The sequence below is a fragment of the Piscinibacter sp. PDB5-1 genome (assembly GCF_056676035.1).
Genome location: NZ_JBWVZL010000001.1, coordinates 56544 through 112220, shown reverse-complemented (window position 1 = coordinate 112220; position 55677 = coordinate 56544). Strand labels below are relative to the sequence as shown.

At 67.0% G+C, this 55677-nt stretch carries 53 protein-coding genes (2 of these 53 running past the window's edge); 35 read left to right on the top strand and 18 right to left on the bottom strand.

The window, feature by feature from the left end:
• The 25 genes from AC1KAT_RS00525 to AC1KAT_RS00405 form a co-directional block, all read left to right on the top strand.
• Positions 1-155, top strand: partial view of a hypothetical protein gene (locus AC1KAT_RS00525; RefSeq protein WP_480321683.1) — the 3' portion only. The gene continues 427 nt to the left of window position 1, outside the view; the window shows 155 of its 582 coding nt (coding positions 428-582); the start codon falls outside the window, past its left edge; the stop codon is at positions 153-155.
• Entirely contained in the window at positions 136-2190 is a 2055-nt protein-coding gene (locus tag AC1KAT_RS00520) for a phage terminase large subunit family protein (protein ID WP_480321681.1), read from the top strand. Before AC1KAT_RS00525 ends, AC1KAT_RS00520 begins: the two co-directional genes overlap by 20 nt.
• 17 nt (positions 2191-2207) lie before the next feature.
• A complete protein-coding gene (locus tag AC1KAT_RS00515; RefSeq protein ID WP_480321679.1) occupies positions 2208-3575 on the top strand; it encodes a hypothetical protein in 1368 nt (455 codons plus the stop codon).
• 10 nt (positions 3576-3585) lie between these two features.
• Positions 3586-4308, top strand: coding sequence for a hypothetical protein (locus AC1KAT_RS00510; protein ID WP_480321678.1), 723 nt, complete (start codon positions 3586-3588; stop codon positions 4306-4308).
• Positions 4309-4373: 65 nt separating this feature from the next.
• Positions 4374-5135 carry a hypothetical protein gene (locus AC1KAT_RS00505; protein ID WP_480321676.1) on the top strand — a complete coding sequence of 254 codons (762 nt, stop codon included), beginning with the start codon at positions 4374-4376 and terminating at the stop codon, positions 5133-5135.
• 238 nt (positions 5136-5373) lie between these two features.
• Positions 5374-5934: a hypothetical protein gene (locus AC1KAT_RS00500; protein ID WP_480321674.1), complete on the top strand. Its 561-nt coding sequence runs from the start codon at positions 5374-5376 to the stop codon at positions 5932-5934.
• 7 nt (positions 5935-5941) lie between these two features.
• A complete protein-coding gene (locus tag AC1KAT_RS00495; protein WP_480321672.1) occupies positions 5942-7672 on the top strand; it encodes a phage portal protein in 1731 nt (576 codons plus the stop codon).
• On the top strand, positions 7653-9773 hold the full coding sequence (locus AC1KAT_RS00490) for a phage major capsid protein (protein WP_480321670.1): 2121 nt from the start codon (positions 7653-7655) through the stop codon (positions 9771-9773). Before AC1KAT_RS00495 ends, AC1KAT_RS00490 begins: the two co-directional genes overlap by 20 nt.
• A gap of 99 nt (positions 9774-9872) precedes the next feature.
• A complete protein-coding gene (locus AC1KAT_RS00485; RefSeq protein WP_480321668.1) occupies positions 9873-10160 on the top strand; it encodes a hypothetical protein in 288 nt (95 codons plus the stop codon).
• Positions 10161-10162: 2 nt separating this feature from the next.
• Complete coding sequence (locus AC1KAT_RS00480) at positions 10163-10363, top strand: hypothetical protein (RefSeq protein ID WP_480321666.1); 201 nt, start codon at positions 10163-10165, stop codon at positions 10361-10363.
• Positions 10363-10650 (top strand): head-tail joining protein, encoded by a 288-nt coding sequence (locus tag AC1KAT_RS00475; protein ID WP_480321664.1) that lies wholly within the window; start codon positions 10363-10365, stop codon positions 10648-10650. The genes AC1KAT_RS00480 and AC1KAT_RS00475 overlap by 1 nt, the downstream gene beginning before the upstream one ends.
• A gap of 3 nt (positions 10651-10653) precedes the next feature.
• Positions 10654-11106 carry a hypothetical protein gene (locus tag AC1KAT_RS00470; RefSeq protein ID WP_480321662.1) on the top strand — a complete coding sequence of 151 codons (453 nt, stop codon included), beginning with the start codon at positions 10654-10656 and terminating at the stop codon, positions 11104-11106.
• Positions 11107-11143: 37 nt separating this feature from the next.
• Positions 11144-11902: a hypothetical protein gene (locus tag AC1KAT_RS00465; protein ID WP_480321660.1), complete on the top strand. Its 759-nt coding sequence runs from the start codon at positions 11144-11146 to the stop codon at positions 11900-11902.
• 5 nt (positions 11903-11907) lie between these two features.
• Positions 11908-12306, top strand: coding sequence for a hypothetical protein (locus AC1KAT_RS00460; RefSeq protein ID WP_480321658.1), 399 nt, complete (start codon positions 11908-11910; stop codon positions 12304-12306).
• Positions 12307-12564: 258 nt separating this feature from the next.
• Positions 12565-14934, top strand: coding sequence for a hypothetical protein (locus AC1KAT_RS00455; RefSeq protein ID WP_480321656.1), 2370 nt, complete (start codon positions 12565-12567; stop codon positions 14932-14934).
• Positions 14931-15524 (top strand): DUF2460 domain-containing protein, encoded by a 594-nt coding sequence (locus AC1KAT_RS00450; RefSeq protein WP_480321654.1) that lies wholly within the window; start codon positions 14931-14933, stop codon positions 15522-15524. Before AC1KAT_RS00455 ends, AC1KAT_RS00450 begins: the two co-directional genes overlap by 4 nt.
• Complete coding sequence (locus AC1KAT_RS00445; RefSeq protein WP_480321652.1) at positions 15524-16405, top strand: DUF2163 domain-containing protein; 882 nt, start codon at positions 15524-15526, stop codon at positions 16403-16405. The genes AC1KAT_RS00450 and AC1KAT_RS00445 overlap by 1 nt, the downstream gene beginning before the upstream one ends.
• Complete coding sequence (locus AC1KAT_RS00440; protein ID WP_480321650.1) at positions 16402-16866, top strand: hypothetical protein; 465 nt, start codon at positions 16402-16404, stop codon at positions 16864-16866. Before AC1KAT_RS00445 ends, AC1KAT_RS00440 begins: the two co-directional genes overlap by 4 nt.
• On the top strand, positions 16866-20573 hold the full coding sequence (locus AC1KAT_RS00435; RefSeq protein WP_480321648.1) for a phage tail protein: 3708 nt from the start codon (positions 16866-16868) through the stop codon (positions 20571-20573). Before AC1KAT_RS00440 ends, AC1KAT_RS00435 begins: the two co-directional genes overlap by 1 nt.
• A gap of 72 nt (positions 20574-20645) precedes the next feature.
• On the top strand, positions 20646-21035 hold the full coding sequence (locus AC1KAT_RS00430; protein WP_480321646.1) for a hypothetical protein: 390 nt from the start codon (positions 20646-20648) through the stop codon (positions 21033-21035).
• Entirely contained in the window at positions 21025-21351 is a 327-nt protein-coding gene (locus AC1KAT_RS00425) for a hypothetical protein (protein ID WP_480321644.1), read from the top strand. The genes AC1KAT_RS00430 and AC1KAT_RS00425 overlap by 11 nt, the downstream gene beginning before the upstream one ends.
• Entirely contained in the window at positions 21348-21746 is a 399-nt protein-coding gene (locus AC1KAT_RS00420) for a DUF5675 family protein (protein ID WP_480321642.1), read from the top strand. Before AC1KAT_RS00425 ends, AC1KAT_RS00420 begins: the two co-directional genes overlap by 4 nt.
• 29 nt (positions 21747-21775) lie before the next feature.
• Positions 21776-22222: a hypothetical protein gene (locus tag AC1KAT_RS00415; protein WP_480321640.1), complete on the top strand. Its 447-nt coding sequence runs from the start codon at positions 21776-21778 to the stop codon at positions 22220-22222.
• A 34-nt stretch (positions 22223-22256) separates the two neighbouring features.
• Entirely contained in the window at positions 22257-22448 is a 192-nt protein-coding gene (locus AC1KAT_RS00410; RefSeq protein ID WP_480321638.1) for a hypothetical protein, read from the top strand.
• Between the two features lie 232 nt (positions 22449-22680).
• Entirely contained in the window at positions 22681-23469 is a 789-nt protein-coding gene (locus AC1KAT_RS00405; protein WP_480321636.1) for a DNA adenine methylase, read from the top strand.
• Between the two features lie 39 nt (positions 23470-23508).
• On the opposite strand, the gene AC1KAT_RS00400 is transcribed toward AC1KAT_RS00405, so the two are convergent.
• From AC1KAT_RS00400 to AC1KAT_RS00390, 3 genes are all read right to left on the bottom strand, one after another.
• Complete coding sequence (locus tag AC1KAT_RS00400) at positions 23509-23658, bottom strand: hypothetical protein (RefSeq protein WP_480321634.1); 150 nt, start codon at positions 23656-23658, stop codon at positions 23509-23511.
• Between the two features lie 643 nt (positions 23659-24301).
• Positions 24302-24583 (bottom strand): hypothetical protein, encoded by a 282-nt coding sequence (locus AC1KAT_RS00395; protein ID WP_480321632.1) that lies wholly within the window; start codon positions 24581-24583, stop codon positions 24302-24304.
• A gap of 58 nt (positions 24584-24641) precedes the next feature.
• The gene (locus AC1KAT_RS00390) at positions 24642-25643 is read right to left on the bottom strand and encodes a site-specific integrase (RefSeq protein WP_480321630.1); all 1002 of its coding nucleotides are present in this window, start codon (positions 25641-25643) and stop codon (positions 24642-24644) included.
• A 94-nt stretch (positions 25644-25737) separates the two neighbouring features.
• On the opposite strand from AC1KAT_RS00390, the gene dusA reads away from it, so the two are divergent.
• A complete protein-coding gene (dusA, locus tag AC1KAT_RS00385) occupies positions 25738-26736 on the top strand; it encodes a tRNA dihydrouridine(20/20a) synthase DusA (protein WP_480321628.1) in 999 nt (332 codons plus the stop codon).
• Positions 26737-26749: 13 nt separating this feature from the next.
• Here the strand turns inward: dusA and AC1KAT_RS00380 are convergent, their stop codons facing one another.
• Genes AC1KAT_RS00380 through AC1KAT_RS00360 form a run of 5 tightly spaced genes read right to left on the bottom strand, consistent with a single transcriptional unit; the run spans position 26750 to position 31173 of the window.
• Positions 26750-27415, bottom strand: coding sequence for a tetratricopeptide repeat protein (locus AC1KAT_RS00380; RefSeq protein ID WP_480321626.1), 666 nt, complete (start codon positions 27413-27415; stop codon positions 26750-26752).
• 37 nt (positions 27416-27452) lie between these two features.
• A complete protein-coding gene (locus tag AC1KAT_RS00375) occupies positions 27453-28319 on the bottom strand; it encodes an SDR family oxidoreductase (RefSeq protein ID WP_480321624.1) in 867 nt (288 codons plus the stop codon).
• Positions 28316-29008, bottom strand: a complete 693-nt coding sequence (locus AC1KAT_RS00370) for an iron-containing redox enzyme family protein (RefSeq protein ID WP_480321622.1) — start codon at positions 29006-29008, stop codon at positions 28316-28318. Before AC1KAT_RS00370 ends, AC1KAT_RS00375 begins: the two co-directional genes overlap by 4 nt.
• Positions 29009-29025: 17 nt before the next feature.
• Positions 29026-30510, bottom strand: coding sequence for an AMP-binding protein (locus AC1KAT_RS00365; RefSeq protein WP_480321620.1), 1485 nt, complete (start codon positions 30508-30510; stop codon positions 29026-29028).
• Positions 30511-30513: 3 nt separating this feature from the next.
• A complete protein-coding gene (locus tag AC1KAT_RS00360) occupies positions 30514-31173 on the bottom strand; it encodes a thermostable hemolysin (protein WP_480321618.1) in 660 nt (219 codons plus the stop codon).
• A gap of 145 nt (positions 31174-31318) precedes the next feature.
• On the opposite strand from AC1KAT_RS00360, the gene AC1KAT_RS00355 reads away from it, so the two are divergent.
• Together AC1KAT_RS00355 and AC1KAT_RS00350 are read left to right on the top strand one after the other, a co-directional pair.
• On the top strand, positions 31319-31993 hold the full coding sequence (locus tag AC1KAT_RS00355) for a response regulator (RefSeq protein WP_480321616.1): 675 nt from the start codon (positions 31319-31321) through the stop codon (positions 31991-31993).
• Positions 31990-33402: an ATP-binding protein gene (locus AC1KAT_RS00350; RefSeq protein ID WP_480321614.1), complete on the top strand. Its 1413-nt coding sequence runs from the start codon at positions 31990-31992 to the stop codon at positions 33400-33402. The genes AC1KAT_RS00355 and AC1KAT_RS00350 overlap by 4 nt, the downstream gene beginning before the upstream one ends.
• Positions 33403-33437: 35 nt before the next feature.
• Here AC1KAT_RS00350 and AC1KAT_RS00345 read toward each other — a convergent pair whose 3' ends face one another.
• From AC1KAT_RS00345 to AC1KAT_RS00335, 3 genes are all read right to left on the bottom strand, one after another.
• Positions 33438-34838 carry a pectate lyase family protein gene (locus tag AC1KAT_RS00345; protein WP_480321612.1) on the bottom strand — a complete coding sequence of 467 codons (1401 nt, stop codon included), beginning with the start codon at positions 34836-34838 and terminating at the stop codon, positions 33438-33440.
• A gap of 182 nt (positions 34839-35020) precedes the next feature.
• Complete coding sequence (locus tag AC1KAT_RS00340) at positions 35021-37120, bottom strand: D-(-)-3-hydroxybutyrate oligomer hydrolase (RefSeq protein ID WP_480321610.1); 2100 nt, start codon at positions 37118-37120, stop codon at positions 35021-35023.
• A gap of 67 nt (positions 37121-37187) precedes the next feature.
• Complete coding sequence (locus AC1KAT_RS00335) at positions 37188-38141, bottom strand: DMT family transporter (protein ID WP_480321608.1); 954 nt, start codon at positions 38139-38141, stop codon at positions 37188-37190.
• Between the two features lie 290 nt (positions 38142-38431).
• On the opposite strand from AC1KAT_RS00335, the gene AC1KAT_RS00330 reads away from it, so the two are divergent.
• From AC1KAT_RS00330 to AC1KAT_RS00320, 3 genes are read left to right on the top strand one after another with little or no spacing between them, the layout of a single operon-like run.
• Positions 38432-38860 carry a hypothetical protein gene (locus AC1KAT_RS00330; RefSeq protein ID WP_480321606.1) on the top strand — a complete coding sequence of 143 codons (429 nt, stop codon included), beginning with the start codon at positions 38432-38434 and terminating at the stop codon, positions 38858-38860.
• Complete coding sequence (locus AC1KAT_RS00325; protein ID WP_480321604.1) at positions 38857-40344, top strand: ATPase domain-containing protein; 1488 nt, start codon at positions 38857-38859, stop codon at positions 40342-40344. The genes AC1KAT_RS00330 and AC1KAT_RS00325 overlap by 4 nt, the downstream gene beginning before the upstream one ends.
• A gap of 15 nt (positions 40345-40359) precedes the next feature.
• Complete coding sequence (locus AC1KAT_RS00320; protein ID WP_480321602.1) at positions 40360-42009, top strand: sensor histidine kinase; 1650 nt, start codon at positions 40360-40362, stop codon at positions 42007-42009.
• A 20-nt stretch (positions 42010-42029) separates the two neighbouring features.
• Here AC1KAT_RS00320 and AC1KAT_RS00315 read toward each other — a convergent pair whose 3' ends face one another.
• The 5 genes from AC1KAT_RS00315 to aptA form a co-directional block, all read right to left on the bottom strand.
• Positions 42030-43514, bottom strand: coding sequence for an aldehyde dehydrogenase (locus AC1KAT_RS00315; protein ID WP_480321600.1), 1485 nt, complete (start codon positions 43512-43514; stop codon positions 42030-42032).
• Positions 43515-43616: 102 nt separating this feature from the next.
• Positions 43617-44996, bottom strand: coding sequence for an aspartate aminotransferase family protein (locus tag AC1KAT_RS00310; protein ID WP_480321598.1), 1380 nt, complete (start codon positions 44994-44996; stop codon positions 43617-43619).
• 171 nt (positions 44997-45167) lie between these two features.
• Positions 45168-46535, bottom strand: coding sequence for a glutamine synthetase family protein (locus tag AC1KAT_RS00305; RefSeq protein WP_480321596.1), 1368 nt, complete (start codon positions 46533-46535; stop codon positions 45168-45170).
• Positions 46536-46602: 67 nt separating this feature from the next.
• Positions 46603-47403: a gamma-glutamyl-gamma-aminobutyrate hydrolase family protein gene (locus AC1KAT_RS00300; protein WP_480321594.1), complete on the bottom strand. Its 801-nt coding sequence runs from the start codon at positions 47401-47403 to the stop codon at positions 46603-46605.
• A 143-nt stretch (positions 47404-47546) separates the two neighbouring features.
• Positions 47547-48869 (bottom strand): omega-aminotransferase AptA, encoded by a 1323-nt coding sequence (aptA, locus tag AC1KAT_RS00295; protein ID WP_480321592.1) that lies wholly within the window; start codon positions 48867-48869, stop codon positions 47547-47549.
• 343 nt (positions 48870-49212) lie between these two features.
• Between aptA and aceA the strand changes: the two genes are divergently transcribed.
• On the top strand, positions 49213-50529 hold the full coding sequence (gene aceA, locus AC1KAT_RS00290; protein WP_480321590.1) for an isocitrate lyase: 1317 nt from the start codon (positions 49213-49215) through the stop codon (positions 50527-50529).
• 207 nt (positions 50530-50736) lie between these two features.
• Complete coding sequence (locus AC1KAT_RS00285) at positions 50737-51597, top strand: alpha/beta fold hydrolase (RefSeq protein ID WP_480321588.1); 861 nt, start codon at positions 50737-50739, stop codon at positions 51595-51597.
• On the opposite strand, the gene AC1KAT_RS00280 is transcribed toward AC1KAT_RS00285, so the two are convergent.
• On the bottom strand, positions 51567-52715 hold the full coding sequence (locus tag AC1KAT_RS00280; protein ID WP_480321586.1) for an iron-containing alcohol dehydrogenase: 1149 nt from the start codon (positions 52713-52715) through the stop codon (positions 51567-51569). The genes AC1KAT_RS00285 and AC1KAT_RS00280 overlap by 31 nt on opposite strands.
• A gap of 157 nt (positions 52716-52872) precedes the next feature.
• On the opposite strand from AC1KAT_RS00280, the gene AC1KAT_RS00275 reads away from it, so the two are divergent.
• On the top strand, positions 52873-53772 hold the full coding sequence (locus AC1KAT_RS00275; RefSeq protein ID WP_480324278.1) for an alpha/beta hydrolase: 900 nt from the start codon (positions 52873-52875) through the stop codon (positions 53770-53772).
• Positions 53773-53935: 163 nt separating this feature from the next.
• Positions 53936-54793, top strand: coding sequence for a YbgC/FadM family acyl-CoA thioesterase (locus AC1KAT_RS00270; RefSeq protein ID WP_480321584.1), 858 nt, complete (start codon positions 53936-53938; stop codon positions 54791-54793).
• A gap of 19 nt (positions 54794-54812) precedes the next feature.
• On the opposite strand, the gene AC1KAT_RS00265 is transcribed toward AC1KAT_RS00270, so the two are convergent.
• Positions 54813-55677: the 3' portion of an NRDE family protein gene (locus tag AC1KAT_RS00265; RefSeq protein WP_480321582.1), read on the bottom strand. It continues 110 nt past the right edge of the window; only the last 865 of its 975 coding nucleotides appear in the window; the start codon falls outside the window, past its right edge — the gene reads right to left on this strand; its stop codon occupies positions 54813-54815.

Below are 55677 nucleotides of genomic sequence, written 5' to 3'. Positions count from 1 at the left end.
TCAAGCATGCGTGCGCGGCCGAGACCGACGCGCTTCGGATCGAGCAGCTGATCGAGGGTGAGATCTCGGGTGTGCTCCAGACCTTCGCCGACACCGTGCTGACGCGTGGCGTGATGCAGGACGCAGACGATCTCGATGACGACGAAGCCGATTGACCGCGTGCGACTGGCAATTGCCAATGCGCTGCGCCCTGACCGCAAGGTGTGGGTTGATCAGTGGTCCGAAGACAACCGTGTGTTGCCCGAGGACACACCCGAGCCGGGTCCGTACCGGAACGGCCGCACGCCTTACCTGATCGACATCCAGCGCACGATGTCACCAGGGTCGCCGTGGCGCGAGGGCTGGTGGATGAAGCCCCACCAGGTCGGTGGCTCAGTCACCGGCGAAAACCTGATCGGCGCGTGGATCTGCAACGCGGCGGGCTCGCTGCTCGTTGTCTTCCCGACCCTGGCCGATGCCGACCAATGGGAGGCTCAGCGCTTTGAGCCAATGCGCAAGGGGACGCGCGAACTGCGGCGGCGCATCCGGCCGCCAGAAGAGAAAGGAAGTGGCAACACAAAACGACGAAAGAAGTATCCCGGCGGCGTGATGCGCCTCGTCGGTGCGAACCGTGTGGGCGCGCTGAAGTCAGCGACCATTCGCTACATCAAGTTCGAAGAACCCGACGAGTACCCGGACACCCTCGGCCAGCAGGGCCACGTCATCGATCTGACACGCAAGCGTGCCGACAACTTCGGCAATAAAGCGAAGATCTACGGTGACGGCACCTCGACCATCAAAGGTCGCAGCGCCATCGAGCGCGAGGTGCTGCGTGGCGATCAGCGCAAGTGGCATCTCTTCTGCCCGGACTGCGATCACGCGCAGGTGTTGCATCGCACCCAGCTCCGCTGGCCTGACGGTGATCCTGAAGCCGTGCGGCTGGTTTGCGAGTCCTGCGGGGCGCTCAACGACGAGAGCGCCTGGAAGGCACGCAACTACCGCGTGCGCCCGCGCGGCCTGTCAGAGGCCGACGCAAAGGCGCAGGGCTATGCGTACTGGGAAGCGACGGCCGTCGGGGCGCCGGGGGTCGCGAGCTGGCTGAGCTTCAGCGCGCTCGCGGCCCCCTTGGGCTGGCGTCCATGGCCCGAGTTCGTGCGTGAGTGGTTGGCGGCACAGGGCGATGAAGAGAAGCTCAAGACGTTCGTCAACAACTACGACGGCGAACCCTACGAATCGAAGCTGGGCACAGAGGTCGGTGCCGAGCAGCTGCAGCAGCGCGCTGAGCAATACGACCTGATGACCTGTCCGCCCGGTGGCTTGGTGTGCATGGGGGGCGTGGATACGCAAGACAACCGGCTCGCCGTTGTTCTGCGCGCCTTCGGGCGTGCAGAGGAAAGCTGGGGCGTGTGGCACGGCGAGATCTACGGGGACACGCAAGCGCCCGAGACCTGGGCGAAGTTGCGTGAATTGCTCGAGGCCCCAATCCGCCATGCGAGCGGCCAGGTGATGCACGTGGATGCGGTGGCCATCGACGCTGGGGGGCACCGAAGCGAGGATGTGTTCGCCTTCTGCCGTGACGCGCAACTGCGGGGCAAGCACTGGTTTGCGGTGCGCGGCGCCAAGTCATACGAGGCGCCAAAGATCAGCCGACCAAAGAAGTACGAGTTCACCTGGCGTGGCACGCCGGTGCCCGGCGGGGCCGAGCTGCGGTGGCTTGGCACCCAAAGCATCAAGAACCTGATCGACGGGCGCCTCAAGCTGGCGAAGCCAGGCGGTGGGTTCTACCACTTCCCGCTCGGCTTTGAGGCGGATTACTACAAGCAGATGCGCTCCGAGCGCCGCGTTTGGGTACGCGACAAACGCGGCAACAAAGACCTGTGGTGGGTGAAGGGGTCGGAGCGCAACGAGGCGTGGGACTGCGAGGTCTACCTCTATGCCGCGTACCTCTACGCGATGTCGGGGCGCCATGCCGAGGCTGTGTTCCGCGAACGCGAGAAGCTGTACGCATCCGTGCGCCAGCTCGACCTGCTCGAAGGTCCCGCGGCCACCACGACTGAAGCGCGCAACGAGAACGTTGTGCGGCACCGTGAAGACGTCGAAGACAAGCAGCAGGCCGATGCGCCGGCTGCTGAGCCAGCGCGACCAGCGCCGGCTGCTCAACCAAAGAAGCCGAAGCCACGCCGAGGATTTGTGAACGGCTGGCGTCGATAGACAACAAGGATCGAAGAATGAAGAAGTTCCAAGTGCGCGGCCTCGCGGTCGTGCTGCTTTCGCTCGTCTGCTTGGCGGCATCCGCCGAACTGGTTCGCTCCGTTACGCCGAGTGCGTGGGATCTGTATGACGGCACCCGCAAGGTGTCCTCGCATGCCTCCGAGGCGGCGTGCGCCGATGCGGCGGTGGAAGTAGGAGTGCCCGCATCGTATGGATGTCGAACCATCAGCCGCGTCGTTGTGGCTGATGCAGGCGGTCGAGTGCAGGCGCCTGCACCGTACAGCGTGCAGACACAGGTCGAGGCCATCCGTTCCCATCCGGGTTACGGTCACCAGTTCGCCGGCCTCACACTGCCGACCCCACCTCGCGCCGACTGCCTGGCCAACGTGGTCAGCGCGACCAGCCTCGCAGTGTTCAACGCAGAAGCCGCTGGCACGTGCAAGCGCATCGTGCTGACGCCAGGCGCACATATCGGTGTGGCACGCATCACCGGCCAGGACATCGAGGCGGTGTTTGATGGCGTCACGATCACGCCAGCCGACGACTCACACGCCCTGCAGGTCGCGGGCGACGCACGGCGCGTGCGCGTCATCGGCGGCACGTTCAACAACGTGTACATGGTCGGTGGCTACCGGCGCGGTGCGAACGGTGCCGAGCAGAACTTCGTTGAAGACGTCCACCTATTGGGCGGCAGCTTCGTCGGCTTGTACACGCAGGGGCGCAGTACTACCTACTACGGCGACGGCGTCAGCATCTCGGCGAGGCGCCTGCTGGTCGAGCGCGTGTTTGTGCGGTCGGCCAACAGCGGCTTCTTCGTCGAGCCCGGCAGCACGAACCTGATCCTGGCCAACTCGAACATCGTGGTGCCGAAGCTTGCGCGTCACGAGAACCCGGTGCGACTGAACGGGGCCGACCTGGTGGCAGTGCTCGACACGCGCTTGCGCACCGAACTGGGCCCCGGCCAGACCGGACCGATCAAGCACACGTGGCGCATGCATGCCGCCTACGCCGGAACCGGCACGCCAGGAGGCCGGCTCATCCTTCGCAACGTGCAAAGCGAGGGCGGTGGTGCGATGGGTCAGTACCCAGGGGTGGAGGGCCCGCACGCGCAATCGGGCCTGATCGTCTTGCACGGCTGGCGCTACTACCGCGCCGCTGAGGTTGAGGGCAACAGCATCGCTGCGTTCCCACACCGAAACACCTACCCGGGCTCTGTGCACCTCGGGACGGTGATGAACGCGGCCCTGTGGGCTGACGACGTGACGGTGTTTCACGACGGGCCCGCGCCCGGTTCGCCGGTCTTCACGAGCAACACGCCGCCTGGTCATTTGGGCCGAACGGAATTCGCGCGCTACGTCGAGCCGCCCACGTGGGCATTTCGCTGAGACACACACCATGGACATGCTTCGCTTCCTGCTGTCTCGCGTCGATCCTGTCGAGTTCGTGCTCGGTGACAACGCGGGAGACCTGCCCGGGCTGACCCGCTTTTCGTCGATGAACGTCGATGGCGACGTGGATGGCTTCGGCCACATCTCCATCCGCAATGCGGGCACCGTCTCGAACTACCACGGGATTGGCCGCTTCGGCGGCATCGCGACCCAGCTGGCTGGTCGCACGGTGGTTGCGGCGCAGATCGAGGTCGCAGTTGGCAGCTATCGCCAGGTACTCGGCAATGGCGGCGCGCTGACCGTCAACCTGCACCGCTGCCTTTCGCCTTGGATCGCGCGGCAAGAACGCCTGACCGTGGGCGGCAACATCACGTGGACCAGCCGAGGCAACTTCGGCGCAGGCAACGTTCTCTGGAACACGGCGGGTGGGCGTGGCGATGGAATCGACCGTGCTGCGACCCCGACCACGTCCTTCGTGATCCACGACAACCGCACGCGTGGGCATGTCTACGCGATCACCGGCGGAACGCTCGTGGCAGACGTGCAGGACATGATCAACAACCCGTCGTCGAACAACGGGTGGTTCCTCATGGTTGCACCTGAAATGCTGAACGAGGGAACCTCCACGACCTACCAGTTGCTGGCCGAAGAAGCGTCCGCCACCGAAGAGCCCGACGTGCCTAACGCGCAGAACCTGCGCCCGCGCCTGCGCGTCTGGTGTCTGCCCTGAGTCGTTAGCCCCCAACACATGAAAGCCGCCCGCGAGGCGGCTTCTTTCATTCTCTGGAGCCAACCATGTTCCTTCGCGCCAACACGGCCACGACCATCACCGTCGGCCCCTTCATCTCTTCCACCGACCGCATCACGCCGACCACTGGCCTCGCTATTGCTCAGGCCGATGTGCGGTTGCGCAAGGGCTCGGGTGCCTTCGCGCAGAAAAACGATGCGACCGCCGCATCGCACTTGGAATTCGGCTATTTCGATGTCGCTCTGAATGCGACCGACGTAAACACGCCGGGCCGCTTCAAAGTCGGCGTCAACAAGGCTGGCGCTCTCCCGGTGTGGGAAAACTTCATCGTCCTGCCCGAAGCGGTGTTCGACGCACTGGTGGCCGGGTCATCGCAACTGCAGGTGGATGTGACCGGGCTCGCCACCTCGGCAGCGCTGGCGGCCGTCGCTGCACTGCTGGCCGACGTGAACGCAAAGACCGCAGCTCTCCCGGCCGACCCGGCCGACCAGTCGCTGCTGGTCGATGCCACGAGCGCCATCATGGCCCGCCTCGGTGCGCCGTCGCACGGCAGCATCGCAAACGACATCGCCGAGTCTGGTGGCGGCACGAAGGAAGAGATTGCCGCCGCTGTGCTCGATGAGGTCGTCGAAGGAACCACAACCCTGCGGCAGTCGATTCGCCTGTCGAACTCCGTGCTCGGTGCCAAGGCGTCCGGGCTCGAAACATCGACCGCAGTCTTTCGCGACCTGGCCGACTCCAAGGCTCGCGTCACCGCGACGGTTGACAGCCATGGCAACCGCACGGTCGTCGCGCGAGACCTGAGCTGATGTTCGGGCCCCGCTACTTCGGGGCGCGCCATTTCGCGGCGCGCTTCTTCGGTCACGGCACGACCACGGTACCCGTTGTAGGCGAGCCCGTTCGAATGTTCGGTCGCGTCTTCTTTGGTCCGCGCTTCTTCGCACGCCGCTGGTTCGGGGTCACGGCGCTCCCTCTGCCTTCGTGGCCAGCGGGCGGCACCTCGCGCATCGGCCGCACGCCGACTCACCCGCCTCGGTAGGAACTCTCATGCAACAGCAGCTCGTGGCAGGCGACAGCCTGAATTTCTGCACGGCCACGCCGCGCTACCCGGCCGATGCGGGTTGGGTGCTTCGCTTTCGGCTGGTGCCACGCGACCCGGATGGTCGATCGATCAACATCCAGGCACGGGCTGAGGGCGACGCGCACCGCGTTCTGGTCGATTCAGGCACCACGTCGGATTGGCTGCCCGACACCTACTCGTGGACGGCCTGGGTCGAGTGCGACGCTGAAACCTACACGGTGGACAGCGGCCAGATCGTCGTGCTGCCAGATCCGCGCGCAGTCGGGCCCGGCCATGACGGTCGCAGTCTCGCACAGCGCACGCTCGATGACCTCTATGTCGCCAAGGCGCGGTGGGACACCACCCGAGGACAGCAGCGTCGCTACAAGATCGGCCAGCGCGAGATGGAGTTCAACAGCGAGACCGAGATCATCCAGAAGATCAATTTCTGGGAAGCGCAGGTCCAGCGCGAGAAGAACGACCTGAACCTCTCCAAGGGCTTCCGCCCGAAGAACCGAATCCTCACGCGCTTTACGCGCCCACGCTGAAACACCCATGCCACTGATGGACTTTCTTGCCGATCTGGTCGGCAGGCGGGGCACCCCTGCGCGCTCGATTGGCGCAGGGCCTGCCGGCGACTGGCGTCGTGAGCCCACCCTCTCGGTGCTGGCACCCGGCCGCTCCGGGCGTGCGCTGCGCGGCTACATGGCCGCAAGCAACGACCGCCTGGTGGCCGACCTGATGAGCGTCACCGGCTTTGTCTCGGGCAACGCTGAAGTGCGCATGTCGCTGCGCACCATGCGCATGCGGTCTCGCCAATTGGCGAAAGACAACGAGTATGTGAAGCGCTTCCTGCAGCTGCTTCGCAACAACGTGGTCGGTCCGCGTGGCTTCGATCTTCAAATGAAGATCTACAAGACCCGCCGCATCGACGGCTTGGCACAGCTCGACAAAGACGCGAACCAGACCATCGAAGACGCACATGCCGAGCACAGCGAACTCGGCACCTTCAGCGCCTGCGGCATGTACAGCCGCGCTGCGTTCGAGCGCGCCGCGATGCACAACCTCGCGCAAGACGGCGAGGTGATCATCGAAAAGCTTGTGGGCAGGCAGTTCGGTCGCTTCGGCTTGGCCTGGCGCTTGATCGATCCCGACCTGCTCGACGAAAACCTGAACGTGGGTCGCAACGGCGCGTACCCGGGTTACGGCGCGCTCGCCGAGGGCCACACGATTCGCATGGGCGTCGAGCGCAACGCTTACAGCCGACCGGTGGCTTACTGGTTCCACAACGTGCACCCTGGCGACGATGTCATCGGCGTGTCGGTGGTGCGGCATCGTCGGGTCGAGGCGGACCGGATCATCCACCGCTTCTTCGTCGAGGAGATGCGCCCCGACACGGCACGCGGCGTGCCTTGGATTTACGCCGCGCTGCGCCGCATGGCGATGCTCGGCGGGTATGAAGAAGCTGCTCTTGTCAGTGCCCGGCAGGGCGCCAGCAAGATGGGCTTCTACAAGCCGCCGTCGGTCGAAGGCGGCCCGGTGCAGACCGCTGCCGCGGACGGTACGCCCGCCGCAGATGGTGAAGACGCGGAGGGCAACCTCTACCAAGAAGCTGAACCCGGTGCGTTCGGTGTTTTGCCACCGGGTTGGGACTTCGCTACCTACGACCCTGCCTATCCGAACGACGCCATGGAGGGATTCATCCGGGCGATGTTGCGGGCCTTTTGCTCGAGCGTCGGCCTTGCCTACAACGGGCTGACCGGTGATCTCGAGAACGTCAACCTGTCGGCCATGCGCCACGGGGCGAACAGCGACCGCGACACCTACGAGGCGTTGCAGCAGTGGTTCCGCGAACACATCAGCGTGCCGATGTTCAAGCCCTGGCTGCAGCTCGGGCTAGACCTCGGCCAGATCGGGCGGCTGCCTGCCGACGCGTTCGAGCGGCTCAACAAACCACGCTTTGTTGCGCGGCCATTTCGCTCGCCTGACCCGCAGAAAGACATTGCGGCAGGTGCACAGGCCGTCGCTCTCGGCGTGCGAAGCCGCACCCGCATCTGTGCTGAGAACGGCGATGACTTCGAGGAAGTGCTCGACGAGTTGGCCCGCGAAGAGCAGATGGCCCGAGACAAGAAGGTGACCCTCAACACAGCGGCGGCCACTGCTCACAAGAACCCCGCCGTTGATGACGCTGGCAAGCCGGCAAAGCCCGGCGCCGAGTCGGCTGCAAACGCCGGCGGCGAAGAACCAAAAGAGGAAGAGGACGACGATGAAGCTACGTCAGAGTAATCAGTTCTGGTCGCGTGCTGACAGCCCTGCGCGTGTCGAACTGAAGGCGGCGCTCGATGCGTTGCAGGTCGGCCAGCGTGTGCGTATCGCAGACGTGATCTCGCGAGTGCCCGCGCCGGCCACTGATGGTGACCCAAGCGAAGGTGAGCGCACCGACCGTGTTCCCGAACTGGTCGAGTACACGACCGGTGAAATCCGCTCTGGCGAGGTTGACGACGACACGCGCGAAGTCGATCTCTCGTACAGCAGTGAAGCGCCCTATGAGCGCTGGTGGGGGATCGAAATCCTCGGCCACGCCTCGGGCGAGTGCGACATGTCATGGATCGCATCGAGCCGGGCACCCCTGCTCGCCGACCACGATTCATGGACACAGATTGGCGTTGTCCGCAGTGCCTCCATCGGCCGCGACCGGAAAGGTCGCGCGCGCGTTCGCTTCGGTAGGAGCGAACGGGCCGAGCAGGAAATGCAGGACGCCAAAGACGGCGTGCGCGTCAACGTGAGCGTCGGCTACGAAATCCGCGAACTCGAGCTGGTGAAGCAAGAGGGCGACGTGAAGACGTACCGCGTGACCGACTGGAAGCCGCTCGAAGTCAGCCTGGTGTCGATCCCCGCCGACATGAGTGTCGGACTCGGGCGAGGCGCTGAGGACAACCCCACCCCTACGGCCACGGCCGCAACCGTTACCCCACCTGTTTCAAGGACTCACATGACCATCGAAACCCAAGACCTCGACAAGATCCGCGAAGATGCCCGCAAGGCCGAGCAAGAGCGCGCCAAGGGCATCACCGCCCTGGCCACCCGGCACAACCTGCGCCCTCTGGGCGACGCGGCCATCCAGGACGGCACCAGCCTCGAAGCCTTCCGTGGCCAGATGCTCGACGAACTGCACAAGCGCGGCTCCGACAAGCCGCTCGATCAGCGTGCCGACCACCTGGACCTGTCGCAGCGCGACGCTCGCAACTTCTCGGTCGCGCGCTACATGCGCAGCCTGATCGACAAAGACAAAGACGTTGCGCCCTTCGAGCACGAGTGCGCCAAGGCCGTGCGCGATGCGATGGAGAAGGTCGGCTATCACGGTCGCGGCAAGGGCAACTTCCTCCCCTTCGACGTCATGCAGCAACCGCTGCCGGGCGTGCGCGTGGTTGAGGGCCAACTCATGGTGGGCGACCGTGTCGTCACCGGTCAGCGTGACCTGTCCAGCCTCTCGGCGGCTGCCGGCGGCGACCTGGTCGCTACCAACCTGCTGGCCACCGACTTCATCACGCTGCTGCGCAACGCGTCGCTGGTGCGTCGCATGGGTGCCCGTGTGCTGGGCGGCCTGGTCGGCAACATCGAGATTCCGCGTCAAACCGGCGGCGTCACGCCGGGCTGGGTCGCGCAGGGCGCGGCGGGCGCCGAGGGCAACGCGACTTTCGGCAAGGTCACCCTCACGCCGAAGACCGCCCATGCCATCCAAGACGTGACGCGTGACCTGCTGCTGCAGGCGACGCCGGCCGTCGAAGGCCTGGTCCGCGCCGACCTGATCGAAAGCATGGCTTCGCAGCTCGACCTGGTTGCGCTGCACGGCACCGGTGTGGGCGACCAGCCCACCGGCTTGGCCAACACGGTGGGCATCGGCTCGGTGCCGGGCGGCACGAACGGCGCGGCCCCGACCTGGGACCACCTGGTCGAACTCGAATCGCTGGTGGCCAACAACAACGCTGCGTTCGGCTCGATGGGTTACCTGACCAACACCCGCGTGCGGGGGCGCCTCAAGCGCACGCAGAAGTTCAGCGGCACCAACGGCCAAGAGATCTGGCAACCGGCGATGCAGGGTGACGACTCGTCGCTCTTCGGCAGCCTGAATGGCTATCGCGCTGGCGTGAGCAACAACGTGTCGAACACCCTCACCAAGGGCTCGGCTGCGGCGATCTGCTCCGCGATCTTCCACGGCAACTGGTCCGATCTGTTGATCGGTGAGTGGGGTGGTGCCGAACTGCTGCCTGACGAACTGACGCAGGCCGCCAACCGCATCGTGCGCATGCACATCTGGCAAACCATCGACGTGGCCGTGCGCCGCGCCCAGAGCTTCAGCTCGATGCAGGACGCCCTGACGACCTGACCTTCCGTCTCCTAGCAGGCCTTGCAGTCCTGCCATTCACCGGCCCGCCAGGCATGTCCTGCCGGGCCGGTTCTTTTTGCACCGCAAAGGAACACCACCATGAAGAAAGTTGAGATCGTTTCCAACACGTTCATTCCCGGCCTCGAGGGCCAGATGAAACCCGCGTACGTGGGCAGCGTGCTCGAAGTCGATGACAAGGTTGCCGGCGAACTGCTGGCCTCGCAGCGCGCCAAGCTGGCCGACAAGAACGCGCGGGTGGTTGACACCACCAAGAAGCACGAAGAAGAGGCCGACAAGCGCGCCGCCGCGGTCAGCGCGCCCGGCGGCGACCTGGCCACGTTGGTGGCAGCTCTCACCGCCGCCCTGCAAACCCGCCCGGCAGTCTGACCATGGCGCTCAAGAAGTACCGAATCCTCAGTGGCACTTGGCTGCGCGGGCCTGGCGACTACCGGCACGCCGGTGACGAGATCGAACTCGAAGACGACGTGGCGCGCGATCACGCCACCCGTCTTGCACTGGTGCAGGCGCCTGCACAACCCGACCCCGGGGCCGATGGAGCCGGCACTGAAGCGCCGGCCGGCGAAGGCTGATGGCCTTCGATGACGACCTCGCATCGGTCTTCGTCAGTGACTTCGGTCTGCCGTGTCGCGCGGGTGGCGTTGACTTCGTCGGGTTGCTCGACCAGCCCGACGAAGTCTTCGACCTCACGCGTGCCAGCGTGCACAGCAGACAGTACCTGTTGACGTACGCGAGCGACGCGGTGACGTTGCGCCGCGAGCAAGCCGTCACGGTCAACGGCCAGCCTTACGTTGTCCGCGAAGCCCCGCGCCAGGTCGATGACGGCGCCTTCACCGTGGCCACCCTCACACGGACCTGACCCATGCCCAGCAAAGCCGAGCAGATCTGCGAGCGGCTCAAGGTGCTGCTGACATCCGCGACCGACGCCGGCGCGAATGTCTACCGCGACCGAGAGGACGCATTCACGCGTGATGAACCTGTCGCCTTGTTGATTGAGTGCATCGACGAGGACAGCGAGCCCATGGGTGGCCCGGTTGGGCCATTCGTGCCGCTGCACGGCAAAGACCGCGACACCCTGCGCGTTGCGGTCACCGTGCCCGTGCGCGCGTCGAACTGGCAGGGCGTGGCCGACGCGGTGCGTGTGCAGGCGCATGCGCTCATCGCAGCGGACCCGGCGCTCAATGCCATCGCGCCCGCTCGCCGCGACCGCTGCGAGTGGCGACCGGCAAGCGCCGACGTTCCCTTCGGCTACTGCTCGCAGATCTACCGATTCACCTACCTCAGCCGGGCCCACGCCCTCGACGCCAGCACCTGATCTGGCGCCCCCGCTTCACACCTCTTAGGAGACCACCATGTACCTCTTTGGCTCGACCCTCATGTGGGGCACGCAGCAGACCGATGCGACCGGTGCCGCCGTGGCCACGCCGACCTCGTTGCTCTTCGGCACGCTTCAAGACACCGAGATCGACATCAAGTTCGAACTCAAGCAACTGCACGGCGAAAAGCAGTTCGCCGTGGCCGTGGGCCGGGGCAAGGGCCAAATTGCCGGCAAAGCCAAGTTCGCCTCCATCCGCGCCGGCTTCCTCGAAACCATCGTGTTCGGCCAGTCCGGCACCAACGGCCTTGTCTCGATGGTGTACGACACCGTGGGCGTCGCGGTGCCCGCCACCCCGCACCAGGTGACGGTGGCGCCGCCCAGCAGCGGCACCTGGTCGGCTGACCTGGGGGTCATCAGCTCTGTCACCGGTCGGCCGCTGCAGCGTGTTGCAGCGGCGCCGGCCAGCGGCGAATACTCGGCGTCCGCCGGTGTGTACACGTTTGCGGCAGCAGACGTCGGCATCGTGATGTACATCAACTACCGCTACACGGCGGCCAGCACGACGGCGCGGCAGATGAACATCACCAACCTGCCCATGGGCTACGCGCCGACCTTCCGGCTCGACATGTACGGGCCGTACCAGGGGCAGAGCGCCGTCCTCACGCTCAACCGTTGCATCAGCGACGGCGTGAAGATCTCGGCGAAGAACGACGACTTCAGCGTGCCCGAGATGGGGTTTCAGGCGTTCGCCAACGACGCCGGGATCATCGGCACGCTGTGCATCACGGAGTGACGGCCATGAAAGGACTTCCCGTCACCCTCGGCGCCACGGCCTACACCATGCCGTCGCTCAACGCGGCCACCTCGCGCGAGTTCTGGCCTCGCATCCAGGACATGCAGGACGGCAAAGAGGCCGACCCTCTTGGCCTGGTCACGACGCTCGTGTACCGCTGCCTCAAGCGCAACCACCCCGAACTGACCGAAGACCAGGTGGCCGAGCACGTCGATCTGGACAACATGGCCGAGCTGGGCGCCAAGGTGTTCGGCGCCGATTCGTTCCGCCGCTGGGCCGCTGAGCAGGCGCAGCAGCAGGGAAACGTCCCGGCCCCGCAGACGCTGGCGGATGGAACTGGGGCGACATCTACGCCAGCATCGCCACGGCCACGGGGTACACGTTCGCCCAAATCGACGAGCTGACGCTCGACGACATCGCTGACCTCTGGCTCTACTGGCGCAACAGCCCGCCAGTGCACATCAGCCTGATGGCCGCGCTCAACGCATGGGGCGGCAAGGGCCAGTCCACCGGCTCAGGCGCTGCCACGCCTGCAGCCACAGCAAAGACCGAAGAAGGCGCCATGGAGGCCATGGCGTCGATCTTCGGGCCACCCGTTCACAAGTTCCGACCACCTTGCCGAATGTTGCCTGGGCATCCGCCTGGGCTGGCTTGACCACGCCATGACAGACAAGAACATCAAGTACACGGCCACGGCCGACGTGAACCCGTTCGAAGCTGGCATGCGTGCGATTCGGTCGTCGCTTGCCAGCGTCTCGCGGCAATTCACTTCGGTGCAGCAGCAGTTCAAGACGGACGGCAGCGCGATGCGCGGGCACATGAAAGACGTGTCCGACAGCATCCGCTCTGACGTTGCAGGCATGGGCGGGCACTTCAGTGGCCTGCTTGAGTCGCTGGGTGCCACCAAGATCGGCTTCGTGGCACTGGTGGCCGTGGCGGCGGGCATGGCAGCCGTCGCCTCGGCCAACGCCACGGCGAAGATGACCGAAGAGGCGATGGACCTCGCCCGCGCCCTCGGCGAATCGACCAACCAGGCACAGGTCTGGAAGATCGCTCTCGAGGACGTTGGCGCAGAGCAGTCCGACCTCGAGGGCGCGTCCAAGGGCATGACGCGCCAGCTCAAAGAGAACGAAGACAAGATGCAGTCGATGGGTCTCAAGACCCGCGACGCGGCAGGCAACTTGCGGCCGATGAGCGACATGCTCGTCGAGGGCCTCGACATCCTGAACGAATACAAGGAGGGGGCTGACCGCAACCTCGCCAGCCAGGTGCTCTTCGGCAAAGGCGTCGATGCGTCGTCGAAGCTGCTGCTCGTCAACAAGGAAACGCTCGACGACGCGCGCGCCACGATGGCCGATCTCGGCCTCGAGGTGGGCTCGAACGCGGTCGAGGCCTGGAAGCAATACGACGCCGCCGGCGACCGCGCTGGCTTCGGCATGAAGGCCTTGGGTGCCACGGTGGGTCGCATCCTGATGCCGGTCCTCACCGACCTGATCAACATCTTCAACGCCGTGATGCCTGCGGCCATCGTCATCGTGCGCGGTGCGCTCGGTGGCTTGGCGACAGCGTTCCATGCGCTGAAGAACGGCGTGGTGATCGTGTGGGAGGTCATCAACGCCATGGTGGTGTCGGTGGCCGAACCGATCCGCGCTGTGGCCGAGGCCGTGGGCAAAGCGGTTCAGGGCGACTTTGTCGGTGCGGTCGAGTCCGTGCGAAACATCGGCACAGTGATCAGCTCGGCCTGGTCGAACGCCATGGACAACATGGCCGAGTCGTCGCAGAAGACGCGCGACCGCATTGCGGCCATCTGGAGCGCCGACACCGGTGCCGGACAGCCTGAGGGCAAGCGGGGCGAGAAGAACTACGTCGCACCGCCTGAGAAGCCCAAGAAGCAGGCGGTTGACCCGAGCCAGATGTCCTACTACGAGTCGCTTCTCTCGGAAGAGAAGCTGCTTGCAGCCAAGAAGGACGCGCTGCGCGAATACACCAAAGAGCAAGAGGCCGTCTTCTGGCGCAACCTGCTGACCCAGCATGAGGTGAACGGACAAGACCGCGCGCGCATCACCAAAAAGATCGCCGACCTCGAGCTGCAGACGCTGCGCGAGTCGGCCAAACAGATGCAGGCGCTCGACCAAGAGCGGCTGAGCGGCATTCACGACCGCGCGATGGGCGCCATCGAGCAGGCCAGGGCCGACGCCGCGCTGCAGTTCGAGCTGGGCAACATCACGCACGCGCAGTTGCTGGAGCAAGAGCGCCAGTACGAGCTGCAGCGCGTCGAGATCCAGCGTGAGTACCTTGCGCAGCGCCTGGCCATGGTGGACCCGCAGCGCGACCCCGCCGAGTTCGAGCGTCGCAGTCAACAGCTCGAAGAGCTTGAGCGGCAGCACCTGCTGCGCATGAAGCAGCTGCAGACGCAGTCGGCCCGCGAGGCGCAGACCGGCCCGTGGTCAAACGTGTGGCAGTCGGCCGAGCAATCGTTCGCGCGCGCTGCAGAGGGAATCATGAACCGCACACAAACGCTGCGCGGTGGCTTGGCCAGCGTGTGGCAGGGCATCGGCGCAACAGTGAAGGGCGAGCTGGCGAAGATCGTCGCTGCCAAGGTTATGGCCTTCGCCAAGGAACGCGCGCTTGCGTTGGCGGGCATCGGCACCGATGCCGCGCGGGCCGGCGCAGGGGCCGCAGCCTCGCAGGCCTCCATTCCTGTGGCTGGCCCCGTGCTCGCCTTGGCAGCACTGGCAGCCGTCTTCGGCGCAGTGTCGGCCATGGGCGGCGCTGTGCCGAGCGCGCGGGGTGGCTGGGACATCCCCTCGGGCATCAACCCGCTCACGCAACTGCATGAGCGCGAGATGGTGCTGCCGCGCGAGCAGGCCGACGCGGTCCGCGACATGGCGCGCGGTGGCGGTTCTGGCCTGTCCCCCATCGAACTGCGGGGCGTGAGCGTCGGCGACTTCTTGATCGCCAACAAGCGTGACTTCGTGAAATTCCTCGAAACCCTTCGCCGAGATGGCGGCCTGCCCGGAGTGCCCCGATGAGCAACGCAGTTCTACCGGCTCTGCCGGGCTGCTCGTGGGGGCGCAAACGGGCGGTCAAGTGGTCCACGACCGAGAAGGCGGCCGTCAGTGGCCGCACCTATCGGGCGGCCAATTGGAGCTACCCACGCTACACGTGGCAACTCGACTATGAGGTGCTGCGCCAGGTCGATGGCTCGACCGAGGTCGATCAGATGCTCGGCTTTGTCAACGCACGAAACGGCAGCTTCGACACCTTCTTGTTCAACGATCCGTGGGACCGCGTCGCGGTGGCGCAAGTCTTCGGCATCGGTGATGGGGTGACGACCCAGTTCCAGTTGGTGCGTGCGCGAGGTTCATACGTCGAACCCGTGCGCGGCATCGTCGAGGTGCCGCAGATCTTCATCGGCGCCGTTCTGCAGTCCAGCGGTTTCAGCGTGTCAGCGACCGGGCTTGTCAGCTTTGCTGTCGCGCCGGCCAACGGCGCGTCGCTGTCCTGGTCTGGCAACTTTTACTGGCGCTGCTACTTCTTGAAAGACGGCGTCGAGATCAACGAAATGATGTACGGCCTGTTCGACCTCAAGGGGCTGGGCTTCATCACGGAGAAAGCCTGATGCGCACCGCTTCATGGGAAGTCAGCCCCGGTGCTCTTGCTGCCTTGCTCAACGGTGCAGGGGCGACCCAGCTGCGCATGGTTGACCTGTACACCATCACCATGCCGAACGGCACTGTGTACCGGTGGAGTGGTGGCGACGAACCCGTGCGCTTGGGTGCGACGCTCTGGGCCCTGGGGCCCCTGCTTCAGCGCACTCGCACGCGCTCGGGCAGCAAGCTCGAGGTTGATACCTGCGACGTGACGTTCAGCGCACCGCCGGGGTTCACCGTCAATGGTGTGCCGCTCATCACGTTCATCACGGCGGGTGGCTTTGACGATGCTCGCTTGAGGCTGGAACGCGTCTTCAGCGCCGGCCCTGGGCTGCCCTGGCAGGGCGCGCTGTACCTCTTTGATGGTGGCATGGGGGCCGTGCTTGGTGGTCGTCACGAGAAGAAGGTGCAAGCGCGCAGCAGTATCGAGCTGCTCGACGCGCGGATTCCGCGCAACGTGTACCAGCCGTCGTGTCTGAGCAGTGTCTTCGACACGCACTGTGGACTCAGCCGGGCTGCGCACCAGGTCACTGGTGCTGCGACCAGTGCAACCGACGTGCTGCAGACGACGTTCGCGCATGGCATCGCTGGCGTGACGGCAGACCACTGGGCGTTGGGTGAGGTTCTGATGACCAGTGGGCCGAATGAAGGGGTGCGCCGCACGGTGGCCAGCAACACGGCCGGCGCATTGACAGTGATTGAGCCATGGCCTTTTCCGGTTGGGGCTGGTCAGACGTTCACCGCTTGGCCAGGCTGCGATGGTCAGCAAAGCACCTGCACCACGAAGTTCAACAACCGGCCCCGGTATCGCGGGGCGCCGTACATCCCTGTGGCCGAGACCGTTGTATGAGCCTCAGAGAGATCAACGAATTGGCGCAGCGCGCTCGGGTCGCCGAAGAGGCCTTGAGTTGGTTGGGCACCGCGTATCACAACCACGCTCGGGTGAAGGGCGTGGGTGTGGACTGCGCGCACATCCTTTGCGATGTCTACGAGACCACGGGGTGTATCGAGCACGTCGATCCCGGCTTCTACGCCCACGACTGGCATCTGCACCGAGGCGAAGAGGTCTACGAGCGTTGGCTTGACGCTTGTGGCGCGCGGCCTGTGCAGGCGCCTGCAGTGGGCGATGTGGCGTTGTTCCGCTTCGGTCGAACTTTCAGCCACAGCGCCATCGTCGTCGAGGTTCCTTCGGCAGCGCGGCCCGACCAGGTCTTGCTGGTGCATGCGTTTGTGAATCGCGGCGTGATCCTCAGCCGGCTTTGCGAAGAGCCGCTGGCAGGGCGCGAAGTCAAGTTTTGGAGTATCTGGTAATGGGTGGTCAGACCATCGCGACAAGCGAAACCCGCATCGAAGCGGCCAAACTGCAGAGCAGTGCCTATGGCGTCACGATTGCCATCGCCTACGGGCTGACGCGCCTGACGGGCAACTTGCTGTGGTACGGCGGATTTCGGGCCCTGGCTCACACGACCGGAACGTCGGGCAAGGGTGGTGGCGTCAAGACGCAGAACACCACCTACACGTATCGCGCGTCGGTGATGATGGGTATTACCGAAACTCCGGTGCTCGACATTCCGCGCATCTGGCGGGGCAAAGGGCTCAAGGCCGGCGGCTACACACCGACGCAGTTGCACAACGCAACAGAGACCTACGTTGTTCCGCCCGGCGGCGGCTCGTACACCGTGGCCCAGGCGGCGCAGATCGAGCCCTCGGGCGTGAGCCGCATGTCTTACCCCGGTGGCCACAACGGCCGGCCTGCATACGTGAGCGTCGATGAATTCGAAAGCACGCCTGGCACCCTGGTCTTCGGGCCTGTGTGGGCTGGTGCTACGTTCACGATTCGGTACCGCTGGGTTTCGGGGGGGCAGCCTCAGACGGCGATGCAAGAGCTTGGTCTCACGCTCTTTCGCGGCGAGTTGAGCCAGCCTACCTGGAGTTTGCTGACCAGCAGCTACCCTGACCAGGCCGTCCCATATAGCGGTTTGGCGTATGTGGCTGGCGGTGACTACGACCTCGGCACAGGTGCGCAAGTCGAGAACCACCTCTTCGAGGTGATCGCGCCGTTCGCCTACAGCCTCGCCTCCACGGTGCCCGATGCGAACCCGGGTGATTTCCTGCCCGACGCGCTTTGCAATACGCGCTACGGAGCCAGCTTCCCTGGGACCGCGCTCGACATCGAAGATTGGGCCCTCTACTGCCGTGCAGCCGGTCTGCTCATGAGCCCGGCGATCACCGAGCAGATGTCGGCTTCCGAGCTTGTGCTCAAGGCTTGCGAGCTGACGAACAGCATTCCCGTGTGGAGCGGGGGGCGGCTGAAGATCGTCCCGCGAGGCGACAAAGAGATCACCGGTCACGGCGTCACCTGGACGCCGAACCTCACTCCCGTGTATCACCTGACCGAAGACGACTTTCTGCCGATGGCCGATGGCGAGGCGATCCACGTCACGCGTGGCAGTCCAGCCGAGGCATACAACCAAGTGTCGCTGCAGTTTTTGAACCGCGAGCGCCAGTACAACATCGAGTCGGCTGAGGCGAAAGACCGAGCCAACATCCATGCCAAGGGGCTGCGACCCGCGCGGCCTGTTCGTGGCGACTGGATCTGCGATGCGGCTGTCGCGCGGAAGGTGGCTCAGTTGCTGCTGCAGCGCTACACCTACGTTCGCAACACGTACGAATTCCGCCTGCCGTGGACAAAGGCGCTCATCGAGCCCGGCGACCTGCTCGGCATCACCGAGGCGCATCACCTGCCGACAGGGCGCGTGGTGCGCGTGGTTGAGACCGAGGAAGACATCGACGGCGAGATCCGCGTCATTGCCGAAGACAGTCCCATCGGCATCGGCAGCGCGCCGCTGTATCCGTCGCAATCTGGCGCTGGGTATTCCGCGGACTACAACGCCGCGCCAGGCGCGGTCTCTACGCCGTCGTTCTTCGAGCCGCCGGTGAACATGGCCGGTGCCTCGGGCCTCGCGGTGTGGTGCGCTGTCAGCGGTACGGGTGCGAACTGGGGCGGCGCGCGCGTGTGGGTGAGTCTCGACGGCACGCAATACAAGGAAGTCGGCCGCACCTTTGGTGGTGCGCGGTACGGTGTGACCACTGGCGCGCTCGCTGCAGACGCCACGGGGCCGGTCGGCATCTCGCTGGTGGGGAAGGGCGGTCAGTTGCTCAACGCCACCACGGCCGAGGCCGACGCCCTGACAACCTTGTGCATGGTCGATGCCGGGGGCGGCGCCATCGAGTACCTGGCCTACGAAGGTGCCGCGCTGGTGGCTACCAATGCCTACAACCTCAACGGCCTGCGTCGAGGTGCGTACGGTACGGGCGCGGGAGCCAAAGCCGCAGGCTCGAAGTTCGTGCGCATCGACCAGGGCGTGGTGAAGGGTGAGGCGCTCGATGTTGAATACATCGGCCGCACCATCCACTTCAAGTTCACCAGCTTCAATGTTTATGGGGGGGCAGAGGAAGACCTTGCTGATGTCGCGGCGCACAGCTACACCGTCGCGGGAACGATGGCGCAGTTGCAGCCAGGCGTCGCCGGCAAGGGCGTGAGGCTGTCGGCAGACAGCCTCGTCGTGCATGTGCCCAACAGTGGACCCCGCGTGCCGGCAAACATCACGCTGACGGCCGCGCTGCAGGGCCTGCTTCAAGGCACGCCGAGCATCACGGTGCACAGCGGCGCGGCTGGCCTCACGGGCTCTGGCCTCACGCGCACCCTCTCAACGGCGAGCATGCTCACCGACACCGTGGTCGTGCGCGCGCAGCTCAGTGACCCGGTGGCGACCTACACGGACGACGTAACCATCACGCTGGTGCGTGAAGGTGTTCCTGGTACGCCTGGCGTCCCAGGCTCCCCGGGGGCGCCGGGAACGCCTGGGGCTCCAGGAGCGCCAGGAGCGCCAGGCGCGTCTGCGGTTGCGCCGTCGCTCACGCGTGAGGCCGTGGTCTTTCCTGCTGATGCGGCTGGCAACGTCAGCAGCTATGCAGGCAACACCACAACGATGTCTGTGCTGGTCGGCGGGGTGGACGATAGTTCGAACTGGACGTTCAGTCGCGTCAACGGCCCTGGCGTCAGCAGCACGCTCGTTGGACGCACGCTGACGCTCGACAGCATTGCGCCCTCACAGGACGCGAGCTATGTGGACATCAGCGCCACGCGCTCGGGGTTTGCCACCCAGAGCAAGAGCTTCGGCGTGAGCAAAGCAAAGCAAGGTGTTGTCGGCGCACCGGGGGCGCCTGGTGCTCCCGGTGCGCCGGGGGCGCCAGGTACAACGGGGGCCGCTGGCCAGCGCGGCAATGTGCAGTTCAGTCGGCCGATCTCGGGCTCAAGCTGGAGTGACGTTGAAGCGCTTGCTGCGATCACGGGGGCGGGCTTCGCGGGGCCGGTCTTTCAGGATCGGGTGACGCTGGTCGGCACGTCAGGCTACGTCCACACGAAGTTTTGGGACGGTACGGCGTGGCAGACCGCAACGGTGCAGCTCGACGGGAATCTCTTCGTTGACGGGACCATTGCGGGAAGCAAGTTTGTCGCTGACAGCATCGAGACCCATCACCTGAAGGTTGGCGCGGTGACGGCCTTGAACTACTACGGAGGCATCAGCGCGTACTACTTCGTGCCTGTTGGCGTGTCAACGACAAACCAGACAACGAACTACGGATCCGAATTCACGTCAACCGGCGCCCCCGTGACAGTCGTTTCGGACGGTCGCGCTTACATAGAGGTCTACGCATCGACCGCGATCCGGTACTTCAAGTCCACGATCTATCTCCGAATCGATGGTGTCGAGCGGCGGTTCTCGGGGGCGCCGGGGGTCTGTTATCCGGCTGGGTCGAGCAAATACATCGGGCTGCTCCCTGTGCCAATCGTTTGGTCCGGCGCCCTAGCTGCAGGCTCGCACCAATTCAGCATCCGTATGGAGGCAGAGTGGTTTGACGGCAATTGGACTGCGATAAACACGATGAATGGTTCTGGCGGAAACCTCGCCGCGTACTTGGGTTCGGTCATCGCGATTGAGAGCAAGGTGTGATGAGTGTTGTCAGACGGCAAGGGGCCCGCTTCGGCGGGCCTTTTTTATTTCACAAACGATGGAAGGGAGACGATGGCAGACGTGATTGCAACCGCCGGTGCCGGCGCGGCCGCAGGGGCGGTGAGTGCCGCAGTCGGCGGCATGCCGCCGCTCGAGGTAGCCGTGTGGGCGGTGATCGGCGGCTTGACCGCTGTGTGGATGGAGCACGAAGTGCACGCAGAGATGTCGCAGCGATGGCTGCTCGGCATCGTGGTGCAGCTCTTCGTGTGCGCAGCGTCGGGCATTGCACTGAGTGCGGCTCTGCCGGCGCTCGGTGCTGCCTATCCCCTGCTGCAGCCCGTGGCTGCCGTGCCCCGCTGGGTGGCGGCAGCAGTGATCGCCGCCGTCATTCTGCGCGCGGCGCCTTTCTTCTTCGGCTTGTTCAAGCAATGGACCAAGAGAGGGGACAAAGATGCTTCCTGATCTGATCTCGGCCGTGTGCGGCCTGGTGCTCGTCGGCGGTGCTGTGGCTGTCATCAAGGGCAGCAAGCGCTGTGAGCTGTCTGTCAAAGCGCTCGCAGCTGGCCTCATTGGTGTGTGGGGTGCCTCGTTGCTCTTCACGCCGTTTTTGCAGGCGCCTGCGCTCGGCATCGTCGGGCCCTGGGCGAAGGTAATTGGCCCCGCTGGCGTGGCCCTGTGGGTGTTGCGCGCCGTGCACAAGCATCGCGGTCGGCCCATGCGCAGGTGTACCGACTTCGCATGCTTCGACGATTCAGCGAGCGAGCGAGGCCGCACATGAAGCTCCTGCTCAAGCGCGTGGACCTGCAGGCGGTGTGCACCATCGGTCGGTTGTCAGTTGATGGCGAAGAGGCTTGCTGGACGCTCGAAGACCCCGTGCGCAAGGGTCCGAAGGTGCCTGGCCAAACCGCCATTGCATACGGCGCGTACGGCCTCGACATCACGTGGAGTCCACGCTTTCAGAAGTTCTTGCCGTTGTTGCTCGACGTGCCCAACTTCAGCGGGGTGCGAATCCACCCGGGCAATTACGCGAAAGACACCGAGGGGTGCATCTTGCCGGGCTTCGACCGCTACCAAACCTCGGTCGGCCGTAGCCGGCAAGCATTTGACGAGCTGTTCGGGCGCCTGCGCGATGCAAAGCGGCGTGGTGAATCTCTCTCACTGGAGATCGTGTGATGCCCACCTGGTCAACCGCACTCGGGGGCATGGCCGTGGCCACCCTCGCGGCCGGCCTGGCCGGGCTGTGGGGCGGCATGCGCCACGTCGAGGCGCAGCACGCCGCCAAGCAAACCACGGCGGCACTCACGCGCTCAGAAGCCGCGCGAGATGACGAGCGCCTGGCCAACGCATCACAAGCAAGGATCACCGATGCCCACCACCACCGCCTGCAGGCGAATCAGCGCGCTGCTGCTGGCAGCCTTGAGCGGCTGCGCCAGTTGTCCGCCGACGAGCGAGCCGCCGACCCGACCATCAGCGAGTGCGGCCGCGATGCGCCCGCCACCGCAGTCCTTCGTGACGAGGACCGAAGCGATCTTGTCGCGCTCGCCCAAGAAGCAGATGACCTCATCGCCGCCCTCATCGAGCACCAAGAGCGCGAGCGCGCCCTGACAGGGTGCGTGACTCAAAAGAAAACAGGGAAGGTCGCCCCCTGATTCAAAGGCGACCTCTTTTCAAAGGAAGTAGCAAGTGACCAAGCATGTCCGAATCGAGAACGCCGACACCTCTTCGCACAAGGTGAGCGTGTTCATCGAGCACAAGAACGCCGATGGCCAGTGGGTGCGAAGCGCCGACAGCGCGCCCGTGCAACTCAACCATCCCACGGCGTTGACGGAACAGATGATCCACAGCACGCGCCGCCTGGTGGTCGAAGAGGTCTGACGCAGTCGCGTCCAGCTCGTGCGCCTGGCCGCTGGCCAGGTGCCGGCATCGACACACGCTCATCCCGAGCGTGGCTCGATGCGGGTACCCGCACAAAAAGACAGGGCGACCGCCTGAGGTGCGCTAACACCCCGGACGGACACCGAACCCACAGAACAGACCTGTGAGCCCAGCCAAGGCCCCGCCACCTCCCGGGAGGCGGGTGCGATTCTCAGACACATGGAACCTCACTTTGGTCACACCGATCATTCCGTGGCTTGGCGGCAAGCGCCGCTTGGCCGACACCCTCATTCCCCGCTTTCCGCCGCACAAGTGCTATGTCGAGCTGTTCGCTGGCGGCGCGGCGCTGTACTTCTTGCGGCCGCCGGCCGAAGTGGAGGTCGTCAACGACATCAACGGCGAGCTGGTGAACCTCTATCGGGTCGTTCAAACGCACCTCGAAGAGTTTGTGCGCCAGTTCAAGTGGTCGCTGAGCAGCCGCGAGATCTTCAGGTGGACGCAAGACACGCCGCCTGAAACCCTGACCGACATCCAGCGCGCCGCACGCTTCTTCTATCTGCAGCACCACTGCTTCGGCGGCAAAGTGCAGGGGCAGACCTGGGGCACATGCACGACGGCGCCTCCGCCAAATTTCATGCGCATCGAAGAGCAACTGAGCGCTGCGCACCTGCGCCTGGCTGGCACGTTCATCGAGCGGTTGCACTGGCGCAAGTGCATGGAGCGCTACGACCGACCGCACACGCTGTTCTATCTCGACCCGCCGTACTGGGAGACCGAGGGCTACGGGGTTGATTTCCCGTTCAGCGAGTACGAAGAGATGGCGCGCGCGATGCGTGCCATCGAAGGCAAGGCGCTGCTCAGCATCAACGACCACCCCGACATTCGCCGGTGCTTCGAAGGCTTTCACATGGAGTCGCTCGACATCACCTACACGGTGGGCGGGGGAGGGAAGGGCGCCGCCCGCAAGGAACTGGTGATCTGGTCTTGGGACCAAGCGGCCGAGCCGGCGGGGTTGTTCTGATGAAAAAAGGGGTGCCTCCCGGCACCCCTCGGTAGTGGCTTACTTGCCCTTTTTCGTGGGCGGCGGCGCGGCTGGCCGGCGCACGGTTTCGATCACCGTGGTTTTAGGGTGCGCCCGAGCGTACTCAGGCTTGACGATGCGTCCAGTTACGGCGCTGCGTGCGATGGTTTGAGTTGTGCGTTTGGTCATGATGAGTCAAGTTGCTAGTAGGAAAGAGAGATGAGAGGGGCCCGCGAGGGCCCCAACCTGCTGCGATCAATCTGGCGAAGAGCGCCAGTGCTCGCAGACTCTTTCGCGCCGCCCGAAGCGGGTGCGCTGATACGTCCGCACGCGGACTGTTTTGGGGTCGTTCGAAGTTGACATGAATGTCCTTTGGTTCAACAAAGTGAACGCAACTTCGAGCCACGACGCCAAAGCTGTGTGCTAGCCTTGACTCCTACCTCCAAGTAGGTCGGGGCTCAGGGGGTGCGTTCGTACCCCTTATTCACCTGACGAAGTCCTCTTGCACCCTTGCCCGGGTTCAAGAGGACTTTTTTTTGCGCCTTACGAAATGGATAGCATGAAGATCATTCTAGTCAGGCGGCCTTGGTGATTTCGTGCAAATTTTCACCCCGTTAGCTGCTGCTAATGCTTGTTCGTGGCACTTTGACGACCGAGTGGGGTGCTGGCGGCGCCGGTTATATCCGCAAACTCTCGGTAATGCGCGCCTAGATGCGGTTCTTCGCTATCGAATCCGGCTCAGCCTTCTCTTGACGGTTTGAGCAAGTTCTAGTAGGGGGCTGGCGACAAATAAACCCGAGTTGAGCGAATGGTTTTTACTGGCGCGTGCAGCCTATGGTGCCGGTACCACCTTGCACCACCAGGCCTGCGGGTGGACAGGCTCCCAGTCGTGAGCGCGCTGCGTGCCGTGCAGCAGGATGTTGTCGCCCTCGATCCTGATCTTGACGACGTGTAGCGGCGCTACCGCGTTGCCGATCCTGTGGTCGGGCCCCGAGGTGACCACCGCGTAGTCGGCTTCGAGGTGCAGGTGGCCACGGTAGCGCTCTGCGACTGCCAGTTCATCCCTGGTCAGCTTCATCCCCGACGCTCGCAGTTGCACCAGCTCGACCCACATGGCGCCGTTATACCGGCTGGGCGTCTCGGCCAGGCGCCGTGCGCTGCCGCCGTCGGCATCATCGATGCAGGTCTTTTGCCCGTAGCTGGGTGTAGCGCATCAACTGCTTCGGGTCACGGTGGCCGGTGATCAGCATCATCTCGGGCAGGCTGTACTTGCCTGACTCGACCAGGCGGCTGATGGCCTCGTGGCGCAGGTCGTAGAGCTGCAGGTCTTCGATGCCAAGTTCGCGGCACGCACGCGGGAAGATGCTCGACCAGGTGCTGCCGTTGAAGTCGAAGATGCGGCCGTCGCCCTTCGGCTGGCGGCTGATGATCTCCATGCAGCGGCCGAGCAGCGGCACGATCTGGTCGTTGCCGACCTTCTTGCGTGGGTCTTTGCGGTCTCGAATGCGGATCGTCTTGTCGACCTCGTTGAGGTCTTCCCACATGAGCCGCTCAATCTCTGACGGCGGGCGAAAGCACGAGTCGAGAATGAAGTCGAACAAGTCGGGCGTCAGCGACTCCGAGCGTTCGGCGAACCAGGCGCGCAGCCTGGCCAGCTCGTCGGCGGTGGGGCGCCGGTCGCGCATGTTGCTGCGCTGCAGCTCGCCCATGTACCGCAATATCTCGCGCGCATCGTCCACCACGGCCGGCTGCAGCGGGTATCCCCACAGCGCCCTGGCGATCTTGAGCACGCCCTTCAGGTAGGTGAGGTCGATGGACGCGGTCACGTTGGTGATCTGCCTGTCCTCGCGGATGTACTTCACCACGCGCTCGGCCGTCAGCGCCTGGGCCAGCTCGGCGCCGAGGTGCAGCTTGATCTTCTTGATGACGTCGGCCTTGTTGCGGCCGAACGGCTTCTTGCGGCCCACCTCTTCGGTGTAGCGCTCGATCAGCTTGCTGATCGTCACGCCCGATTTGCTGACCACGCCGGCGCGGCCGGCATCAATCTCGGCCTCGATCTTGCGCGACCACTTCTCCGCGAGAATCTTGGTTGCAAACGTCTGCGTCTGAGGCGGAAAGCCCTTCCTGCGGACCTGTGCCCGCCACTTCCCGCCGACCTGGATGATGGACGCCATTCCCGTAGCACTCCCGTAGCAGCGCGGGAGTGTAGGGCCATGCAAACGGGTGCAAACGACTGGACAGACGTGCTACGGAAGTGCTACGGCCACCATGGTGAACACAGAAGAATCAACGACTTACCACCCATGGAGGCTTGCTATTGCCCCCATGATGGATTGGACGGACCGCCACTGCCGGTACTTCCATCGCCTGCTGACGAAGAACACGCTGCTCTACACCGAGATGGTGACCACGGGCGCGTTGCTGCACGGCGACGTGCCACGCCACCTCGACTTCAACGGCGAAGAACACCCCGTGGCCTTGCAACTCGGCGGCAGCGAGCCCGACGACCTGGCGGCCTGCGCGAAGCTGGCCGAGCGCTGGGGCTACGACGAAGTCAACCTCAACTGCGGCTGCCCGAGCGAACGGGTGCAGCGCGGCGCCTTCGGGGCCTGCCTGATGAACGAGCCGCAGCTCGTGGCCGATTGCGTGAAGGCCATGCGCGACGCGACAAGCCTGCCGTTGACCGTAAAGCACCGCATCGGCATCGACCAGAGCGAGCGCTACGAGTTCGTGCGCGACTTCATAGGCACCGTGGCCGAGGCCGGTTGCACGGTGTTCATCGTGCATGCGCGCAATGCGTGGCTGAAGGGCCTGAGCCCGAAAGAAAACCGCGAAGTGCCGCCGCTGCGCTACGAGGTCGTGCACCGCCTCAAGCGTGAGTTTCCGCAGTTCACCGTCGTGCTGAACGGCGGCGTGACGACGAACGACCAGATCGCCGAGCAACTGCAGCACCTCGACGGTGTGATGCTCGGCCGCGAGGCGTACCACAACCCCTGGTTGATGGCCGACTGGGACGAGCGCTTCTTCGGCGCCGCGCCGAGCGGGCTCACGCGCGAGGCGGTCGAAGATGCGATGGTGGCCTACATGCAGCGGATCGTGGCCACCGGCGAGCCCTGGTCGCGCGTGTCGCGCCACATGCTTGGGCTGTACAACGGCCTGCCCGGCGCGCGCCGCTGGCGGCAGGTGTGGTCAGACCACCACCTCAAGGGGCTCGACCCCGCCGAGGTGTCGGCCCAGGCGCGGCGGCGGCCCACCCCCGTCGTGTGAGCTGCCGCTGCGCTCAGCGCAGCTTGTCGCGCGCCTTCTCGATCAGCACCCGCGCTTCTTCGCGCCGGCCTGCGTCGGCCACCTGGCGGCCCGGCCGGGCCGGGGCCTGCAGTGCGCGCTCGAGGTGGGTGATGGCCTCGGCGGGCTGGCCCGTTTCGAGCAGGTACTCGCCGTAGAAGTAGTTCGGGTCGATGCCCTTGGGGTTGAGCGTCAGTGCGCGTTGCAGCATGTCTTTGGCTTTGGCCTTGTCGCCGAAGCCGAGCGGCCAGCCGGGCACCTTGTAGTACAGAACGCCCAGGCTGTTGTAGGCCGAGCCGTCGAGCACGTTGCCGTCGATCTTGATCGCCGCTTCGTAGAGCGACTTGGCCTGCTTCACCAGGCCCAGCGCGCCGAGCCCGCCCTTGGCGCCGGCCAGCGAGCTGACGATGATGCCTTCCCACACCAGGGGTTCGCTTCGCTGCGGGTTCGACTCGGCCACGCGGTGCGCCTTGGCGGCCAGGGCCTCGAAGCGCTTCTCGCGTTCGCCCGCCGGGGTCTGGTAGTTGATGACTTCCCAGTCGTGTTGCAGCTCGACGACGGCGTCTTCGACCGCGCCGGCGTGGGCGCTGGGCCCGCTCAGCAGCGCGGCCGTGGCCAGGGCGGCAGACAGCAGGGTGGACAGGGTGGGGCGGTGGGTCATGGGTGTCTCCGATCGAATGAATCAGTGAAGCGAAAGCTCAGGGCCGCACGAGCGAGGTCGAGCCTTCGTGGGCCGAGGCCCGTGTGCTGCCGCGCGAGGCGTGGGGCGCGGGCAGGTGCTGGCGGTGCTTGGCGAAGGCGCCATCCATCGCCGCGGGCGCGAGGCCGTTCAGCCGCACGGCCAGCGTTTCGGGGAAGCCGACGAAGCGCTCGGCCTTCTCGCTCTTCAGCAGGTGGATCAAGGCGTCGGCCACGTCTTCGGGCGTGTCCATCACCGTGCCGGTGGCGCGGTTGAAGAGCACCACGCTGTCGTCGTTGAACGCGGTGCGCGTGCTGCGCGGGCCGAGGTACTGCACGCGCACCGGGCCCTTGCCCAGCTCGCGTCGCAGCGCCTCGGTGAAGCCGCGCAGGCCGAACTTGCTCGCAGCGTACACGCTGAACCCGGGCAGGGCGAGGCGGCCGAGCGCCGAGCCGACCTGGATCACCTGGGCGCGGCGCTGTGTCTTCAGCGCCGGCAGCAGCGCCTGCGTGATGCGCATCGGTGCGAGCAGGTTGGTTTCCAGCACCTGGGCCATGTGCTCGGTGCTCAGCGATTCGAGTGCGCCGAAGCTCGCCAACCCGGCGTTGTTGATGAGCACGTTGGCCTGCCAGTCGATGGCGGCCTGCCGCAACTCGGCGGCGGCGTGGGCCTGGGTCACGTCGGTCGCATGCCAGGCGATGCGTGCGGTCAGTGCCGGGCTGGCGCCCAGGTCGCGCGCCAATTCGCGGCTCAACGCGGCCAGGCGGGCCGGCGAGCGCGCCACCAGCATCACGGCGGCGCCTTCTTGCAGCAGCCGGCGGGCCATGGCGCGGCCGATGCCGCCGGTGGCGCCGGTCAGCAGCACGCGGGCGTCGGCGGGCTTCATGCGGTCACCTCGGCACGCGTGGGGGTGGCCGCCGCCACCGGCAAGGGCAGGCTGCGGAACACGTCGCCATACAGCCGGTAGAACGCGCGCGCGGCGTGCACGATGTCGGCCTGGTCTTGCGGGTCGTCGATGGCGTCCATCAGCAACGCGAAGTGGGCGGTGTGCTCCTGGTCGAGCGTGCCGTGCGAGCGCAGGTAGCTGAAGGCCTGGTCGGGCAGGCCCAGGTGCGACTGGATGCGCCCTGCGGCGGCCAGCGCGAGCGCCACGCTCGTGCCTTCGAGCACGTGCACCATGCCGAAGAAGCCCAGCGGGTTGCCGCGCGCGATGGTGTCGTAGGCATAGGCCACCATCACTTCGGTGGCATGGCCGGGGCGGCTGTGGCGCAGCGTGTCGCGGTCTTGGCCGCAGGCGACCAAGTCGTCGAGGATCCACTCGTCGTGGCCGGCCTCTTCGGCCACGTACTCTTCGAGCGCGGGCTTCAGCCACTGGTGCCGCTCGGGCAGCGCCGCGCGGCAGGCCTGCAGCAGCGGCACGGTGTGGCGCACGTGGTGGTAGGCCTCGCGCAAGAAGGCCACGTAGCTCGGCAGCGAGACTTCGCCGCGCGCGAGAACGCCCTGGATGATCGGGATCGCGGTCAGTTGCTGGCGCTCGGGCTCGGTGTCGGCGAGCAGCCGTTGGAAGAAGCTCATGGGGGTCCTCTCGAAGCTCATGCGGATTGCCGTGTGGCCAGGCCCAGCGCCGCGGCGTGCATGCGCTGGATGGCTTCGCGGCGGGGGCGGCCGTTGGTCGTGGCCAGGCCGGTCTCGGGGGTGAAGGCGGCCTGGGCACGCACCCAGCGGCCGATGCGGGCGTAGTCGGGCAGGCCGGCATTGGCGGCATCGACGGCGGTCTGCAGCGCGGGCCCGCTGGCGTCGGGGTGGGTGGGCCACAGCACAGCGCTGAGGCTCGGCTCGCCATCGCCCAGCACCACGGCCTGCATCACGGCGGGTTCGCTGCGCAACGCGGTCTCGACCCACTCGGGCGCGACGTTGCGGCCGAAGGCGGTGATGAGCACGTGCTTCTTGCGGCCCTGCACGTGCACGAAGCCGTCGCGGTCGATGTGGCCCAGGTCGCCGGTGGGCCACCAGTTGTCGGCGCTGGCGCGGGCCTCGCCCACGTAGCCGAGAAACAGGCTGCCGGCGATTTCGATCTCGCCCGCGTCGGTGCAACGCACGCGGGCATGTGGCAGCGGGCGGCCGGCGCTGCCAGGGCGGTCGGCGCTGGGCAGGTTGAGCGTTTGCACCGAGGCGCCTTCCGACAGCCCATAGCCCTCGTAGGCCGGAATGCCGCAGACCCGCGCCGCGAGCAGCGTGCGTTCGCCCACCGCCGCGCCGCCCACGGCCACGAAGCGCAGGCTCTCGGGCGGACGTTGCTGGGTGGCGTGCAGAAACGCGGCCCAGGCCCGCAGCATCTGCGGCAGCAGGATCAGGCTGTTGGGCCGGTGCTGCAGCACCGCGCGTTGAAACGCGGCGGGGTCGAAGCTCGACGAGCCGCGCAGCCCCAGTTCGGCCAGCGCCGGCACGCTGCAGGTCGCCCCGCGCGACAGTGGCGCCATCACGCCCGCGATGTTTTCCAGCAGCACGGGCAGCGGCAGCGCGCACAGGTGGCGTTCGATGTGCAGGGGCGCCAGCGCTTCGGCCACGCCGGCCGCGACGCGCGCCATGGCCTGGCCTCCGAGGCACACGCCCTTGGGCGTGCCGGTGGTGCCCGAGGTGAAGGTGACTTTGGCGGTGCCGTGGGGCAGGCGCACGCCCGGGTGATGCAGGCTCAGCAGGCGGTGTGGCTCGCCGGCGAGGGGCAGGTCGCTGGCGGGGGCCGGGCCATCGAGCGCCTGCAATGGGGTGGTGGCGATGCGCTGCGACGCGAGCAGGGCGTCGCAGCCGGCATGGGCCAGCGCGTGCTGGCATTGCTCACGCGTGAAAAACGCGGGCAGCGGCACGTGCACCACGCCAGCCTGCGCGGCGGCGAGGTCCATCACCACCCAGGCGGGCGAGTTGTCGGCCAGCGTGGCGAGCACACGAACGCCGCGTGAGATGAGCACCGTCGCCAGGCGATCGACTTCATCGGCCAGCTGTGCGTAGGTGAAGGTGTGCACGCCATCGTCGAGCGCGATGGCCTCGCGCGGCGCGTTCGAGATCAAGGACAGCGTCATGGCTCAGCCTCGACTTGCAGCCGGTGCACGCTGCAGCAGGCGCAACGCTTGCGACAGTTGACCGGCCAGCACCACGGGCTGGTGGTCGTAGTAGCTGCCCCAGTCGGCGGCTTCGTCGCCCAGCCGGGCCGGGTCGGCGATGCCCAGCGCGAGCGGCGTGACGCCCATGCGCACGAACAGGTGCCGCAGTTCCTGGGTCAGCGTGCTGACCACCCATTGCACCTGCAGGCCGGTGAGGTGGTGGCCCAGCGCGAAGATCAGCCGCCGGCCCGCGCCCGCCTGCGCGGCGGCCAGGTGGCCGACCTCGACGATGTGCTCGCGCGCCGGGGCCGTGCGGGTGTGGGGTGCGAGCACGGTGTCGATGGGCGCGTCGAGGTAGCGCTCAAGAAACAGCGGGTCGCTGGCGAAGCGGTAGCCCGCGGCCGCGACGAGCCGGCCTTCGTCGCTGAGACTCACGAGCGTGGGCGCGAAGTGGCGCACCGTGGCACCGTGGTGCTGCGCGTAAACGCGGCGGATGAACGCCTCGACCGCCGGGCGGCGCACATCGTCGGGGCCGTGCACCTGCAGGCTGCGCCCGCCGGGGCTGGCGGGGAGCTCGTGGGCGGCACCCGCGGGGTCGCTGGGCACGGGCTCGTCGTCGGGCAGGCGCGATGCGCTGAACATGTCGGGCTCCTGGGTGAGACACCGGGTGGTGTCTTGAGGGGCATGTTCAGCGCGCTGCCTGAAGACAAGCTTAAGACGTGTGCAAGCCCGAGCGCGGGGCTGTGCGGGGGCCAAATGCGTCACGGCAGCGCGAATAATCCGCCGCATGCGAACCCTCATCGTGGAAGACGACCCGCTGCTCGGCGACGCGCTCGCCACCGGCCTGCGCCAGCGCGGCCACGCGGCCGACTGGTTCAGGCGCGGTGACGAGGCCGACGCCGCGCTCGGCAGCGTGGCCTACGACGCCGTGGTGCTCGACCTCGGCCTGCCCGGCGGCGACGGCATGACCTGGCTGGCCCGCTGGCGCGCGGCGGGGCGGGTGCTGCCCGTGCTGATCCTCACCGCACGCGACGGTGTCGAGCAACGCATCGCCGGCCTCGACGCTGGGGCCGACGACTACCTCGTCAAGCCCATCGCCATCGACGAACTCGCCGCGCGGCTGCGCGCCTTGCTGCGCCGCAGCCAGGGGCGCGCGGCCTCGGTGTGGCAGCACGGCGCGCTCGAATACGACCCCGCGCGCAAGCAGGTGCGCTGGCAAGGCGAGCCGGTCGACCTGACCGCGCGCGAGCTGGCCTTGCTCGAAGCTCTGCTCGCGCAACCGCAGCGCGTGCTGTCGAAGGCCCACCTGCAAGAAAAGCTGTACGACTGGAGCAGCAACGAGCCCGAGAGCAACGCGCTCGAAGTGCACGTGCACAACCTGCGCCGCAAGATCGACCCACGCATCGTGCGCACGGTGCGCGGCGTGGGCTACGCGCTCGGCGCGGCGGACGACGCGGCATGAGTGTCGTCACGAGGACTCAGCCCAGCCTGAAGCGCCGCCTGCTGGTGGCTTTGCTCATCGCCGCGCCGCTGGTGTGGGCGGCGGCCCTGCTGCTGTCGGTGCGCAGCGCGCGGCACGAGGTCAACGAGCTGTTCGACACGCAGCTCATCCGCCTGGCCCGCCAGGTGCAGGCCACGCTGCGGCCGGGCTTGATCGACGACGACGTGCCGCCGCTGGCCTCGGTGGCATCGGCACCGGCTGCGACTGCCTCGGCCGCTGCATCGGCCGCGAGCGACGACATGGGCGAGGCCGATGTCGAAGACCTGTCGGTCGCCGTGTGGAACCGCGAGGGCCGCCTGCTGCTGGCCGACCGCGAAGGCGCCAGCCTGCCGCACCGGCCCCAGGCCAGCGGCTTCGTCACCGAGCGCATCGGCGCCGACGAGTGGCGCATCTACTACCTGCAATCCTTCGGCGGCGAGTGGCTGGTGGCGGCGGGGCAGAAGACCTACGAGCGCGACGAGATCGTGTTCGACCTGTCGGTGAGCCAGCTCGTGCCCTGGCTCGTGATGCTGCCGGTGCTGTTGCTCGTCATGGCCTGGGCCGTGCGGCTGGCGCTGCGGCCCGTGCGCGAGCTGGCCGACGAGCTGAGCGGCCGCGGCGCGGGCGATTTGCACCCGGTGCCACTGAGCCACGCGCCCACCGAGCTGGCGCCGATGGTGTTGGCCATGAACGACCTCTTCGCGCGCATCGACACCACCATGGCGCGCGAACGCCAGTTCACCGCCGACGCGGCACACGAGCTGCGCACGCCGCTGGCCGCGCTGCACGCGCAGTGGGACGTGCTGCGCAGCAGCCGCAACGAGGCCGAGCGCGCCGAGGCCGAACGGCGCGTGGGTCGGGGCATCGAGCGGCTCGACCGCCTGGTGACGCAGATGCTGGCGTTGTCGCGCGTCGAGGCGCTCGACGCGGCGGCTGCTTCGACCGACGTGCCCTGGCCGCGCGTGGTCGAACAGGCCATGAGCGACTGCCTGCCGCTGGCCGAGCGCCGCCAGATCGAGCTCGCCTGCGAATGGCCGCCGGCCGGTGACGCGCACCCCTTCCCGGTGCTGGGTGACGAGCACCTGATGACCGTGCTGTTGCGCAACCTGCTCGACAACGCGATCCGCTATGCCCCGGCCGGATCGGCGGTGACCGTGCGCGTCACCCCCGAGCACCTCGAGGTCGAGAACGACGGCGAGCCGCTGGCCGATGCGCTGAAGGCTCGGCTCGGTGAACGCTTCTTTCGCCCCGACGGGCAAGACGAACGCGGCAGCGGGCTGGGCCTGTCGATCGTCAAGCGCATCGCGGCCCTGCACGGGCTGGCCGTGAGCTTCGACGAGCGGGCCGACGGGCGCGGCGTGCGGGTGCGCGTGGGTTTCAGCCCCCGCTGACCCGCACGCCGCGCCTGAGCCCGGTCAGGCCGCGGTCAACTGCAGCTCAGCGTCGCGTAGTTCTTCCCCGCGCCGGCCACCGACTTCAGCCGCTGCTTCACGCAGGCCGGCGTGTGCGGCGCGTAGCTGTAGGGAATGCCCACCGGGAAGTTGGCCGTCGTGCGCCAGTCGGTGGCGTCACGCGAAGGCGACGAGCCGCTGGCGCCCCAGGTGATGCCGTAGGTGGCGAAGTCGGCGGGCGAGCGCACGTTGTTGTTGCGCAGATCCCAGTAGCCGATGGCCGAGCTGTCGCGCGAGGTGACGGGGTTGTGCGCGTTCTCGAAGTAGTTGCTTTCGATCAGCGAATAGCCCCCCATGCGGATGTTGGCGCCCGACGTCTTCACGCCGCTGTAGAGGTTGTTGTACAGGTGCGTGTAGCCCGCGCGCTGCAAGGGCAGGCGCGAGTGCACGTTCTCGTACACGTTGTGGTGGTAGGTGATGTAGCGGTCGCTTGCGTCGCTGTCGCTCGATCCGATCAGCCCGACCTTCTGGTGGTCGCGGATGTGGTTGTACGAGTAGGTGATGTGGTGCGCGCCGGCCTTGTTGTCGATGAGGCCGTCGAACTCCATGTCGCCCGCGCCCGAGCATTCTTTCGTGCTGCTGAAGAGCGTGTTGTGGTGGATCCAGATGTAGCCCGGGAAGCGGCCGCTCAAGCCCTCGATGCCGATGGCGTCGATCGAGCCCGGCAGCAGACCGATGGTCATGTTGCGGATGACGATGTTGCGCGCATTGCCCTTGATCGCCAGCCCGAAGTTGGCCGACGAGCCGTTCGCGCCTTCGATGGTGACGTTGCTCTTGTCTTTGATCTCGACGATGGTGCCCGCCGCCCGTTGCCACTGCGTGCAGGGGTCGGTGATGCTGGCGAAGTTGAAGGTGCCGGTGTAGCGCAGCACCAGGCCGCCGGTGCCGCTGTAGGCGTTGATGGCCGACTGCATCTGCGCGGCGGTGGACACGCTCACAGGCGCGACGTTGCCGCCGCCGGTCACGGTGCCGCCGAAGCCGCCGCTGGCACCGGTGGGCGCTGGCGCTGGCGCAGGGGCTGGTGCAGGTGCAGGTGACGGGCTCGGAGCAGGAGCAGGAGCAGGAGCGGGTGCCGGCGCTGGTGCCGGCGGCGGTGCCGAGGCCACGGGGCCCACGGCGCACTTCTCCAGTCGCAACAGGTTCGGGTTGGCCCCGTCGAAGGTGGCGCGCGTGCAGGGCACGTCACCCGAGAGTGTCTTGAGCACCCAGCGGTCGTTCGCACCGAACGAGACCTGCCGGGGCGTGGCACCCACGCGGCAGGTGCCGCCTTCGTCCGCGCATTTCGAGAAGCCCGAGGGCCAGTCAACGGCCTGGGCCGGAACAGCGGCCCAGGCCGCAGCGAGCGCGCCGAGGCGCAAAAGGGTGATGGGGTTCATTTGTCTCCTGCCTTTTCTGTTGTGCGTTGCCGACCGACCTTGCGCACCCGCGGCAAGGTGACCCGATCGGCAACGCGGGGCAGGTTAGCCACTCGCGCGTGGCGTGCAAAGCCCGGGTATCCGTGAGGTGGGCATGGGGTGGGAGCGGCCGCTGAGGCGCAGCGCCGGGCTGCGCGCCGGCCTCAGTCGGGCACGTAGAGCGTGTCGCCGCTCCAGGTGATGGCCTGAGCGGGCGGCGGTGCCAGCAGGAAGGGCGGCACGTTCGTCTCGGCGAGCGCAGGCGCCGCGCCCGGGGCGCCGCCGCGCGGCACGGTGCGCACCACCTGGCTTGCGGGCAGGGGCGCGCCGTCTTTCAGGTGCGCCCACATCGCGTCCATCGCGCGGATGAGATACAGGTGCAGCGGCACGAAGCGCGTGTCGAAGCCGGGCAGGGCGCTGTTGAAGGCGTCGAAGTGCTGTGCGTTGTCCACCTCGATGTACGACAGCCGGCTGTGCCGGCCCTCGACGCGCTTGTTGAGCGCGGTGTACGGCCGCGAGGTGTGGTTGACCGGGATCAGCGCGTCGTTGCGCCCGTGCACGATGAGCGCCGGCTTGCCGCCCAGGCGACCGCTGCGGCGGGTCTCGTCCACGCCCTGGCGGTAGGTGGCCGACAGCGCGTCGCGCCCGGTGAGCAGCGCGCGGATGCACAGCGCGCCATCGAGGTTGTCGTCTTGCAGCCGGGTCGAGGGCGACACCGACACGCGGCTGCGCAGCGGCCCGCCGACCGACAGGTTGTTGATGAGCTGCACACCGGCCGAAGGCGGCACGCCGTTGCCGGTGGCAAACATGGCCTGGAGTGCCGAAGGGGCGAGCGGCGCCACGGCCCCGGTGGTGTCGATGGCTGCATAGCTGAAGCCGCACAGGTGGTCTTTCACGTGCGAGCGGGTGTAGGCGTTGGCGTAGGTCACCGCGACCGAGCTCGACACTTCGAGCGCGGCGTGCGAGGCGTGCACCGGGTCGGCCTCGGCCTCCCAGCCGTGCGCGCGCAGCTTGTTGAGCGCGTCGTCGGCCTGGTCGGCGAGGGTGCTGCCTTGAATCAGGCCATTGGCCTGCAGCGCGGTGCAGCGGTTGGCGGCAATGGCCGCGGGCACCAGCGCGAGCGCCGGTGCATTGGCGGCACGCGGCGAGAGCGTCGCGCACAGCTGGTAGACGTTGGCGAAGCTGATGAAGTCGGCCAGCGGCTTGCCCACGGTGGGCACGGCCACCGCACCGCGCTGCACCGCGACGCGTGGGCGCTCGGGCATCTGCAGAGAAGGCTCCGACACGGCAATGCCGTCGATGAGGCCGTGCCGGTCGAGCTCGGCCGCCGCGAGCGATGCGCCGCCGCCGTTCGACAGGCTGGAGGCGATCACCACCGTGTTGTCGGGGCGGATGCTCGCCAGCCGCTTGCCCGACGGGCCCACGTCGCCGTGCCGCTCGTTGATCACATAGAACGCGAACTCGATGGCCTGCAGCGTGAAGCGGCCCCAGTCTTTCTCGGGGTTGTCTTGCGAGTGCGCGTGCTTGAAGGCCAGGCGGTTCGGCCACGCGGTGTTGAAGGCCGCGCGCGCGGCGGGCGTGAAGTCGGCCGCGAACAGGGCCTGGGCACCGGCCTGCGTGCGCGGCGTGCGGGTGCCGTCGATCAGGGCCACGGTGTCGCTCGCCAGGTCGTGCGGTGCGGTGCCCGTGCCCTTGTCGGTGTAGGCCACCGCGCAGCCACGCTTGAGCCCCCATTCGCCCACGCTGATGGCGCCGTACACGCCGCGCGAGCCCGACGAGGTGGCCGTCACGATGCAGGGCTGGCGCGGGTCGAAGTGCGCGGGCAACTGCACCATCAGGCTCACGTTGTGGGCGCCGCGCCGGCTGTCGCTGAAGGCCAGCACCTCGGTGCCGGCAATCTTGCCTTCGCTGCCGGTGGGGCGGCCGGCCACGTCCACCCCCGGGCCGTAGAAGCGGCCGTAGCCGCCGTTGGCGCTTATGTCCACCAGGGCGCGGTAGTTGACCCAGATGGCGTGGCGGCGCAATTCGGCGGCGGTGGGTCGCAGCGGGTCGGCGTAGCCCGGTGCCACGGCGCTGGCGAGGCCGGCGGCGCCCAGGCCGGCGGTCAGCAGGTCGTCGGCCACGCCGTCGTAGGCGGTGCTGCGCACGTCGCCGTGGATGAACTTCGGCAACTCGTTCGGGCGCGGGCCCCGGCCATCGGTCGCGCAGGCGCTCAAGGCACTCAACAAGGCCAGGGCCACCAGGCCCAGGGTGTGCTCGCGCATCGGTGTCCTCCCAACGGTGACGCCGGAAGGTTCAAACGACCCCCCAGCGGTAAAACGCTGGGCGGTTCTACAGCGGCGGGCGGGCCTTGCCCAGCGATGACCCCTGGCCCGACACGGGTGCGGTGGGCCGGGTCGCCAAAGCCACGCCCAGCAAGGCGAGCGCAAAGGCGGCGAGTTGCGCCGCGTTGAACCGCTCACCCAGAAAGACCACGCCGACCGCCGCCGCGCTCACCGGCAGCCACACGGTGAACACCCCGGCCGACGAGGCGGGCACCCGCCGCAGCCCGGTCATCCACAGCCACACGGTCACCATGCTGGCGGCCAGCGCATAGAAGACCAGCAGCGTCCACGTGCCGCCGCTCACGGGCGTGAAGTCGAAGCCCTGCACCTGCCACACGGCAAAGGGCGCGATCAGCGCGAGCCCCCACAGGTTGACCAGTGCGCTGATGCGCTTGGCCGACAACTGCTCGGTGAGCCGCTTGCCGATCACCACGTAGCTCGCCTCGCACACCACAGCACCCACCAGCAAGAGGTTGCCGAGCACCGAACTGCCATCGTCCGTCGAGGCTCCGGCCCACGACACCAGCGCGATGCCCGAGACTGCGCACGCGATGCCCATCGCCACCGGCCGCGTGATGCGCTCGCCCAGCCACGCGCGCGACAGCAGCGCCACGGCGGCCGGTATGCCGGCCATGATCACCCCGGCCGCCAAGGCCGAGGTCTGGGCCACGCCATAGAGCATGAACACCGAGAACAGAAAGTTGCCGAGAAAGGCTTCGACGAACAGCAGGCGCTTGCCAGCCGCACCCAGCGGCGCTTCACCCGCGGGCCGGCGCAGCCAGGGCAGCATGGTCACCGCCGAGATCCCGAAGCGCAAGCCCGCCAGCACGAACACCGGAAACACCACCAGCAGCAGCTTCGACAGCGCGACATAGCTGCCCACCAGCACCATGCTCAGCGTGAGGCAGCCGTAGGCGAGCCACGGCCGCAGCGGCGCGCGGGGCGAGGGCTCGGTGCTCATGCTTGGCCTTGCAATGTGCAGGGAGATGGGCCAAGAGAAACGCCGAAGAAAACGTCGGGGTCGATTGCCATGCGGCCATTGTGGATGGCGGCCGAGGGGCCTCGCGCGTGCTGTTTGTGCTGAAACGAGCTCAGATGAGCCTCTTCAGTTGAGGGGGCGCAAGCCCATGCGCCCAGTGGGTGCTCGGTAACACACCCGCTTTGCACGAATGGCGTGAATGAGTGCTGACAACCGCGCATTGAGGGGTAGCATGGCTCGTTCCGCTCTTGCGGAAAGACACTGGATCACACATGCACTCTGGAGCGCGGCGCATCGAGGCGACTCTGGCGCTGTGGGTCGACGAAAGCACCGACGCAGTCACCATCGCCGACTCGGCATGCACGGTCTGGCGACGCATCGCCGCCGCTCTGACCCCCATCATCGGCCAGCGTGGCTTCGGCGCGCTTTACAACCGAAGCCTTCACGTGGCGCAGCGGCAGCATGCCGGGCTGAGCTTCGGTGACTACGACGATGCCCTCGGCATCGACGACTTCCATCCCTTGCACCTGGCCCTGTCGAGCCAGACGACTGCGAACGCGGCCCTGGCGACGCGCGAGTTGCTGCGCGTCTTTCACGAACTGCTCGCCAGTTTGATCGGCGAAACACTCACCGAGCGCTTGCTGCGATCTGCGCTCGGTGCTTCTTCCAATGAAAACGTTTCCCGAGGCACCCCGCCATGAGCACAGGCAAAGCAACGATCCACCGCTTGGCGACCGGCGTGCCAGGGTTGGACGATGTGCTCGGCGGCGGTCTGCCCGAGTTCTCGTTCAACATCATTGCGGGCCCGCCCGGCTGCGGCAAGACGACGCTGTCGCACCAGATGATGTTTGCGCTGGCCACGCCCGAGCGACCCGCGCTGTACTTCACCGTGCTCGGCGAGCCGCCGCTCAAGATGCTGCGCTACATGCAGCAGTTCGACTTCTTCGACAGCGAGAAGGTGGGCCGCTCGATCCACTTCATCAACCTCGCCGAAGAAGCGGCCACGGGCGACCTCGACAAGGTGCTGGCGCGCATCGTGGCGGCGGTCGAGTCGCACGGGCCTTCGCTCGTGTTCGTCGATTCGTTTCGCTCGGTGATGCTGGCCAACCAGGGGGCATCGCATTCGTTCATCACCTTGCAGCAGTTCGTGCAGCAGCTGGGCATGTTGATGACGAGCTGGCAGGCCACCACCTTCCTGATCGGCGAGTACTTCACCGATTCAGACCCCAACCCCGTCTTCACCGTGGCCGACGGCCTGATCTGGCTGCGCCAGAGCACGCAGCGCAACTCGGTCGTGCGCAAGCTCGACGTGACCAAGATGCGCGGCCAGGCGACCCTGCCCGGACTGCACACCTTCCGAATCGGCGCGTCGGGCCTGAAGGTGTTCGCGCCCTCGCTGTTCTGTGCGCACGCGGCGGCACCGCACGCGGCCGGTGGCAGCGAACGGCTCGGCATGGGCGTGCCCGGCCTCGATGCGCTGATGGGCGGCGGGCTGCCGCGCGGCTATTCGCTGCTGGTGGCTGGGCCTTCGGGCTCGGGCAAGACCATCCTCGCGTCGGCCTTTCTCGCCGAGGGCGCGCGCCAGGGCGAAACGAGCGTGATCGCGGCCTTCGAGCGGCGGCCGAACCTGCGGCACGCGAGCGAGGTGGCCGCGCTCATCACGAGCGGAAAAATCAGCCTCGTGGACACCAGCGCCACGAACATCTCGGTCGATGAAGTCGCGATGCTGCTCATCGCCGAGATTCGCCGCCTGGGTGCCACGCGCGTGGTGATCGACTCGCTCTCGGGCTTCGAGCTGGCCTTGGCGCCGACCTTTCGCGACGACTTCCGCGAGTCGCTCGCGCGCATGGTGACGGCGCTGGCGAGCACCGGTGTCACGGTGCTGATGACGTCCGAATTGGAAGACCGCTACGACGACCTGCGCTTCAGCCCTTACGGCACGGCCTTCCTGACCGACGCGATCATCGTGCAGCGCTACATCGAGGTGGACAGCCGCCTGCAGCGCGTGATGGCGGTGGTGAAGGTGCGGGCCAGTGCGCACTCGGGCGAGTTGCGCCTCTTCCGCATCGATGAAGACGGCATCCAGATCGGCGACATGTTGCCCGACCACGAAGGCTTGCTCGGGGGGCGACCGACGCGCCGCCGCGCCGAGCGGCCCGTGCTGGACGACGGCCCGGCGCGTTGAACCCGGATCATCGGCATGGCTGAAGAACCGAGTCCCCTGTTGCCGATGCCCGGCGTGTCGCCGGTGGCGGACCCCACCGAAGCGGAGGTTGCCGAGATGCGTGAGCAGCTGGAGCGTTTGCGCCGTGACCTGGCGCAGATCCAGCAGGAGTACGACGACACCCACGCGGTGCAGTTGCTTCAGGCCAATGAGCAACTGGTGATGGCCGCCATGCGCGCCGAGGCCATCGCCGACACGGCGCTCGCCACCTTGAGCGAGATGACCGAGACCACCCGGCGCGACGCGTTGACCAACATGCCCAACCGGGCGCTGCTGATGGACCGCCTGCAGCAGGCCATCGCCCAGGCCCGGCGCAATGGCACGCGGCTGGCGGTGCTGTTCGTCGATCTCGACCGCTTCAAGGACATCAACGACACCCAGGGCCACGCAGTGGGCGACCAGGTGCTGCAGCAGGTGGCGCGGGGGCTCGAAAGCGTGGTGCGCGACTCCGACACCGTCAGCCGTCACAGCGGCGACGAGTTCGTCGTGCTGCTGCCCGACATTTCGCGGCCCTTCGATGCAGCGCGCATTGCCTCGAAGATGCTCGTGGCGCTGGCCGAGCTGCCGCTCGGCGAATCAGCGGCAGCGCCGTTGAGCGCGAGCATCGGCATCGCGCTGTGGCCCGACGACGGCGAAGACGGGCCGGCGCTCATCGACCGTGCCGACGCTGCGATGTACATCGCCAAGAACGCCGGCGGCGGCGGGTTCAGGTTCAGCGGCGCACCTGCTGAGGCCGACCCTGTGGTCGGTGCCGGGGCCGATCGTTCCCGTGCCTCGGCGGCTGCCGAGCAACTACGCGCCGCCGATGCGAAGCGCGCCCACGACTTGGTCGAAGCCAACGAGCAATTGGTGATGGCCGCGCTCGCGTCGCGCGAGATGCAAGAGCGCACCTTGCTGACGCACCAGCGGCATGCCAAGTTCCTGGCGATGGTGGCGCACGAACTGCGCAACCCGCTCGCGCCTCTGCGCACTGCGGCCGAACTGCTGGGCCGTGCCCGCGCCGATGAAGCGCAGCACGCCCGCCTGCAGGCGACGATCAAGCGTCAGGTGGCGCACATGGCGCGCATCCTCGACGACCTGCTCGACAGCTCGCGGGTCGAGGGCGGGCGGTTTCACCTCGAATGCCAGGCCATTGAGCTGAACGAGGTGCTTCGTGTTGCCATCGAGGCCTGCCGCCCCACGATGGAGGCCCGCCAGCAGCACCTGAGCACCCAGTTGCCCGACAGCCCGCTGCGCGTGTATGGCGACACCGTGCGTCTGGCACAGGTCTTTCGCAACCTGCTCGACAACGCGGCCAAGTACACGCCGCCCCAAGGCGCGATCTCGCTGACGGCTTTCGCGGCCGGTGGCCACGCGGTGGTGACGGTGGCCGACAACGGCATCGGCATGGCGCCCGAGACGGTGCCGCATGTGTTCGACCTCTTTGCGCAAGAGCCGCGCGCGGCCGCCTTCGACCGCAGCGGCCTGGGGATCGGCCTGGCCGTGGTGCGCGAACTGCTGGTGGCGCACGGCGGCAGCATCGTGGCGTCCAGCAGCGGGCAAGACCTGGGCAGCGAGTTCGTGGTGACGCTGCCGCTGCTGCAGCTTGCCGAACCAGTGTCAGAGCCCGCGACCTTGCCCGCCTGAGCCTCCCCGGGGCCCCCGGCTCAGTCGAGCCGCACCCAGGTCGTTTTCAGCTCGGTGTACTTGTCGAAGGCGTGCAGCGACTTGTCGCGCCCGTTGCCGCTTTGCTTGACGCCGCCGAAGGGCACGGTGATGTCGTCTTCGTCGTACTGGTTCACGTGCACCGTGCCTGCATGCAGCGCACGCGCCACGCGATGCGCGCGGTTGAGGCTGTCGCTCCACACGCTGGCCTGCAGGCCGTAGCTCGAATCGTTGGCCATCGCCACGGCTTCTTCTTCGGTCTTGAAGCGGATCACCGACATCACCGGCCCGAAGATTTCTTCGCGCGCGATGCGCATGTCGTTGCGCACGCCCTCGAACACCGTCGGCTCGACGTAGTAGCCGCCGGTCTCGCTGCGCGCCTGCTTGCCGCCGACACGCACCTGCGCGCCTTCGGCATGGCCGGCCTCGATGTAGCCGAGCACGGTCTTGAGCTGGGTGTCGTCCACCAGCGCGCCCATCGGCGTCGATTCGAGCAGCGGGTCGCCGGGTTGGTACTTCGGGGCCTCGGCGGCGACGACGTCGAGAAAGTGGTCCGCGATGCGCTCGTGCACGAACACACGCGAGGGCGCGTTGCACGACTCGCCCTGGTTGTAGAACATGCTGCCGGCCACGGTGCGCGCGGCGCGGTCTACGTCGCCGAAGTCGTCGAACACGACGAAGGCCGACTTGCCGCCCAGCTCGTTGAACACGCGCTTCAGGTTGCTGCGGCCGGCGTATTCGAGCATCTTGCGGCCCACGCGGGTCGAGCCGGTGAAGCCCACCGCGTCCACGTCCATGTGCAGCGCCAGCGCCTCGCCGGCCTCGTGGCCGTAGCCGGGCACGACGTTGAGCACGCCTTCGGGCAGCCCGGCCTGCAAGGCGATCTCGGCCAGGCGCAACGCGGTCAGCGGCGACTTTTCGCTGGGCTTGAGCACCACGGAGTTGCCGGCGGCGAGTGCGGGGCCGATCTTCCAGGCGGTCATCAAGAGCGGGTAGTTCCACGGCACGATGGCACCGACCACGCCGACGGGCTCGCGCGTGATGAGCGCGAGCGCATGCGGGCCGGTCGGGGCGATCTCGTCGTAGACCTTGTCCACCGCTTCGGCGTACCAGGTGATGCAACGGGCCGACGAGGGCACGTCGGTCGAGCGGCTGTCTCGGATGGGTTTGCCCACGTCCAGCGTTTCGAGCAAGGCCAATTCATCGCGCGCAGCCAGCATGCCTTCGGCAAAGCGCTGCAGCACGCGCTTGCGCGCGGCGGGCGACTGGCGCGCCCAGCGGCCGTCGCTGAAGGCCTGGCGGGCCGAGGCCACGGCCGCGTCGATGTCGGCCGTGTGGCCGCGCGCGACCTGCGTGAGCGTGCGGCCGTCGATCGGCGAGATGCAGGCGAAGGTCTCGCCGCTGGCAGCATGCACACGCCGGCCGGCGATGAAGGCGCGGCCATCGAAGGCGAGGGCGGCGGCGCGGGCTTTCCAGTCGGTGGTCATGGGGGCCTCGTATCGGTTGCGCTGGGGCTTGCAGGGGGCTGTATTCCTTGGCGCCTTGGCGTTGAAGAGGGGGGTGATGGGCACAGGCGCCATCGCGTGCGCTCAGAGCCACCCCCGCCCACGCACATCGGCCAGAGTCAGGTCCAGGCACTTGCGGATCAAGCCGACCATTTCATCGACTTGTTCGATCGTCATGCACAGCGGCGGCGCGACGATCATGCGGTCGCCCACCGCACGCATGATGAGCCCGTTGCCGAAGCAGTGGCCGCGGCAGACCATGCCGACTTCGAGGTTGGAATCGAAGGTCGCCAGCGTGGCCTTGTCTTTGACGAGTTGCAGCGCGCCCATCAGGCCGCAGGTCTGGGCCTCGCCGACCAGCGGGTGTTCGGCCAGCGCCGCGAAATGCTTGGCGAGATGCGGCCCGGTGACGTCGTGCACGCGGCCGACCAGCCCGTCGCGCTGGATCAGGCGGATGTTCGCCAGCGCCACCGCGCACGCCGTCGGGTGGCCCGAGTAGGTGTAGCCGTGCGCGAACTCGCCGCCCTGGTCGATCAGCGTGCGCGCGACCCGCTCACCGACCATCACCCCGCCCAGCGGGATGTAGCCCGAGGTCACGCCCTTGGCGAAGGTCATCAGGTCGGGTGTGTAGCCGAAGGTCTCGCAGCCGAACCAGCGGCCGGTGCGGCCGAAGCCGGTGATGACCTCGTCCGACACCAGCAAGATGTCGTACTTCCTGCAGATGCGTTCGATCTCGGGCCAGTAGGTCGAAGGCGGCACGATCACGCCGCCGGCGCCTTGCACCGGCTCGCCGATGAAGGCGGCCACGTTCTCGGGGCCGATGGCGAGGATCTTGTCTTCGAGTTCGCGCGCGGCCTTCAGGCCGAAGTCGTCACGCGAGAGGCGGCGGTCGCTCTCGAACCAGAACGGCTGGCCGATGTGCACGATGCCCGGGATGGGCAGCCCGCCCTGTTCGTGCATGCCGCTCATGCCGCCGAGCGACGCGCCGGCCATCGTTGAGCCGTGGTACGCGTTGTGGCGGCTGATGATGACCTGCCGCTCGGGGCGGCCGAGCACGTCCCAGTAGCGCCGCACGAGGCGCACGATGGTGTCGTTGCCCTCGGAGCCCGAGCCGGTGAAGAACACGTGCTCGAAGCTCGGAGGCGCCACCTGCGCCAGCAACTCGGCCAGCTCGATGGCGGGCGGCGTGGCGGTCTGAAAGAACGAGTTGTAGAAGGGCAGTTGCTTCAACTGCGCCGTGGCCGCGTCGATCAGCTCCTGCCGCCCGTAGCCCACGTTCACGCACCACAGGCCCGACATCGCATCGAGGATCTTCTGGCCCTCGCTGTCCCAGAGGTAGATGTCGTCGGCGCGCGTGATGATGCGCGCGCCCTTGGCGGCCAGCGACTTGTGGTCGGTGAACGGGTGCAGGTAGTGGGCCGCATCGGCGGCCTGCCATTCGCGCGTGGTGCGTGGAGTGCTCATGTCATGTCTTTCGCGTTCGATGCGGAGCGGAGACAGGCGAGGGTCTTCTTACCGCCAAGACGCCAAGACGCCAAGAACGCAAAGAAGACCAAAAGAAATTTCCTTGGCGTTCTTTGCGTTCTTTGCGTCTTGGCGGTGAAAAGGACCGTGGCATGTCTGCGCCGCCGAGAGTCACACGTGCAGCAGCAAGTGCTCCCGCTCCCAGGGCGAGATCACCTTCATGAACTCGTCGTGCTCGATCTCTTTGATCTCGGAGTACACGGTGATGAATTCTTTGCCCAGCACCTCGTGCAGGTCGCTCTCGTCGGCCAGCCAGCCGAGCGCTTCGCTCAGCGAGCGCGGCAACTGGTATTCGGACAGGTAGGCGTCGCCCTTGCACTCGGGGGCGGGCTCGATCTTGTTCTTCAGGCCGAGGTAGCCGCAGGCCAGCGTGGCGGCGAGGGCAACGTACGGGTTCGCGTCGGCGCCGATCACGCGGTTTTCGATGCGCCGGGCGGCGGGCGTGGCCACCGGCGCGCGAATGCCCACGGTGCGGTTGTCCACGCCCCACTGGATGTTGATCGGCGCGGCGGTCGAGCGCGCGAGCCGCCGGTACGAGTTGACGTAGGGCGCAAACAGCGCCATCGCCGCCGGGGTGTATTTCTGCAGCCCGCCGATGTACCAGTAGAACTCTTGCGAGGGCGAGCCGTCTTCGTTGCTGAAGAGGTTCTTTCCCGTCACCTGGTTGATCACGCTCTGGTGCACGTGCATCGCGCTGCCAGGCTCGTGCGACATGGGCTTGGCCATGAAGGTGGCGTACATCTCGTGCCGAAGCGCCGTCTCGCGGATGGTGCGCTTGAAGAAGAACACCTCGTCGGCCAGGCTCAGCGGGTCGGCGTGGAAGAAGTTGATCTCCATCTGCCCGGCGCCGACCTCGTGGATCAGCGTGTCCACGTTCAGCTCCATGTGCTCGCAGTAGGCGTAGATGTCTTCGAACAGCGGGTCGAACTCGTTCACCGCGTCGATCGAGTAGGCCTGGCGCGAGGTCTCGGCGCGGCCGCTGCGGCCCCGGGGTGGCCGCAAGGGCATGTTGGGGTCGGCGCTGCGCTCGATCAGATAGAACTCGAGTTCGGGGGCGACGATCGGGGCCCAGCCCTCGGCGGCGTAGAGGTCGCAAATGCGCCGCAGCACCGAGCGCGGCGCGTACGGAATGATGTTGCCGTAGCGGTCGAAGCAGTCGTGGATGACCTGCGCGGTCGGGTCGGTGGCCCAGGGCACGATGCGCACCGTGCTGGGGTCGGGGCGCAGGTGCATGTCGCGGTCGGTCGCGTGGATGACGTCGTAGTACGGCCCCGTGGCCGGAAACTCACCCGTCACCCCGATGGCGACGATGGCCTCGGGCAGGCGCATGCCGCGGTCTTCGGTGAACTTTTCGCGCGGCAGGATCTTGCCGCGCGCCACGCCCGTGAGGTCGGGCACCAGACATTCGATTTCGGTCACGCGGCGATCGTTGAACCACTGTTCGAGATCGGCAAAGCTGAAGTTTTTCTTTTCCACCATGAGAACACCTTGGGTCGGTTGACTTGCGGTTGATGACGCCGGCTGGCGATGGCAGGTGGTGGTGGCGCTATCGCTCCGGTTCGTGCGGCGGGGTGGCTCGGTGGCGTTGGCGGTACGCGTGGCAGGCGTCGCCGAAGGCATGAAAGAGTTTCAGCGACACCGGGTTGCGCTCGGCCTGCCACTCGGGGTGCCATTGCACGCACAGGTTGAAGCCGGCGGCCGAGGGCATCGTGAAGGCTTCGACCAGCCCGTCGTCGGACGAGCGTGCCTCGACGCGCAGCCCCGGCGCGAGGTCTTTCACGCCTTGGCCGTGCAGCGAGTTCACGCGGAAACGCGGTTCGCCGATCAGGCGGTCGAGCAGGCCGCCGGGCATCACGTCCACGTCGTGGGCGGGGCCGTACTGCACCTCGACGGGGTCGTCGTCGTTGCTGCGGTGGTCGCGGTGCTCTGGAAGCTCTTGCACGGCTTGGTGCAGGCTGCCGCCGAGCGCGACGTTGGCCTCTTGGAAGCCCCGGCAGATGGCGATCAGCGGAATGCCGCGTGCCAGCGCCCGGGGGATCATCGGCAGCGTCCAGTCGTCACGCGAGGGGTCGAGAGGCAGGCTCACGTCGTGCACCTCTTCGCCGAAATGGCTGGGATGCACGTTCGAGGGCGAGCCGGTGAGCAGCACGCCGTCGGCATGGTCGAGCAGTTCGTCGATCTCGCTGGCCTGCACGAAGGGCACGATCAGCGGCAGGCAGCCCGCGAGGCGAACCGCATCGACGTACTTCTTGCCCGCGACGTGAAAGACATGGTGCCCCAGCAGGCGGTTGCAACCGGGAACCAGCACGACGGGGCGAATGGCCGAAGCGGACGGGTGGGCGTTCATCGGACTCGACGGCGCCGCAGTTCTTGGCCGCAGCGCCCATGGGCACGTTGTATACCAATGCTGAGCAATGAGTGTGCCGATGTGAGGGATGAAGTCAAACGCAGTGTGACGAACCCTTCAACCTCGCGTTGATTCGACGTCACTCAGGCGGCCCGCTTCACGGCCTGGGCCACGGTGCTGACGATGCGTTCGATCTGCGCCTCTTCGATGATGAGGGGCGGCGACAGCGCCACCGTGTCGCCCGTGGTGCGGATCAGCACGCCTTGCTCCCAGCAGTCGAGGAAGACCGAGAACGCACGCTTGCCGGGTTCGCCAGGGATGGGTTCGAGCTCGATGCCGGCCACCAGCCCGATGTTGCGGATGTCGATCACATGCGGAAGGTCGCGCAGCGAATGCACGGTGCGCTCGAACGTGGCTTCGAGCTGGGCTGCGCGCGTGAGCAGGCCGTCGTCGGCATAGGTGTCGAGCGCGCCCAGGGCAGCCGCGCAGGCCAGCGGGTGGCCCGAGTAGGTGTAGCCGTGAAAGAACTCGATCAGGTGCTCGGGCCCGGTCATGAAGGTGTCGTGGATGGCCTGCTTCACCACCACCGCACCCATCGGCACGCTGCCGTTGGTGATGCCCTTGGCGAGCGTGATGATGTCGGGCGTGACGCCGAAGCGCGTCGCGGCGAAGGGCGCGCCGGTGCGCCCGAAGCCGGTGATGACCTCGTCGAAGATCAGCAGGATGCCGTGCTTGTCGCAAATGGCGCGCAGGCGTTCGAGATAGCCCTTGGGCGGCAGCAGCACGCCGGTCGATCCGGCCACCGGCTCGACGATGACGGCCGCGATGGTCGAGGCGTCGTGCAGCGCGACCAGGCGCTCCAGGTCGTCGGCCAGCTCGGCGCCGTGCGCGGGCTGCCCCTTCGTGAACTGGTTGCGCGGGTCGTGCGTGTGGCGCAGGTGATCGACCCCCGGCAGCAGCGCGCCGAACATCTTGCGGTTGGCGACCATGCCGCCCACCGAGATGCCGCCGAAGTTGACGCCGTGGTACGCGCGCTCACGGCCGATCAGGCGCGTGCGCTGCCCCTCGCCACGGATGCGGTGGTAGGCCAGCGCCATCTTGAGCGCCGTGTCCACCGCCTCGGAGCCCGAGTTGGTGAAGAACGCGCGGTTCAGGCCCGGCGGGGTGAGGGCGGTGAGCCGCGTCGCCAGTTCGAAGGCCTTGGGGTGGCCCATGTTGAAGGGCGGGGCGAAGTCCATTTCGCCCGCCTGCTGGCGAATCGCCTCGACGATCTTCGGCCGCGCGTGGCCGGCGTTCACGCACCACAGGCCGGCGATGCTGTCGAGGATCTGCCGTCCCTCGGGCGTCCAGAAGTGCATGCCCTCGGCGCGGGTCAGCATGCGCGGCGACTTCTTGAACTGGCGGTTGGCCGTGAACGGCATCCAGTAGGCGTCGAGAGACGGGGCATCGAACTCGGGGCTGTGCATGGTCGGGCTCCTCGCAAAGTCAAGGCCAGTCTAGCCCTGGGCCTGCGGCCGCGTGGGCAAAGGCGCAACACCCGCCGCCGCGCGGGCAGGGCGTCACGCCGCTTTCACATCCAGAAATGTCAATTCCACAATGTGAGATCAACTTTGCTGCACCACGGAATTTTTTTGTGATGACGGAAGGCGGCTGTTTTGCATCGTGAGAGTTCTCACGCAAGTTGTTGATTTGCATGGAAGCCACATTCAGTCTTATATAAGACATAAGTGTTGGCATTTGCCGCCGCGGCCAGTATCCTTTCGCGATTCGGTTGCCTCTCCCTTTGCTTTCTTTCACCTTGGAGTTCACATGACGACGCTCACTCGCGAACAGCAAATCGCCGCCCTCGAAAAAGACTGGGCCGAAAACCCCCGTTGGAAGGGCGTGAAGCGCGGCTACACCGCGGCTGACGTCGTCCGCCTGCGCGGCAGCCTGCAGCCCGACTACACCCTGGCCAAGCGCGGCGCTGAAACGCTGTGGGCCAAGGTCAACGGCGGCGCCAAGAAGGGCTACGTCAACGCCTTCGGTGCCATCACCGCCGGCCAAGCCATGCAGCAAGCCAAGGCCGGTCTCGAAGCCGTCTACCTGTCGGGCTGGCAAGTCGCCGCCGACGGCAACACCTCTGAAACCATGTACCCCGACCAGTCGCTCTACGCGTACGACTCGGTTCCCACCATGGTTCGCCGCATCAACAACACGTTCAAGCGCGCTGACGAAATCCAGTGGTCGCGTGGCGTGGGCCCTGGCGACAAGGACTTCGTTGACTACTTCCTGCCGATCGTCGCCGACGCTGAAGCGGGTTTCGGCGGCGTGCTGAACGCCTTCGAACTGATGAAGAACATGATCGCCGCGGGTGCCGCCGGCGTTCACTTCGAAGACCAACTGGCTGCCGTCAAGAAGTGCGGCCACATGGGCGGCAAGGTGCTCGTGCCGACGCAAGAAGCCTGCGAAAAGCTGATCGCTGCCCGCTTCGCCGCTGACGTCATGGGCGTGCCGACCATCGTTCTGGCCCGTACCGACGCCGAAGCCGCGAACCTGATCACCAGCGACCACGACGCCAACGACAAGCCTTTCCTGACCGGCGAGCGCACGCAAGAAGGCTTCTACCGCGTCAAGAACGGCCTCGAGCAAGCCATCAGCCGCGGCATCGCCTACGCCCCCTACGCCGACCTGGTGTGGTGCGAAACCGGCACGCCCGACATCGGCTTCGCCCGTGAATTCGCGCAAGCCGTGCTGGCCAAGTGCCCGGGCAAGCTGCTGTCGTACAACTGCTCGCCGTCGTTCAACTGGAAGAAGAACCTCGACGACAAGGCGATCGCCGAGTTCCAAGAGAAGCTGTCGGAACTGGGCTACAAGTACCAGTTCATCACGCTGGCTGGCATCCACATCAACTGGTACAACACGTTCCAGTTCGCCCACGCTTACGCCCGCGGCGAAGGCATGAAGCACTACACGAACATGGTGCAAGAACCCGAATTCGCAGCGCGCGACAAGGGCTACACCTTCGTGTCGCACCAGCAAGAAGTCGGCGCTGGTTACTTCGACGACGTGACGACCGTGATCCAAGGCGGTTCGTCGTCGGTGAAGGCCCTGACCGGCTCGACCGAAGAAGAGCAATTCCACTGATCTTCTCGTACTGAATCACGGCCTGCGGCGCCCACTCCTGCCGCAGCACCGTCCGACCCGAAGGCCAAAAGCCTTCGGGTTTTTTACTTTCTGGAGCCGGCGCTTTGCGTCGCACCCTGTCCGCTTGAATGGTTGTCGCTTCGACGATTGCGCTTTCTCGCGGCCGCGGGTCGAATGGCAGACTGCCCACTTCCCGCCTGCCCGCCCATGACGATTGCCCGCCGCACGATCCAGGTCGATGGGGTCGATGTCCACATCGAAGGTGATGGCCCGCAGACCGTGGTGATGATCCATGGCTGGCCCGACACCTGGCGCCTGTGGGATGCGCAGGTCGCGGCCCTGGTCGCCACCGACCGGCGCTGTGTGCGCTTCACGATGCCCGGCTTCGACATCCGCCAGCGCCGGCGTGGGTTGCCGCTCGACGACATGGTGGCGTTCTTCGCGCGCGTGGTCGATGCCGTGTCGCCCGGGCGGCCGGTTGTGTTGATGCTGCACGACTGGGGCTGCGTGTTCGGCCTGCAGTACGCCCTGCGCCACCCGCAGCGTGTGTCGCAGGTGATTGCCGCCGACGTGGGCGACAGCGCCTCGGCCGAGGTCAAGGACACGCAGACGCTGAAGCAGCGCTGGATGGTCGCGCGCTACCAGCTGTGGCTCACCGCTGCCTGGTACTTGGGCGGCTCGCTGGGTGACCGCCTCACACGCCGCATGGCGCGCATGCAGCGCGTGCCGGGCGATGCCACGCTGATCTGCTCGACGATGAACTTCCCGTATGCGATGCGCTGGACGCGCGCGTTCGGGGGCTTCGGCCGCGCGCTGCCGGTGCGGCCGGCGTGGCCCACGCTCTTCGTCTGGGGCACGCGCAAGCCGCTGATGTTTCACTCACCGCAGTGGATCGAGGCGCTGCAAGCGCGGCCCGACTGCCGCATCGTGCCCATCGAGGCCGGGCACTGGATGCTGGTGACGCGCGCCCGCGAGTTCAACGCGGCCGTGCTCGACTGGCTGGGCGAGGTGCCCGCCGTGTCGAGCGACGCGCCGCCTCACATCGAGGCTTCGAGCATCTCGCGGTAGTCGTCGCGCGTGGCGATGCGCGGGTTGGTCTTGTGGCAGTGGTCGAGCATGGCGCCGTCGATCACACGCTCGAACAGCTCGGGCGTGACGCCCAGCGCGGCCAGCCCGCTCGCCAGGCCCAGGCGCGCGTTCAGGTCGCGGATGGCCTCGGCGATCTCGGTGCCCTGGGCATCGCACGAAGGCAGCCCCATCGCGTGCGCCATGCGTTGAAGGCGGCGCTCTTTCACCATCGACTCGGCGCTGGCGTTGAACTTCACCACCGCCGGCAAGAACATCGCATTGAGCGTGCCGTGGTGCAGCTTCGGGTTGACGCCGCCCAGGCTGTGGCTGAGCGAATGCACGCAGCCCAGCCCCTTCTGGAAGGCCATCGCGCCTTGCATGCTCGCGCTCATCATCTGCCAGCGGGCGTCGCGGTCGGCGCCGTTTCTGGTGGCGCGTTCGATGTGCGCCCAGCCGCGCGCCAGCCCGTCGAGGGCGATGCCGTCTGCCGGCGGGTTGACCGCCGGGGCCATGAAGGTTTCGAGGCAATGGGCGATGGCGTCCATGCCGGTCGCGGCGGTCAAGAGCGCGGGCAGACCCAGCGTGAGTTCGGGGTCGCAGATGGCGGCCTTGGGCACGAGGTGCCAGCTGTGGAAGCCGAGCTTGCGGCCGTCATCGACGATCACGATGGCGCCGCGCGCCACTTCGCTGCCGGTGCCGGCCGTGGTGGGCACCGCGATCACCGGCGCGACCGCTTCGGTGATCTTGGGGCTGCCGCCTTCGATGGTCGCGTAGGTCTTCATCGGGCCCGGGTGGGTGGCGGCAATCGCCACGCCCTTGGCGAGGTCGATGCTCGATCCGCCGCCGACCGCGATCAGCCCGTCGCAGCCGTGCGCGCGGTACACCTCGGCTGCCGCGCGCACGGCCGCTTCGGTGGGGTTGAACGGCGTCTGGTCGAACACCGCATGCGGCACCGCGCCGAGGCCGCGCAAGGCCATGTCGAGCACGCCGGCGGCGCGCACGCCGGGGTCGGTCACGACCAGCGGCTTTTTGATGCCGATGCGCTCGCATTCGGCGGGCAGCAACGCGACAGTGCCGAAGTCGAGCTGGATCTGGGTGAGGTAGTTGATGAAGGCCATGGGCGCGCTCCAAGTCGTTCGAGAAGGTGTCTGCCGCTCAGTATGCTCTGGCACACTGACCGCTTCATCGGTGGATGCCATCAGCCCTTCGGCCACGTCCTTGAGCCCATCCCACGCGCCCTACGCCGCCCACGCGAGCAACCTGCTGACCCCCGCCATGCGCGCGCTGCTCGAACGCATGCAGCGCGTGAAGCGCCCGCCGATGCACACGCTGCCGGCCACGCAGGCGCGTGAGGCCTATGCGGCCGGCGCCGAGGTGCTCGACCTGCCACGCGCCGCGCTCGCGCGTGTCGAAGACCTCACCCTCGTCGGCCGGCCCGCGCGTCTGTATGCAGCGTCGAACGCGCGCCTACCGGTGCTGCTGTACTTTCACGGCGGCGGGTTCACCATCGGCAGCATCGAGACGCACGACAGCCTGTGCCGCCAACTGGCCCTGCGCAGCGGCGTGGCCGTCATCTCCTTCGACTACCGGCTCGCGCCCGAGCACCGCTTTCCCACGGCCGTGGACGACAGCTGGGCCGCGCTGCACGAACTGGCCTCGCGCGGTGACGCCTTCGGGCTCGACACGCACCGCCTCGCCGTGGGCGGCGACAGCGCCGGCGGCACGCTCGCGGCCGTCGCCGCGCTGCACGCGCGTGACATCGGCCTGCCGCTGGCGCTGCAATTGCTCATCACGCCCGGCACCGCCGCGCACCAGGACACCGATTCGCACCGCCGCTTCGCCGAGGGCTTCTTGCTCGACAAGCCGCTGGTCGATTGGTTCTTCGACAGCTACATCGACAAGAGCCTGCGCGACGACTGGCGCTTCGCCCCGCTCAACGCGACCGACCACGAAGGTGTTGCGCCGGCCTGCGTGGTGCTCGCCGAGTGCGACCCGCTGGTCGATGAAGGCGTGGCCTATGCCGATGTGCTGCGCGCGGCCGGGGTGCCGGTCGAACTCGACCTCGTGCGCGGCGTGACGCACGACTTCATCAAGATGGGCCGGGCCCTGCGCGAGGCCGACGCCGCGCAGGCCTTCGCGGCCCAAGCCCTTCACAAAGCCTTGGTTCAGGACTGAGAAGGTGCGAACGAATCCGCCATGACCGCTCAACCCGGCCAGACGCCCCCACCCGTCGTTGCAAATGCGCGCCGTAGCCTGAGCTACGGCTGTGCTTTGCGTCTAGATTGGGGCCGTCTGGCCAGTCTGCTCGGCCACGCCGGGTTCATTCACACCTTCTGACATGAAACGAAGCGACTTCCGTTTTCTCGAACGCCTGCGGGTGCGCTGGGCCGAGGTCGATCTGCAAAAGATCGTCTTCAACGGCCACTACCTGATGTACTTCGACACCGCCGTCGGCGGCTACTGGCGCGAACTCGCCATGCCTTACACCGACACCATGCACTACCTCGAAGGCGACCTGTACGTGCGCAAGGCCACCGTCGAATACGAAGGCTCGGCCCGCTACGACGATGTGCTCGACATCGGCGTGCGCTGCGGGCGCATCGGCAACACCTCGATGGTGCTCAACTGCGCCGTCTTTCGCCAAGACCAGCTGCTGGTCAGCGGTGAACTGGTCTATGTGTTCGCCGACCCCGCGACGCAAAAGCCCAAGCCCATTCCGCAAGAGCTGCGCGAGGTGCTGCAGGCCTTCGAGGCCGGCAAGCCGATGGTCAACGTGCGGGTGGGCCCCTGGGCCGAACTCGGGCGCGACGCGCACCCGATCCGCAGCGCGGTGTTCGTGCAAGAGCAGGGCATTCCGGCCGAACGTGAATGGGACGAAGCCGACGGCGACAGCGTGCATGCCGTCGCCTACAACCACTTCGGCGTGCCGCTGGCGACCGGGCGCATGCTCGAACACGTGCCCGGCGTGGCCAAGATCGGCCGCATGGCCGTCAGCCAGGCGATGCGCGGCAGCGGCGTGGGCCGCGCGGTGCTCGAAGCGCTGATGGACGCCGCCCGCGAGCGCGGCTACCGCGAGGCAGTGCTGCACGCACAGACCTCGGCCGCGCCGTTCTACATCCGCGCGGGCTTTGCGACGCGCGGGCCGATGTTCGAAGAGGTCGGCATCCCGCACATCGAGATGACGCGCTCGCTTTGAGGCGGGCGCCTCGTCCGAATCAGGCCGCGTTGGCGGTGGGCGGTGGCCGGCGGCGCTTGGGCACCTGCGGCTTGAGCAGGCTGCGCACACGGGTCTTGCGCGCGGCCGGCAGGTGTTCGCCTTCGGGGGCGAGTTCGCTCTCGAGCACGGCCTCTTGCTCGGCGGCCTCGGCCGGTGCCGTGTCGCTGTAGCGCGGCGGCCAGTTCTTCAGCGCCACGCGGCGCAGCAGGGCCATGCCGCCGATGGGGCTGAAGGTGCGTTCGAGCACGTGCGTCACGAGGCGCTTGTTGACGCGCTCGGTGATGACGAGCGTCGAGCAGCGCGTGCCGTAGTTGTTGTCGGGCGAGCGGATGAAGGCCGACGACAGCACGCGTTCCCACTCGTGCGAGACGCCGGTGCTGGGCAGGCGGTCGTCGCTCGCGGGCGTGCGGTCGGCCAGGGCCTCGAACAAGCGCGCGGCCAGGCCATCGACCGTGTCGGTGTCGGCCATCGCATCGCGCACGCGGTCTTTCAGGGCGCTGACCTTGGGCCAGTCGGTGTCGAGCGATGCGTTCGACAGGCCGTAGAGGCCGCGCTCCAGCCGCAGCGGGTGGGCGTCGTGGTTCGAGCCCCAGAAGCATTCGCCGGATTGGAAATCGGCCGCCACGAGGTTGAAGCCGTTGTAGCCGGCGAGCGAGGTGCGCATCCAGAAGCGGTCGGTGGTGGTGTCACCGGCCAGCCAGCGCGTGACGATCTCGCCGCGCGACGGCGCGGCCGGGTCCATGCGACCGGGCGCACGCACGTTGGTCAAGAGCGCGAGCCGGCCCTGGGCGGTGAGGCCCAGCCAGGTGCCGCCGGCTTCGAGGTCGCGCCCGCTCAAGATGTCGGGCAGACCGGGGCCGGGC

Coding starts and splice junctions, on each gene's coding strand:
- AC1KAT_RS00360 (WP_480321618.1), bottom strand. CDS start 31,173: ATGTTCAGCGCATCGCGCCTGCCCGACGACGAGCCCGTGCCCAGCGAC.
- AC1KAT_RS00315 (WP_480321600.1), bottom strand. CDS start 43,514: ATGACCACCGACTGGAAAGCCCGCGCCGCCGCCCTCGCCTTCGATGGC.
- AC1KAT_RS00345 (WP_480321612.1), bottom strand. CDS start 34,838: ATGAACCCCATCACCCTTTTGCGCCTCGGCGCGCTCGCTGCGGCCTGG.
- AC1KAT_RS00475 (WP_480321664.1), top strand. CDS start 10,363: ATGGCCTTCGATGACGACCTCGCATCGGTCTTCGTCAGTGACTTCGGT.
- AC1KAT_RS00335 (WP_480321608.1), bottom strand. CDS start 38,141: ATGAGCACCGAGCCCTCGCCCCGCGCGCCGCTGCGGCCGTGGCTCGCC.
- AC1KAT_RS00350 (WP_480321614.1), top strand. CDS start 31,990: ATGAGTGTCGTCACGAGGACTCAGCCCAGCCTGAAGCGCCGCCTGCTG.
- AC1KAT_RS00465 (WP_480321660.1), top strand. CDS start 11,144: ATGTACCTCTTTGGCTCGACCCTCATGTGGGGCACGCAGCAGACCGAT.
- aceA (WP_480321590.1), top strand. CDS start 49,213: ATGACGACGCTCACTCGCGAACAGCAAATCGCCGCCCTCGAAAAAGAC.
- AC1KAT_RS00480 (WP_480321666.1), top strand. CDS start 10,163: ATGGCGCTCAAGAAGTACCGAATCCTCAGTGGCACTTGGCTGCGCGGG.
- AC1KAT_RS00370 (WP_480321622.1), bottom strand. CDS start 29,008: ATGAGCTTCTTCCAACGGCTGCTCGCCGACACCGAGCCCGAGCGCCAG.
- AC1KAT_RS00445 (WP_480321652.1), top strand. CDS start 15,524: ATGCGCACCGCTTCATGGGAAGTCAGCCCCGGTGCTCTTGCTGCCTTG.
- AC1KAT_RS00460 (WP_480321658.1), top strand. CDS start 11,908: ATGAAAGGACTTCCCGTCACCCTCGGCGCCACGGCCTACACCATGCCG.
- AC1KAT_RS00505 (WP_480321676.1), top strand. CDS start 4,374: ATGTTCCTTCGCGCCAACACGGCCACGACCATCACCGTCGGCCCCTTC.
- AC1KAT_RS00450 (WP_480321654.1), top strand. CDS start 14,931: ATGAGCAACGCAGTTCTACCGGCTCTGCCGGGCTGCTCGTGGGGGCGC.
- aptA (WP_480321592.1), bottom strand. CDS start 48,869: ATGCACAGCCCCGAGTTCGATGCCCCGTCTCTCGACGCCTACTGGATG.
- AC1KAT_RS00400 (WP_480321634.1), bottom strand. CDS start 23,658: ATGACCAAACGCACAACTCAAACCATCGCACGCAGCGCCGTAACTGGA.
- AC1KAT_RS00485 (WP_480321668.1), top strand. CDS start 9,873: ATGAAGAAAGTTGAGATCGTTTCCAACACGTTCATTCCCGGCCTCGAG.
- AC1KAT_RS00455 (WP_480321656.1), top strand. CDS start 12,565: ATGACAGACAAGAACATCAAGTACACGGCCACGGCCGACGTGAACCCG.
- AC1KAT_RS00280 (WP_480321586.1), bottom strand. CDS start 52,715: ATGGCCTTCATCAACTACCTCACCCAGATCCAGCTCGACTTCGGCACT.
- AC1KAT_RS00490 (WP_480321670.1), top strand. CDS start 7,653: ATGAAGCTACGTCAGAGTAATCAGTTCTGGTCGCGTGCTGACAGCCCT.
- AC1KAT_RS00375 (WP_480321624.1), bottom strand. CDS start 28,319: ATGAAGCCCGCCGACGCCCGCGTGCTGCTGACCGGCGCCACCGGCGGC.
- AC1KAT_RS00440 (WP_480321650.1), top strand. CDS start 16,402: ATGAGCCTCAGAGAGATCAACGAATTGGCGCAGCGCGCTCGGGTCGCC.
- AC1KAT_RS00520 (WP_480321681.1), top strand. CDS start 136: ATGACGACGAAGCCGATTGACCGCGTGCGACTGGCAATTGCCAATGCG.
- AC1KAT_RS00270 (WP_480321584.1), top strand. CDS start 53,936: ATGAAACGAAGCGACTTCCGTTTTCTCGAACGCCTGCGGGTGCGCTGG.
- AC1KAT_RS00500 (WP_480321674.1), top strand. CDS start 5,374: ATGCAACAGCAGCTCGTGGCAGGCGACAGCCTGAATTTCTGCACGGCC.
- AC1KAT_RS00390 (WP_480321630.1), bottom strand. CDS start 25,643: ATGGCGTCCATCATCCAGGTCGGCGGGAAGTGGCGGGCACAGGTCCGC.
- AC1KAT_RS00285 (WP_480321588.1), top strand. CDS start 50,737: ATGACGATTGCCCGCCGCACGATCCAGGTCGATGGGGTCGATGTCCAC.
- AC1KAT_RS00340 (WP_480321610.1), bottom strand. CDS start 37,120: ATGCGCGAGCACACCCTGGGCCTGGTGGCCCTGGCCTTGTTGAGTGCC.
- AC1KAT_RS00510 (WP_480321678.1), top strand. CDS start 3,586: ATGGACATGCTTCGCTTCCTGCTGTCTCGCGTCGATCCTGTCGAGTTC.
- AC1KAT_RS00470 (WP_480321662.1), top strand. CDS start 10,654: ATGCCCAGCAAAGCCGAGCAGATCTGCGAGCGGCTCAAGGTGCTGCTG.
- AC1KAT_RS00330 (WP_480321606.1), top strand. CDS start 38,432: ATGCACTCTGGAGCGCGGCGCATCGAGGCGACTCTGGCGCTGTGGGTC.
- AC1KAT_RS00395 (WP_480321632.1), bottom strand. CDS start 24,583: ATGTGGGTCGAGCTGGTGCAACTGCGAGCGTCGGGGATGAAGCTGACC.
- AC1KAT_RS00495 (WP_480321672.1), top strand. CDS start 5,942: ATGCCACTGATGGACTTTCTTGCCGATCTGGTCGGCAGGCGGGGCACC.
- AC1KAT_RS00415 (WP_480321640.1), top strand. CDS start 21,776: ATGGCCGTGGCCACCCTCGCGGCCGGCCTGGCCGGGCTGTGGGGCGGC.
- AC1KAT_RS00300 (WP_480321594.1), bottom strand. CDS start 47,403: ATGAACGCCCACCCGTCCGCTTCGGCCATTCGCCCCGTCGTGCTGGTT.
- AC1KAT_RS00420 (WP_480321642.1), top strand. CDS start 21,348: ATGAAGCTCCTGCTCAAGCGCGTGGACCTGCAGGCGGTGTGCACCATC.
- AC1KAT_RS00365 (WP_480321620.1), bottom strand. CDS start 30,510: ATGACGCTGTCCTTGATCTCGAACGCGCCGCGCGAGGCCATCGCGCTC.
- AC1KAT_RS00515 (WP_480321679.1), top strand. CDS start 2,208: ATGAAGAAGTTCCAAGTGCGCGGCCTCGCGGTCGTGCTGCTTTCGCTC.
- AC1KAT_RS00435 (WP_480321648.1), top strand. CDS start 16,866: ATGGGTGGTCAGACCATCGCGACAAGCGAAACCCGCATCGAAGCGGCC.
- AC1KAT_RS00425 (WP_480321644.1), top strand. CDS start 21,025: ATGCTTCCTGATCTGATCTCGGCCGTGTGCGGCCTGGTGCTCGTCGGC.
- AC1KAT_RS00355 (WP_480321616.1), top strand. CDS start 31,319: ATGCGAACCCTCATCGTGGAAGACGACCCGCTGCTCGGCGACGCGCTC.
- AC1KAT_RS00325 (WP_480321604.1), top strand. CDS start 38,857: ATGAGCACAGGCAAAGCAACGATCCACCGCTTGGCGACCGGCGTGCCA.
- AC1KAT_RS00310 (WP_480321598.1), bottom strand. CDS start 44,996: ATGAGCACTCCACGCACCACGCGCGAATGGCAGGCCGCCGATGCGGCC.
- AC1KAT_RS00275 (WP_480324278.1), top strand. CDS start 52,873: ATGCGCGCGCTGCTCGAACGCATGCAGCGCGTGAAGCGCCCGCCGATG.
- AC1KAT_RS00320 (WP_480321602.1), top strand. CDS start 40,360: ATGGCTGAAGAACCGAGTCCCCTGTTGCCGATGCCCGGCGTGTCGCCG.
- AC1KAT_RS00305 (WP_480321596.1), bottom strand. CDS start 46,535: ATGGTGGAAAAGAAAAACTTCAGCTTTGCCGATCTCGAACAGTGGTTC.
- AC1KAT_RS00430 (WP_480321646.1), top strand. CDS start 20,646: ATGGCAGACGTGATTGCAACCGCCGGTGCCGGCGCGGCCGCAGGGGCG.
- AC1KAT_RS00380 (WP_480321626.1), bottom strand. CDS start 27,415: ATGACCCACCGCCCCACCCTGTCCACCCTGCTGTCTGCCGCCCTGGCC.
- dusA (WP_480321628.1), top strand. CDS start 25,738: ATGGTGAACACAGAAGAATCAACGACTTACCACCCATGGAGGCTTGCT.